This window comes from Paenibacillus polysaccharolyticus (assembly GCF_900102085.1).
Taxonomy (GTDB): Bacteria; Bacillota; Bacilli; order Paenibacillales; family Paenibacillaceae; genus Paenibacillus; species Paenibacillus polysaccharolyticus.
In genome coordinates this window covers 1-57,671 of the sequence record NZ_FMVM01000025.1, presented here as the reverse complement: position 1 = coordinate 57,671, position 57,671 = coordinate 1, and the positions used below count along the sequence as shown (strand labels likewise).

Sequence of the window (57,671 nt, the reverse complement as noted above, 5' to 3'; positions counted from 1 at the left end):
CTTCACAGCCTGAAGCCATGCGCTCCAGATGCCTTTCCAGAAGGTAGGGAACTCCTTGGTATGTTCGAAAGGTCTCGAACAGCCCCAGTCCGTACAAAAAGCCGTGATCCGTTACAGGAACCACAGCCGACGCCAGTTGAACCAGTTCCCCGTTAATCGCGGCATATTGCATATTATACGTTCGCTTTTTGCTGTGCTAGGAAATTGCGAAGCATCTGATGGCCATGATCTGTAATGATGGATTCCGGGTGGAACTGTACACCTTCAATCGCATACGTTTTGTGACGCAGACCCATGATCTCTCCTTCAGCTGTTTCCGCTGTAATCTCCAGACAATCCGGCAGGCTACTACGTTCCACGATCAATGAATGATACCGAGTTGCCGTAAACGGAGAAGGCAGCCCCGTAAATACCGATGTACCCTGGTGATGCATCTCCGATGTTTTGCCGTGCATCATCCGATCCGCTCGAATGACATTGCCTCCAAACGCCTGCCCGATCGCCTGATGTCCAAGACAGACGCCAAAAATGGGAATGCTTCCTTTGAAATGTTCGATAACTGCCAAGCTGATCCCCGCTTCATTCGGTGTACATGGACCTGGAGAGATCAGAATATGATCCGGTGCCAGTGCTTCAATACCTGCCAGATCAATCTCGTCATTGCGGCGAACTTCCACCGTCTCCCCCAATTCACCCAGATATTGAACCAGGTTGTAGGTAAAGGAATCGTAATTGTCGATAACCAGAATCATAGGTCTGCTCCTCCTCATATTCCACCGCAGATTACGGCGGATGCTTTGTTTATTTTAACTTATTCCATTTCATCGCTTCATTCTGTTCTGTTCGTGTGTTTCTGCTCGCGTTGGGGTTCTCCTGCTGATGCCTGCGCTGTGTCAGCCTCCGCTCGTTCACTGTAGTTCACAGCTCGCATCATTGCTCTAGCCTTGTTGGAACACTCCTTGTACTCGCGATATGGATCGGAATCAATGACAATACCTGCACCAGCCTGCACATAACCCGTCCCATCCTTAATCGCAAGAGTGCGTATAACGATATTCAGCTCCATATTGCCACTGTAGTCTATCCATCCGATTGACCCTGTATATGGCCCCCGTCGTACTGGCTCAAGCTCTTCGATAATCTCCATCGTGCGTACTTTCGGAGCACCCGTTATCGTTCCGCCAGGAAACGTTGCGGCAATGACATCAAACACAGTTAATCCTTCCGCCAGCTTGCCTTCCACCTGTGAAACCAGGTGCATAACATGCGAATATTTCTCGATTGTCATTAACTCAGGAACATGAACCGATCCATACGCAGCAATTCGACCGATATCATTGCGCTCCAGATCAACCAGCATAATATGCTCGGCTCGCTCCTTCTCACTGCCAAGCAACTCATCTGCCATCGCCTGATCCTCTGCTTCATCTCGTCCTCTTCTTCGTGTTCCTGCGATGGGCCGCGCACTCACTTTGCCGTTCTCCACTTTGACGAGCAATTCTGGCGATCCACTGACCAGTTGGAATTCGGGACTGCGAAGCATTCCCATATAGGGTGACGGGTTCACGATACGCAGCCATTCATAGATATGCTCGCTACTGGATTGGAGCTGCTTTTCATGTCGCAGGGACAGATTAACCTGAAATACATCGCCTTGCCTGATATACTCCTGTACCTGAAGAACAGCTTGTTCAAAATCCTTTTGTGGGAAGGACGTCCTCCATCCCTCTGTTTCCCGTTCGGATTCTTCTGTGCGTAGGGCAAGATGAACTCGCCTGTGACGGAGCTCTAACGCTTGCTGTTGCTCCTCTGCCTGAGCGAAACCCATAATATGAAGCCAGCGTTGCTGCATGGCTACCGCACGTTTCCCAGCCGCAGCATAGAGACTCTGTAGATTGGCCTGTTCCTGCTGTTCAGCACTCACTTCCAGATGCACCATACAAAAAAGAGCCTGCTGCTCATGGTCGTATGCCCATATTTCCTCAAAGCGCATCCACCAGTAATCTGGAAGTGCAGGATTATCCTCAGCAATCGTTGGCAGTTTCTCCAGTGATCTGGCTACATCATAACTGAGGTATCCGGCGCAACCGCCTGCAAAATCTGGTGCTCCGTCAACCTTGGGTGCTCGGTAAGGTGATGTCCACCGTTTTAGCACATCCAGCGGATTGCCCTGATCTGTTCTGCTTGTTCCTTGAAACACGTCATGAATTGTGGCTTCCTGTCCTTTGCCGGAAACGATGGATACCGGATTTAAGCCGAGGAAAGTATACCTTCCGCCTTTGCCATTCTCCAGCACAATTGCATTAGGAGATGCTTGCTGCCACGCTGCCTCCCACGTTAGCGGTAAACCGCCATGATACGGTCCCTCATCCGACTTCGTTATATATGGTAACATTGTCCAGCCTTGTCCAGCCCATGCTTCCCAGTCGGCGTATGTTGTCATCAGGTGTGTCACTGCGGCCCGCCGCCCTTCTTGTGTCACTATATAAGTTGTGCAACCGAGTGTTCAACTTATATAGTTCTTATTGTTTGATAGTATACTAAAGCGCCGTTGCTTTTAAAAGCATTACGCAAAAAATCCTCCCTACCCGTCAGGGCAGAAAGGATTGATATAAACTGTTCAGAAACATTAAGCTTATCCGGTAAAAGATAGGTCCTATGTCTGAATTACGCCTCGAAATTGTAAAGCGGTGTGCTCAGATAACGTTCGCCATTACTTGGCACGATAACGACAACGCGTTTACCTGCACCCAGTTGTTTGGCTACTTGAAGTCCTGCGCGAATCGCTGCACCGGATGAAATACCGGACAGAATACCCTCTTCTTTTGCAACAGCACGAGCCGTTTCAAATGCATCATCATTCTCGATGTGAATGATCTCGTCATATACTTCTTGATCCAAAATTTCAGGAATAAAGTTTGCACCAATTCCCTGAATTTTGTGAGGACCCGGTTTGCCACCAGCCAGAATTGGTGATGCTGCCGGCTCTACAGCCACAATTTTGATTCCAGGGAACGCTTCTTTCAACACTTCACCCGTACCTGTGATTGTTCCGCCAGTACCGATGCCCGCAACAAATGCATCAAGCGTGCCGCCTACAGACTGGATCGCTTCAACGATTTCAGGACCTGTCGTTTCGCGGTGAATCTTCACATTTGCTTTGTTTTTGAACTGCTCCGCCATGAAGTAGGACGGGTTTTCTTTCAACAGCTCTTCGGCTTTTTTGACTGCACCATTCATTCCTTCTGCTCCAGGTGTAAGTACAAGCTCAGCACCATAAGCACGAAGCAGGTTACGACGCTCCAAGCTCATCGTCTCAGGCATTACAATAACAGACTTGTAGCCTTTAGCAGCAGCAACCATCGCGAGGCCGATCCCCGTGTTACCGCTTGTTGCCTCAATGATCGTACCACCCGGTTTCAGCTTGCCTTCTTTTTCCGCTTCTTCAACAATGCTAACTGCGATCCGATCTTTAACACTTGATCCTGGGTTCTGGTATTCCAGCTTCACCAATACTTCAGCACTACCTTCAGGTACGATATTGTTCAAACGAACAAGCGGAGTACCTCCGATGAGTTCAGTTACGTTATTAACTACTTTAGCCATATGAATGCCCTCCTTAATGGTATAAATGGTACTTAACTCCTGTAAACTTATGTGATTTGTGCGAGTCAGCCTCTGGATGTTTATGAAGAACTGCGGAAATCCGGTGATTATCCGTTCCTTTCTGCATAAAGAACCACGCAAACAGGTGTAGGTAGCGCCGAGTTTTCCGAAAGTTTCTTTATTACATTGAAAACATCTAAATTCATGCATATTATGATGCATTTATATCCGAGTAAACGAGTAGGTTTTTGATTATTTTCATCTTATCAACGTTACACGCCATTGTCAATATGAGTACTCAAAAAAATACTTTGCCTTGGGCCCTGAGACCGTAGACAAAGTATTTTTATCAAGATGCAACTTCTATAAGACAGGAAAATTGTCAATCTTCGTTTCAGGAGGCAGGAATCTCGGAGATGATCACAGCCTTGTATTTATCGCGCAGCATCTGTTCCACTTGCGGAAGTGGATCAGCCTGACTTAAGGCCAGCTCCATACGAATCTCTTCATGTACTTCCTTTGCTGACTGCTCCTGGCGTTCGGCTTTGTCATTCAGTTTGATGATGGCATAACCGTCCTCAACTTTCACTGGACCAGCAATATCACCGATTGACATATTGGCAGCCCTTTGCAAAATGGATTTAGGTTGGAAAGGGTCGTTCTGATCAATCCACCCTAGTTTACCTCCCGCATCTCGGGAGTAACTATCCTCTGATTCGGAGCGAGCCATTTCTTCGAAATCTTTCCCGTTCCGAAGCTCCGTCAATATAGCCTCTGAATCAGACTTTTCTTTTACCACAATAATAGACAGATCATATTTCTCAGGGGTGATATAGTCTTCTCGATGCTCTACCCAGTATTTTTGAATATCGTCATCCTTCACCTGAATACCTGCGGTAGCAATCTTTTCGAGCAGTAGACGGTAACCTGCCTCTAATTCGAGATCCTGCTTCGACAGGCCAAGCTGTGATTTCATAGCATCATAGTATGACTTCTCTGAATCATACCCATCCATCGCTCCAGCCATTTCTCTTGCGATCTCTTTCGGAGTAACCACCAGATTGCGTTGAAGGGCTTCAGCATAAACCGCTTTTCGGTTCAACATCTGCAGCAGGATTTCACTGCCATAACGTCGTTTTAATGCATCTGTCCAATCTTTATCCGTAATCACTTCACCGTTAATCGTTGCAACCGTACTTCCCTCTTCCTTGTTGGCATCATGAGGTGTCTCTGCATCTTCTTTCCCCTGATGAAGCACCTGCATCGCCATGAATGTACCCATCACGAGCACGCCAAGTGTCAAAATAACGACCGCCGTCCATAATCCTTTTTCCTGTCTGGTCATACCTCATCCCGTCCCCGCATCGATCAATTCTTGGCTTGTTCTAGGATGGCCTCTAGCTGCTCTTTGTTAAAATCATACGCTTCATTACAGAATTGGCAGACCACTTCAGCTTGCCCTTCTTCTTCAATTAATTGCCCCAGCTCGGACTGACCAAGACTGATTAAGGTTTGTTCCAGACGTTCACGAGAACAACTACATCTAAAACGAATATCCAGTTCGCCCATGACCTGCACATCCGGCAGGAGACTGCGCAACAATTCCTCTAGCTCGAGTCCTTCGTTCAACAAGGTTGTCACCGGAGGCAGTGCACCAATGGCATTCTCGATTTCTGTAATCTCGGGATCAGTGAGGCCTGGGAGAAGCTGAATAATAAATCCGCCCGAAACAATAACCGAGTTATCCGTATCAACCAGCACACCCACTCCAACAGCAGAAGGCGTCTGTTCTGACTGAGCAAAATAATACGTAAAGTCTTCGCCCAGTTCGCCCGAGATAATCGGAATGCTACCACGGTACGGGTCTTTCAGTCCCAGATCCTTCGTTATATTAATGAAACCTTCTGTACCCACCGCCCCAGCTACATCCAATTTGCCAAAACGATTGCTTGGCAGATGTACATGCGGATTGGAAACATAACCGCGCACCTCACCTTTGGCATTAGCGTCGGCTACGATCTGGCCAATTGGGCCATCTCCGTTCACTTGTATAGTTAGTTTCTCATCACCTTTAAGCATGGCACCCATAATGGCTGCTGTCGTTACTGTACGCCCCATAGCTGCTGTAGCCGTAGGAAACGTATCATGTCTTCTACGCAGTTCTTCTACCAGTTCTGTGGTCTGAACGGCAAACGCTCTTACCTTTCCATTCATCGCTGTACCACGGATCAATCGGTCATGTTTGTTGTTGTTTTCCAAGTCATTCAGCCTCCTTTGGCGTGTCATTTTAATATCGTAACAGAAAAAAACGGCTCAACATTTAAGCTGTAATTCCAGCCTGCTGTATGCCGCCCTTTGTATGTCTACCTTTCCCGGTTCCGCTCGTAGATGACACGTAGTCCCTCAAGCGTAAGCAGTGGATCAACTTTCTCAATGCTACGGGTTTCTTCTGCAATCAGAGTAGCAAGACCTCCTGTGGCAATAACCATAGGTTCAGCCTTCATCTCTTCGCGAATTCGTTCTACGATGCCGTCCACTTGGCCAGCATAACCATAGATGATGCCGGACTGCATGGCATGCACGGTATTGCGCCCAATCACCTTCTTCGGCTTCTCCAGCTCAATTCGCGGTAGCTTCGCTGCTCGCTCGTAAAGAGCTTCGGTAGCAATGTGAATACCAGGTACAATCGCGCCTCCCAGGTAATGGCCTTTCTCATCAATACAGTCGAACGTCGTGGCTGTACCAAAATCAACGACCACAAGGGGGCCGCCGTATTTTTCCACGGCCGCCACAGCATTCACGATCCGATCCGCCCCTACTTCACGCGGATTCTCATATCGTAGATTCAGGCCGGTCTTGATACCGGGCCCAACCAGCAATGGTTTTTTGCCCACATATTTCACACACATCGTTTCGATGACACTCACCAGCGGTGGAACCACTGATGAAATAATGACACCCTCAATGTCCCGGGCAGAAATACCGGACATATGAAATAAATTATAAATCAATACGCCGTATTCATCCACTGTGGACTGACGAGATGTGCTGAGACGAAAATGATGCAATAGTTCACGGCCCTGATATACCCCGAGCACGATGTTACTATTGCCCACGTCTACGACTAGAATCAAAGAGGTTCACCCCTCTTTCTTTTCGTTTAAATCCAGGCTGATATCCAGGCTCTCAAAAGAATAGGTTAACCTGCCAACCGAAATTACATCCACACCCGTTTCCGCTATTCCGCGAATCGTTTCAAGTGACACATTGCCGGATGCTTCTATCTTCACATGCGGAGCCTGTTCACGAATCAGAGCGACTGCTTCTCGCATCCGATCAGGCCGCATGTTATCCAGCATAATGATATCTGACCCAGCTTGCAAGGCTTCCTGTACTTGAGCAATGTTTTCCGTTTCAACTTCAATCGTCATCGTATGCGGAATAACTGCCCGTGCTCGCTGCACAGCTTCTGTAATGCTACCTGCACCTTTAATATGATTGTCTTTGATCATAACGGCATCATACAGTCCAAACCGGTGATTGGCTCCGCCCCCCACACGTACAGCATACTTTTCCAGCAAGCGATGGCCTGGTGTTGTTTTGCGCGTATCGACAAGTCTGGTCTTCAATCCATCAAGAGCATCTACGTAGGAACGTGTTCGGGTAGCAACACCGGACATACGCTGTAACAGATTAAGTGCGAGCCGTTCCCCAGTCAGGAGCGAATGTGTACTCCCTTCAACTTCAGCCAATATGGTTCCAGGAGTGACTGTATCACCGTCTTTTACTTTTGCTGTATAACGAAGCTCCGGATCTACGACTTGAAATACAAGCTCTGCAATCGTTATGCCCGCTATGACTCCATGATCTTTGGCATGAATCACAGCCCTGGATTCACTACCCGCTGGAATGGTCACATTCGTTGTGACATCCCCTGCACCTACATCCTCGCGCAGCCAGCCTTTGATCGTCTCAATTAGTTCCTCATTATATCCGTTCAGTATCATGACATCCATTCCTCCACAATCGCTTGTTCTCGCTGCTGCAGACTATGCTTCTGCCATATTATATCGTCTCGTGCAGGGAAGTCCTCACGGTAATGTGCTCCTCGGCTCTCCTCACGGTGCAGCGCTCCGCTGGTTACAAGCCACGCACAAGTCAGAAGGTTCGCATACTCCAGTTCTTCTCTTTGGGTAAGTCTTTGATCAAAAAAAGACAACTCCTGTTGCATTTTATCCATTGCCTGTTGCAAGTTCTTTCCGTTTCTTCGCAGTCCCACTTGACGAACCATCATCTTTTGCAGACGTAAACGTCTTTCCGATACCGGCTTGGAATGTTGCCGTTCTTTTGCACGGCTAATATTCTTATTCTCCATGCTCAGAGATTTCACATCTCTTCCAAGTGATTCTTCGATGGCCGGCAACGCATGGATACGATCCACGATTCTGCGTCCAAATACAATCGCTTCAGATAAGGAATTGCTCGCTAGTCGATTAGCTCCGTGCACGCCGGTAGAGGATACCTCGCCACAGGCAAATAAACGGGGGATACTGCTCTCACCACTCAAGTCCGTCTTTACTCCGCCCATCATATAATGCGCAGCAGGTGCAACCGGAATCCAATCTGTAGTCATGTCGAGACCGTAACGCATACAAGTTTCATAAATGGTAGGAAAACGATGTTTCACCATCTCCGGTAGCTCATGGGTAATGTCGAGGTAAACAAAGGTACTGTTTGTCAGCTCCATCTCGCTGACAATGGCTCTAGCTACAATATCACGAGGCGCCAGTTCAAGCTGGGCATGATATTTCTCCATGAATCGTTCACCCTTCACGTTGCGGAGGTAAGCACCTTCCCCGCGTACCGCTTCAGATACCAGGAAACGGGGTGCTCCCGGGTAACATAAGGATGTCGGGTGGAACTGGATGAATTCCATATCACGAACTATAGCCCCCGCACGGTATGCCATAGCTACCCCATCAGCTGTAGCTACATCCGGATTCGTCGTATAACGATACAGCTGTCCCGCACCGCCTGAGCAGAGCACTGTTGCTTTTGCTTTGACAAACACCTTTGAGCCGTCTTCTTTCAGAATCAGAGCACCGATACATTCTCCTCGATCCGTAATCAAATCCACCACAAAGTGCTCATCCCAAACGTCAATGCCTGAATGCTCGTGAACCTCAACAGCGAGCGCCCTAACGATCTCATATCCAGTTGCATCCCCATTGGCATGTAAAATACGGCGGTGGCTGTGCGCACCTTCCTGCGTCAACGCCAACTCGCCGTTCTCCAGATCGAACAATGTTCCCAGACGGATCAGTTCTCTGACACCGTCCGGGCCCTCATTCACCAATACTTCAACTGCCTCGGATCGACACAAACCGGCTCCGGCAACAAGAGTATCTTGCAAGTGGTACGCAGGAGAATCATCTTCAGCAATAACAGCCGCAATCCCGCCCTGCGCATATCTGGTGTTACTCTCAAGTAAAGACTTCTTCGTAATCATCAGAACACGATGCTGTTCGCTAGCCTTAATTGCGGTAAACAGACCAGCAATGCCTGAACCGATCACCAGTACATCGGTCTCCACCATTGGCAGCGCAGAGAGGTCAAAATCATATATATATTGCGGTATCATCTTATTCACCTGTCTCGGAGCAAGAGTAACGCATGTTACTTCACCAGTAACATGCGCTCTAGTGATTCTCTGGCTTTATCAGCAACAGCCGGTGGGACATAGATCTGAGGCTTCATCGTCTCCAGGCATTTGACCAGCTTCTTCAGGTTGTTCACCTTCATGTTCGGACATACCAGGAACTTAGTCGCAAAATGGAACTGTTTATCCGGACTGTCGAGGCGAAGCTGATATCCTGTGCCATCCTCCGTGCCGACAATGAATTCCTTAGTGGAGGATTTCTTGCAATATTCCAGAATGGCTGTTGTGCTGCCTACAAAATCCCCCATTTCTACAACTTCAGGGCGACACTCGGGGTGCACCACAAACTCAGCATTCGGATATTTAGCCTTCATCTCAACAACATCTTTTACCGTAAGCATATCGTGTGTATTGCAGTAACCTTCCCATATTATCATCTTCTTGTCTGTGTGCTGCTGTACATAATGCCCCAGGTTTTTGTCCGGTACCCAGATGATTTCTTCGGAATCCACAGACTGGATTACACGAACAGCATTCGCTGATGTACAGCAAATATCTGTTTCTGCTTTGATCTCAGCCGAGGAATTAATGTAGGTGACCACCTTGGCGTTCGGGTGTTGTGCCTTCAGCTTACGTAATCCGTCCACGTTCACCATGTCTGCCATTGGGCACCCGGCACGTTCATCAGGGATCAAAACGGTTTTGCCCGGAGCCAGAATTTTAGCGCTTTCACCCATAAAATGAACACCACAGAATACAATAACATCCGCATCTGTTTGCGCTGCCTTCTGGGCCAGCAGGAAAGAGTCTCCCCGGAAATCTGCGACTTCCTGTACTTCATCACGTTGATAATAATGAGCAAGAATAATAGCATTACGTTCCTTCTTGAGTTCCATCAGCCGCTCACGCAACTCACGATTCATCTCAGCCTTGCGCTCTAAAGCCAGAGCTTCCACCTGTGATCCTCTCCTTATCGGGACAGCGTCAAGCGCTGTTTCATGGACTAACCTATGTCGTTATGTTCGCTGGTGAAACGAATCACAAGCGGTTTAACAACTAATGTACACAACGTTCACGACTCTGTCAATAAATGAAAAAAGGCAGGATATACTGCCTTATCCCCCTTATGCTATCCGGTTCGCCATATAGCTCTTGATTATCTGTTTCTTCTGATCTTGAATAAATCCTACAAAAAAAGAGAGCCACAAGGGCTCTCTTTTCATTCCGGTCACATGACCAGACATGTTACATATTAAGATGTTGGCTTTGAGCCACCATCATTCGGATCATTGCTGCCCTTATCCAGGTCAGGAGCTTCGTTTGGAATATCTCCAGCTGGTGGCTCAGATGTTTCATCTTTGCCTTGAATGCGAACGCGAACATCACCGATGTTATCAATGATTGGCTCGCCGCCTTCATTTGGCGTACCTTCTCCTGAGTTATCACCTTCTGCTTTTGGTGTCAAGGAACCTGTTTCAATCAATTGCTTGATCTGATCCATTTCCAGTGTCTCCACTTCAAGCAGTGTTTCAGCGATCAGATGCATCTCTCTTGTATGTTTGGTAAGGAGAGCTTTACACTTCTCATAACACTCGTTAATAAAGCGCTGCATCTCTTGGTCGATCTCATATGCGATGGAATCCGAGTAATTCTGTTCATGACCGATATCCCGTCCAAGGAATACCTGTCCTTGTGAACTTCCGAATTGCATTGGACCCAGTTTCTCACTCATACCGTATTCCATAACCATGCTGCGCACGATACCTGTCGCTTGTTGGAAGTCACTGTATGCACCGGTACCGATCTCACCGATAAACAATTCTTCCGCCACGCGACCTCCGAGAAGTCCGGTTACTTTATCCAGCAACTCCTGTTTGGTAACGAGCATACGGTCTTCTTTTGGCAACATGATTACATATCCACCCGCACGTCCGCGCGGAATGATGGTCACTTTATGTACCATATCAGCATGTTCCAGGAAGTATCCTACAATGGTATGGCCTGCTTCGTGATAAGCAACAATGCGTTTCTCCCGATCACTGATGACACGGCTTTTCTTCTCCGTACCAACGATGACTCGGTCAATCGCCTCATCTACTTCACGCATGGATATATCTTTTCTGTTACGGCGTGCTGCAAGCAATGCCGCTTCATTCAGCAAGTTCTCCAGGTCTGCACCCGAGAAACCTGTTGTACGCTTCGCGATGATGTCCAATCTCACATCTTTCGTGAGCGGTTTATTACGGGAGTGTACTTTCAGTACAGCTTCACGGCCCTTGACGTCTGGACGATCCACTGTAATTTGACGGTCAAAACGGCCTGGACGCAACAACGCAGGGTCCAGAATGTCTGCACGGTTCGTTGCGGCAACGATGATAATACCTTCGTTTGCACCGAATCCGTCCATCTCAACGAGCAATTGGTTAAGGGTCTGTTCACGCTCATCGTGACCGCCGCCCAGACCAGCACCACGCTGACGTCCTACTGCATCGATCTCGTCAATAAAGATGATACAAGGCGCATTTTTCTTTGCATTTTCGAACAAGTCACGTACACGTGATGCACCGACACCGACAAACATTTCAACGAAGTCGGAACCGGAAATGCTGAAGAATGGTACACCTGCTTCACCAGCTACAGCACGAGCAAGCAAAGTCTTACCTGTACCCGGAGGACCTACGAGCAATACGCCCTTCGGAATACGTGCCCCAACGGCTGCGAACTTCCGAGGGTCCTTGAGGAAGTCTACGACTTCAACAAGCTCTTGTTTCTCCTCGTCTGCACCCGCCACATCTTCAAATGTAACGCGCTTCTTCTCTTCATTGTAGAGGCGAGCACGGCTTTTACCAAAGTTCATTACTTTACCGCCGCCGCCTTGAGCCTGATTAAACAGGAAGAAGAACAGCAGGAACATAATGATCAAAGGAATAAAGGAAGTCAGCAACGTCAACCAGATGCTGTCACCTTTCATTGGTTCCTGATGATATTCAAATTTGTTAGCTTCACTTGCAGCTACAAGTTCGGTAATTGCCTCATCCGTAGGAGGAATATACGTTGAGAAATTTTCTGATTTGGCCCCATCAGGTGCTTGTTTGTATCGGCCGGTCACGAGATATGTCTGACCGTTGAATTGAACAGTCACTTCGGCGATATTGTTGGCTTTAACCTCAGCACGAAACTGATCATATCTAGGGTTTTCTATAACATCGTTTCCATCTGTGATAAATCTAACTAAACCCACCACAACTAAAAAAAGAATCAAATAAAAACCAGAATTCCGGATGAACCGATTCATCCCCTACCTCCTCTCGAGACACTTTAATTATTTTAACATAGCCCGACATGGCTTCTCAATAGAAGCCAAGAACAGCTCAAGGCTTCGGCCTTACTGGATATCAGCTTGTGTAGATTTCTGGTTTCAGAATCCCGATATAAGGAAGATTCCGGTATTGCTCGGCATAATCCAGACCGTACCCCACGATGAACGCATCAGGGATATCAAAGCCCGTGTAGTGAGCTTCCAGTTCCACTTTGCGGCCGGATGGTTTATCGAACAATGTCACCACACGTACGGTTTCAGCACCGCGGTTTTCCAACAGTTCAATCAAATAGCTGAGGGTCAGTCCGCTGTCGATAATATCTTCGACAATCAGAACTTCACGTCCTTCAACGGATACATCCAGATCCTTGATGATTTTGACAACACCGGATGACTTGGTAGATGCACCATAACTGGATACGGCCATAAAATCCATCTCAACCGGTACCGTTATGTTCTTAACCAAATCAGCCATAAATATAAACGCACCTTTGAGCACGCAAATGACCAAAGGGTTCCGGTTAGCATAATCGGCACTAAGTGTTGCGCCTAATTCCTTAACCTTACTCTGAATTTCTTCTTCACTGATCAATACTTCCTGAATGTCGTTCTGCAACTGTGCGAACCTCCTAAGTTATACTATGAAAGCCTTACCTGAACCATAACCACTACCCCTGAATCGCTGAATCGCCTACAGTCATGTACAGGATTGCGGAAGTGCTCTCCCTGACAGGAGCCATATCGGACCGGCGAACACCCGGTAACCAGATGACATTGCCTGCTCCATCACAAACCACAGGAATGCGTGGTCTGACAGATGGGGGAATCTTCTCGTCGATGAAAATATTTTTCACCTTTTTGCTCCCGTTTAATCCCATTACCTTCATGGTATCTCCAGGTAACCGTGAACGTACAACCAGCGGCATCTGAAGCCCATTCGCATCAAATGCGGCCTGATCAGCCGATTCCGGTACATGATAGTTTTCGGGACTCATCGGCATCAACCGGATATATCGGTTAATCTCGGTGAGTGAAAGCTCATAAGTTCCGCTCCATTGTGCAAGACGATACTCGTAAGATTGACCCTGTGCACTTGCCCGTTCGCCAAAAGAAATCAGATCATACTCCCGGGCACATACGAGTGTCTGTCCTATATCCAGGCTCCAGGTCGTCACCTCGGTCTCCATGACCTTGCGCCGAATAGTTTCAATACGGGTAAAGTCGACAAAATCACTGTCCAAAGGCAGATAATTCAATATTAGTTTAATCAACCTTCGTTGTAAAGCGACATGTAACTTCAAGAAGGAAGGCACCTCAAAGGTCTGCCTTCCGCCGTTCACCTGCACTAGACACCTGTATGTGTCATGAGTACTCTGCTCCATGAAATCGTCTTCGTCACCCACAATTTCGGCAAGTCGATTCAGTGACGGCGTGAGTTGTCCATTATATTGCCCCAAAAATGGAAGCACATCCAGACGAATCGCATTACGCCGATATTTTCGTTGATCATTACTCTCATCATGAAAATAAGTAAAACCCTGTGTAATACAAGCTTCTACAAGGTCTGTCTTGTTTATACGAAGGCATGGACGGATAAGTTCCACATTTTTTTCACGACGTTTGAACTTCATACCTGCCAGCCCCGAAAGCCCGCTACCTCGGAGCAAATGAAGCATAACTGTCTCGGCCTGATCATCGGCATGATGTGCCAGGGCAATACTTGCTGCCCCATATTTGTCAGCCACTTCATGCAAAAAGGCGTAACGCCGGTTCCTCGCTGCCTCCTGTGGACCCTGACCTGTCTGTTTCATATAGGAAGGTATATCGGCTTTGACCCACTCAAATGCAAGGCCAAGCTGACGTGCCACATCCATCATCTGACGGGCCTCTTCATCCGACTCCGTCCGAAATCCATGATGTACATGGGCACAGATCAATTCAAGCGGCACATGTCGCTTGCTGATCTCATGCATGATATGCAAAAAAGCTACCGAATCCGGCCCGCCCGATACAGCGATGACAATCCGGTCCCCGGGAACCCATAACTGATGCTCTTCCGCTGCATCCAGTACGTTATCCACCAGTGTCTCCCAGCGTGAAGCTTCCATACCTGTTCCTCATTCCTTGCGTTATGTATATGCACGCCCAACATCAAAAACGTAGTGCATAGATAAGTACACCGATAAGTAGAATTACCGATAGAGCAAATGCATTTTTCAGCCATCGCGGTGTGCTGCTTCTGGAACGCCGGCGCATCTGTGTAGGACGTGCCATTAATTCCTTCCACGATTTTGCAGCATGGTCTGCATTCTGGAATTGTCCCCGTAGGGCCACTATAATCCATTCACGAAAAGGGGCCAGCCGTTCGCTTTTTTCCACCAACATCACAAGTTGACTCACATTCCGCAATTGTGGGAGGCCATCTGCAGCCAAAGACTTCAGCGCGTCCGCTTCCAAAATATGAATCATCAAAAGCGCATACGCAAACACATCATATGTAGCATCCGCAGTTCGGCTACCTGCATTCCAAAATCCCCGGTCATACCATTCCGTGAACTGTTTAACGCTTCGTCCAATGGACGTTACCCCGCCATAATCAATCAGCTCGACATGACCGTAATCGGACACGAGTACATTTTGAGGTTTGAGATCACCAAATACCCAGCCTGCCTGATGTAATTGAGCGAGTCTCTGCAACAATCTTAATCCAACCAGCAGTGTCCAGTCCGTTCCCTGACGCCGAATGAAATGATGGAGAGCCTCACCCCGAACGTAGCGCATCACATAAAAAGGAATATCCCGTCCACGAACGGCATAATCATCCACATCTTTAAGATAGGAAGGAATGCCGCTCTGCCGAAGGGCTTCATGATTACGCTGTAATTGAAATGATTTGAGTACATTGATCTCCGATTGCAAATCAACCGGGTCAAATCCCATTTTGAGCGCATAATGTTTGCCATTCTCTCCACGCTGGACGAGGAAAACAACCCCATTGGCGCCTCTGCCCAGCAACTTTCGAATCGTATACCGACTTCGGTTCCATTTCCCCGTAATGACGGTTCCTGGCGGGAAAGAGGCATCAGACAACGTTGTCACCGAGCATCCCTTCTCTTTCAATGCGATAGTTCCCTTCTATTTCCTGCTGTTCCTCCAGTGTACCATAACGGTAAAAATCAATCACCTTCTGAATTGCAGGGCCTGTCGGTGTTGCACCCTTTGTTTGCAACCGTCCAAACAAGGAACGAACACGCCCGGGATCATCGGTCCAGTCGATATCCATTACCGCATCCTCTCCGCTGTGGCGGCCTGGAAAATGAAATACAGATAAACGACTTTTGCCTACTCGTGCCTGCAGGCTTAACATCAAATCCCGAATCCCTTCTTCTACTGCTGCCAGTTTCGGTTTCATACTTGCACTGACGTCAATCAGAAGTGTGACCTGCAGGGCAGCATTTTCCGTCAGATTGTCAATCACTTCCACAACCTGTGAGCGCTGGGATGGTTCCAGATCCGTTACAGTCTTGGTCCCCTTCTCTCCCAAAATTTGTGTTAACTCTCTATTAACCGCCTGTTGAATAGTCTGAACCACTGTTTTTCTCGTCATCATCTGCATCGTATGGGCAAGCTGTCTTGTGCCTACAGTCTGACTGATGCCTCCGCCAGCTCTCGCAATATCCTCAATCTCCCGACTACCCAGCTCGCCAATCGTGCCATAATCAATTACACCTACGACATTGACTGTAATACCCTCTTCGCGTGCCTGCGCAGCTGCCAGTACCGGGCTTACCCCCACATTGGAACAACCGTCGGTGATCAACAAAATTTGTTTCATCCGATATCCCTCCGTTTTTCGTACTCTCCAACTCTATGACTAGCATTGCCACATTGAAGAGAGTTCAAACGGATTCGAATAGATTTAACTTACGGTGCGAGGACGCTCCATACGATTAATACCAGGCACACGTAAGGTGGCCCATTCCGGGCGATAATGTTCAACTTTGCCAACCACAACGGTCATGTCGTCCAAAATCTCTTGCTGCTGATAGCGAATAACACTCTCAAGCAAGCAATCTGCGAGTTCCTGCGGATCATCCGTATGAATCTCCTGAATAAGTCGTTTCATCCATAGCTCTTTATTGACTGCATATCCTGGAGCATCATAGATGCCGTCCGTCATCATGATCAAGATATCACCCGGCTGTAACTGAAGGGTGACCAAATCGACCTCAATATCTTTAATGATCCCAATCGGTAGATTGCTCGCTGAAACTTGAATAACCTCCTGCCCACGTTTAATAAAGCTTGGGGTCGAACCAATTTTCATAAACGTTGTCTCTGCCGTATATTCATCGATCAATGCCATATCTACGGTGGCATACATCTCCTCTGGAGAACGCAGCATCAGCACAGAATTGACAGATTTGATTGCTAATTTCTCGTCCATGCCCGATTGAAGCAGTTGCTCCAAAATATTTAATGCAGCACTGCTCTCCATACGAGCCCGTTCCCCGTTGCCCATCCCGTCACTAAGTGCCACTGCAAACGTACCGTTGCCAAGTTCCACAGTGCTGAAACTGTCTCCCGACATCACATCGCCTCCTTTGGCGGCGGCAGCTACACCTGTCGTGATCTCGAATGTCTTCGCTGAACCAAATGTCACGGTTGCCAGTCCCTGACGGGGATCAGTCATGGTCTCATGCAACACAGCAATATGCTCGTCCAGCACGTTAGAGATCAGCGGAGCGATCATTTTACGGCATTCATCGAACCCTCTTGTATATGCATGTACAATCTCAATCTCCACATTACCAGCTTCCAGATTAATAATCTCTATAGAATGAATAGATAGTCCCAATGACTCCAGTGCATCCCGAATTTGTTCTTCCTGCTGTACCATCTCCTCACTTTCGCGTTGAATTTCTTTGGCCAAGTCCTCCATCACCTGTGATACACCCGACAATTGCTCAGCAACCAGCTGACGGCTGTCCATAATCTGGCGTTTCCATTGCATATTATGCTGATGCAGGCCATATTGGGCACGCATCACTTCGAGTACCTCCTCCGGTTTGGCACACACCCGGTTCCATTCCACCGGAATTTGGTCACCTGACATCTCCGGGTTTGTCTCAATGGAACTCATCACATCGGTCATATAGCTATACGTTTGAATAAACTTCGTATCCCAGCATTGCGCACGCTTGAAGCACCCTGCACAAGTACCCTCAGCAACCGCGTTCATGAAATGATCCATCCCGCCTTCTTTATGTACCGGCTCCCCCGTACCGGACATCTGATCGAAGCTGCGTGACAACTGACGGAACACCTGTGAGAAACGTGTTACTCGCTCCGCCGTAATATCCCGAATGCGTTTCGCATATTCATGCTGCGATTTAGTATGATCCTGTGTGCCTGGTACGTATTTGGAGATTGCTGTGAACATGCTTTTGGGTGTTAACATAAACAGGACGATAGCTGCACACGTCTCCCACAAGGAATTCATCACGTCACTTGGGCCGCCCAAGTAAATCGATAGAATAGATGAACCTAGCAACATCCCTAGGGCAACCCCCATACGTTTCCCCTCACGAAGCATACCTGCCAACATCCCGGCAAAAGCAAGCAGACTCATCTGATACACGGCAGACATATCGGCAAGACTCAGAATTAACCCCGTAATCACTCCAACCGATGCACCCAGGGGGGCTCCGCCCACCAGCGCAAAGACGAGAATGAGGTAACGGGAAAGCATATGCTCCACCGAAAGAGACTGAATGGTCCACCCGACTGCCCCAGTCATCACGGAAGCCAGCAGGATGATCAGACACAGGATCTCCTCGTTCTTTAGGCTGAATTTTTTTTTGCGATACGTAAAAATGGGGATAGCCTGAATGAATACAAGGGTTAATACGAAACTTAGCACGGAATCCATGGTGAGCATCAACATCGCATACCAACTGAACGAAGGCCCAATCACAACGGCGAATAGCTTCACCATAAAAGTTGTCGTAAACACCATCACTGGTGCATAAGATAATTCAGCACGGTCGTAAGACTCGAGCCCTCGGAACAGCAGATAGAAGATGGCAATCTCAGAGGCTACAATTAGCGAAACCGGGAATGGTGCAAACAGACTCCCTGCGAGTAATGCCGCACCAACGGGTATAATATAATCCCTGCGCATAAAAGCAATCACGGCAAAGTATGCAATCGCAAAAGGAGTTAATTCATTCAGGATCATCGCCTTTCCCAATAAGAACCCCATAAAAGTAAGTAGCAACACCCACTTGCGAGATGCCACAGCCTGGACAGCCTTGCGGGAACCCAGCCATTGTTTCAGACGTACCGACAGCTCCTCCCGAGCTGCAGCACCCCCCTTGCCTGCTTTCATCCCCGGAAATTGAATGACATTCCACTTCTCCATCATGCTCAAGGCACCCCATTCGATTATTTGATTTCGTGTTTCACTCTCGATAGTTCTGATTATAGATAGAATAGAAGACATAGTTTGTCAGAATAGCTGGACGAGCTTCAAAAAGTTTACGACAAAAGAAACTGCTGCGGCGCGATGGTGTGAAACCCTCGGCCTTATTGTGCTTTCCAGCATTTTTGAGCAAACTGTTGAACGGTGGCATGTCTGATTTTGAACGAGAAGTTAGAGGGTGTCGTCATGATCTGAGCAGAATAACTGGAGAATGCCATGGAAACCTGTCGGTAAAAAATGGGAGACGACAAATGTTCTTATTCTCCCCTGCACAATGTAAATCATGAAGAAATCATGTCGCGTTTTACCTAAAAATAAACGCCTAGCCGATGTTTCATCGAAATATGAAATGGTCATCAGATTATATAAAATAAGCACAAAAAAACCGTTAGCCAGTAGGCTAACGGTTTTACTTATATATTCAAATCAGGTTGAAACAGATTACACACGCTTAGCGCCGCGGCCACCGCGTTTGCCTTCTGTATTCTTCTTGAGCGAAGAGATCCGTTCCTCGCTATCTTTCAGGAAGCGTGACATTTTATCCTCAAATGAAGGTTTGCCTGCTGCGGGCTTGAAAGAACGGCCTCCGCGGTCACGGTTAAATCCACCGCCGCCACCACCACGACCTTGGCCACCACTTGGGCCTCCGCCGCTGAATCGTTCGCGATCTCCTCCACTGCGTTCCGGTCTAGGAGCTCTTGGGGGTCTGGATTGAGTTTGTTGCTCTACCGGTTTGTCAACAGCCTGTTTGATGGAAAGTCCGATCTTGCCGTCTTTGTCAACGTTGATAACCTTTACTGTGACTTGGTCATTCAGCTTCAGGTGGTCGTTGACATCTTTGACGTAATTGTCGGCGATTTCCGAGATGTGAACGAGACCCGTGACACCTCCTGACAGATCCACAAATGCTCCAAAATGCGTGATTCCTGTCACCTTGCCCTCTAACTTGGTGCCCACTTCAATTGCCATAGAATAAAATGATCCTCCCTTAAAAATATACAACCCGATTTTTTGAATGCCAAAATCATGCTGTGCTAAATGTAATTATACCTTATGCCATAAACCAAGGTCAACTGAGCACTACCCCATTGTAACGCCTATTTTTTCCGGTTTACGCGCATAAGACTCATGGAAAACAAACCTTGCTCAGCAAAAGACTGGATTCCATCAGTTCCCTGACCCTTCGACCTGAATTGGTGTTTCTTCAGGAAGATAGTAACCTTTTTTTCGTGCCAGCTGTCCTATGTATTCAGGGTCCTTCAACCGACTGACCTCATACTTCAGCTGCTCGAGCTGTTTCTGCGTATCCTGCTGCGAAGTTTGCTGTGTGGCCAAGTAATCACTCTTGTCCGAAATTTGCGCATTCTGTACAAGAAACGTATATCCTGCCCAGATCGCAAATACAGCAACAAATGTCAACCAAAGCATCAGACGCCTTCGTGCACCAGCAGATTTTCCCTGATTAGCTGGGCTCTTCTTACTACCCACAGGTGTTCTACTCATTCCCCGGACGACCTCCTTGAAACCAGCGTTTCCATATCGCTGCAATTCTTGTACCCGCTTGGATCATCCATCGAGGCGTTACCCAATATCTCAGTAGCGGCCTAAACATCCAGCGGAACAACTTGCCGAAAGGGATTAAACATTGCAACACCAGCTTGCCCAGGAATAGCAGGATCGCGATGATGAAACCAAATAATACACGAACCAATCTGTATATTCCCTTCGCTGGCACAACAATCAGGATGTTAAGGATATGTCCACACCACTGGATGAGTGTTCTCGCGAGTTTAATTAACATTACCACAAAATGCTGGGTTGTAACACTTAAAAGCCAAAAATAGAAGCAAACTCCGATAATCAGCCCCAAAAAGACATAAAACCGCAACTGTCCGTGGTTTCCGGCATACAACATCCGGAAAACGAACAGTGCGGAAGCGACCCAATACAACAGGTCTAACGTGTGGATGCTCCACCTCGGAAATCGCAGCTGTCCTGACAGTACCCGGTAACTGTCATAAGCTACACCCATCACAACTCCCGATAACACCATCCAGGTCAGTGTGATCCACTGCGCATCCAGAATCATCGGAACATCTTGCCAAACAGGCCTTTGCTGTTTTTGGACTGGGAACCGGGATCGAGATACTGAAGTGAACTGACCGTACCCTCAATGGATAAAAGACCTTCCTCCAGGCTCAGGTTTTTGATATGTAAATTGTGCCCCCGGATCGTCAGATGCCCAAGTTCGGTCTGAAGCAAGAACTCCTCACTGTCAAAGCTCTCCACATTCGAAACCCCTGTTAGATCCAGCAGTTTCCTATTTTGCATGTTTAGATAGTGTTGTTTAGCTTTTCCGTGCTCAGCCATGGCATGTACCCCTCCTTCTTTAGTACCTAGCTTATGGATGAGATACCCAGATTAGAACTCCTGTCTCTTTGATCTTTCCATTTGTCTCTGGGAAAAAAAACATAAAAGCGTCCTCCCTTTACTGGGAGAACGCTTCATTTAAATGATCTAAAGATGTATCAGAAATTTCTGTTACCAATCCATCCCGTTATCCTTGGCAATCGGCTCTTCCTTAACCAAGGTATAGAGGCTGCTTGCCTCATCCTTCTTAGTACTCTCAGCAAGACGCTCCACCTTCACGGTGACTAGCTTCTGACCGAACTGAACCGTCAGCTCATCGCCTACCTTTACAGCAGCGCTGGGCTTGGCTTCCCGTCCATTTACAAGAACACGTCCCTGTTCAGAAACGTCCTTGGCTACAGTACGGCGTTTGATCAACCGAGATACCTTCAGGAATTTATCAAGACGCATTATTTTACAGCTTCTTTAAGTTTGTTACCTGCTTTGAATGCAGGAACAGTGGACTCAGGAATCACAATCTCATTCCCTGTTTGTGGGTTACGTCCCGTACGACCAGAACGTTTGCGGGTCTCAAAAGTGCCAAAGCCGATCAATTGTACTTTGTCTCCGCTGGCAAGTGCATCTGTAATTTCTCCTAAAAAGCCGTTCAATACGGACTCGACATCTTTCTTTGTCAAACCGCTTTTGTTTGAAATGTTGTTGATCAGGTCTGTTTTGTTCATGTTAAAAGCCTCCCAAATTGAAAAAAAAGTATCTGCGAGCCTTGGCTGTTTTAAAATAACCAAGTTGATTCTCGCACGGTTACTACACATGTATTCTGGCTTTCATGCTAAATTCCTGCCTTGACCAACGACTTTTTTTAACTTATGCCGTTGCATGACAGAGAATCATCTTAGTCCAGTACCCGATATGATGTCTCTTCAAACACCAGACTCAATATAATGCTGAACACACGTTCGTATCATCATAACACACTGCCGAGCCTGATGGAATACGGTGTCTGGGTATTTTTACAAATCAGTAAAATCAGAGCCCGGCCTTCTTTGCCTGTTGCCAGAACCGCTCCATCTCTTCTACCGTACTTTCCGCAGGTGTTTTGCCCTGTTCACGCAACCGATCCTCAATGTACTGAAACCTTGCCACAAACTTGCGGTTCGTGGCGGCAAGAGCCTCCTCCGGATCTGTGTCAATAAAACGTGCCACATTCGCCGTGGCAAATAACACATCACCGAGTTCAAGCTTGCGTGCTTCTGCATCATGCCCTTGCTGTACCGCTTCTCTGAGTTCAGCCAGTTCTTCTTCGATCTTGGCAAAAACGCCCTCCACATCATCCCAGTCAAAGCCAACTTTGGCGGCCTTCTTCTGGAGCTTATATCCTTTCATAAGTGCAGGCAGATCACGGGGGATACCGTCCAGTACGGAAGTTTTTTCTACGTCCTGGCCTTTACGTTTTTTCTCCTCTGCTTTCATCTGTTCCCAGTTTTGCAGGGCTTCATTCGCGTCTTCGGCTTGATTATCGCCAAATACGTGCGGGTGACGGAAAATCAATTTGTCATTAAGTCCTTCTATAACATCATATACGTTGAATGTGCCAACCTCTTCCTCCATCTGAGAATGCAACATAATTTGCAACAACAGATCACCCAGTTCTTCTTTCATGTGATCCGGGTCATCCTCATCGATCGTTTCAATCACTTCGTATGTCTCTTCAATCAGGTTTTTACGAATCGACTGATGTGTCTGCTCCTGATCCCATGGGCAGCCACCCGGACTGCGAAGAATGTTTACGATCTCGTGCAATCGCGCGAAAGATCGGCGGCGTAGTGCATCATCTGTATTTTTCGGCACATAGATCAGCGACAGGTTGCCATATCCCGGAGTACGATCCAACTCATGCAGTGGTACCTTATGGATGACTTCCTGATCTTGTACGCCAAGTGCATGGCCCACAAACACCGGATAATCATCCGGGTATACTTCCATTAGACATAGCTTCACATCGGATGCAGTAAAACCGTCGTAGACTTGTCCAATCAACGTATGCAGCTGGGGTTGTATCAATTCGGGGCTGAGGCTACTTGCATCAAGCAGTTGAAAACCTTCAATAGGGTCGAATCCCAGTCGGATAAAGGCTTCATCCAGGAAGCTCTCTCCGCCCATAATACGTAAGGAAATGCCCTGCTGCGGACAACGTTCTTTCAAAAGTCGTACACTTGCTTCGGCCACCATTGGATGGCCTGGTACAGCATATACAATCTCGGTGCCTGCATCGCCGCTACGAGCCGCGTCGATTAATTGGTTCGCAATCTCATCGTAAACCTCCGGGAAGGAGGATTTGGACTCATATATTGTGTCAAACGACGTCATCTCTAGCCCTTCCTGCTGTAAATCATTCAAGACAGGATGATCCAGTGTGCGTACATACAATGTAGCCGCATGTTTCATTTTTTTAATAATACCTAAAGTCAGTTGGTCCGCATCTCCAGATCCAAGACCTACCACTGTCAAAGCTGCACTCATTACACTTAACCTCCATCCGAACCATCCTGCTTTTCCGGCCTACCTCTAACTCATGTAACATTTCAATATGCGCATGAGCATCTCTCATTTTTATCTGAACAGGATGGCGCTCAATAATTAAACGTATTATACCAGAATCTGTCGATATCCTAAAATTGCATCCGCGTAGCTGTTTCATGCTTTTCAGTCGTACTGGCTCTCAATCAACTTACACTATAGCAACTATGATTTGGCTAGCGCAGTACACGCAGTCTGCGCAACAGCTGCGCCAGACGCGGCCCCAGCTTCGGCAAGGCCGCCAGCTCTGCGGCGGTCAGCAGCCCTGTCCGGGCCGCGGCCAGCACAAACACGGCTGCGCCTGCGGCAATGCCCAGCAGGCTCACGCCCATCGCAGCCAGCCGATGCGTGGCTGCGATGCTCAAGCCGCCGAGCACTGCTTCGGCGGCCCAGGCCATGCCTAGCGCCGCCAGGCTCATGGCGGCGATCACCAGCGCCGGCTTCGCCAAGACGGCGCCAGGAGCAGGGTGCATGGCGGTGAGCCGCGCCAGAAGCACCACATTCAGGCCAGCCGCCAGCATATAGGCGGCTGCACCTGCAAGTGCCGCGCCGCTGATGCCCAGCGCTGGCACAAGCATGACGTTCAGCAGCACCTTGACGCCTGCGGCGGCCAGCATGCTGAACGCAGGAGCACGCACGGCGCCGAGGCCTTGCAGCAGCGCCGCCGCGATGATGCTGACGGTGCTGCCTGCAGCCGTCAGCGCCATATACCGCAATGCTTCGGTGCCTGCGGCATCCCCGTACAGCATGCGGTTAATCGGGTCTGCCAGCACCGCAAGTCCTGCAGAGGCTGCCAGACCGATCAGCCAGAACCAGCGCAGCGCCATGCCCGCTTGCTTCCTGACGGCTTCTGGCCCGCCCTTCAGGCGCGCTTCGGCCATCGCCGGAATAAACAGCACCGAGAGTGACGTGGCAAGCATCGTCACCAGCTGCACCAGCGGCAATCCGCGGTTGTAGATGCCGAAGGATACCATCGTTTGCATATCATCCAGCCCTTCACCGCGTAGCAGACGTGGAACGGTAAAGGTGTCCACCAGATTCATCAGGGGCACTGCCAGTGATCCAAGACAAACCGGAATGGCATAGACAAGCAAAGTACGCATCCATTCGGCATTTGAGCGTCTGATCTTACGAGCTTGACCGCTTCCTCCAACTACTGCAACGTCATGTTCCACTACTCCAGTATGCCGATCTGCCCCTGAATCCAAAGACTCTTCACTTACTGTCTCTCCCTTTTTCTTGCGATCTTCTGTGTACATCGGCTCTCTATCCATCGAATGTACTTCCTGCTCTTTCCGCCGATGTCTATATACGAATCCCAACATGACGATGAGCCCTGCACATCCTCCGGCTACCGAGCCTAACATTGCCCCGGAAGCAACCGTTTCAAGCGAAGCATCCTGGCGGATCAACCACAATAACACCACAATCATGACCGTGACCCGCACCGTCTGTTCGACCACCTGAGATACGGCTGTAGGCACCATCTGCTGCATTCCCTGGAAGTATCCACGTAAACCCGTCATCAGCGGTACACATAACAAGGCCAGGGATGCTGCACGGATGGAAGGAATCACATGCTGATTCCCAATCAGACCTGCGACCCACGGTGCACTTCCATACATCACCATCGCGGTAATCATGCCTAATCCGCCAAGCAACATCGAAGATAATCGTATAATTCTTCGGCTCTCGTCTGGTCTGCCGAGGGCATTCTGTTCAGCTACGAATTTGGATACAGCCAAGGGCAACCCAGCCGCAGCCAGCGTAATAATGAGCATATATAACGGATAGACCGTATTGTAGATACCAAAGACACCGTCTCCCCCCAGATTTTGAAGAGGAATTTTTTGAAAAGCACCAATGATTTTGGAGATAATGGCGGCAAGCCCAAGGATAAAAGCACCCTGTAGCAGCCTTGTTCCTGAAGATGGCTGTTTTATCAATTTCCTGGTTCCTTCCATGTGTATTCTGGCATTCAAACGAAGCATAAGGCTTCCTTTGCTATTATACCTGCCAGAAGGCACACAATACGAACATCCTTTGAGCCACAAAACCTGTGATCAGATCAAAACCTCTAGCCTCCCTGAAAGAAAGCTGCATCGGAAGCATATGCCTCGCCTTTATCACCGGATTTTCCCCCTTTGGAAAAGGGAATCCAAAAAAAATCCTGGGGATAACCGCTACTCTCCAGGTTATTCTGTCATCGGAGTACTTGTCTAAACACTTATAGTTCAACTTATATGTAAAAAGCAAAAACTCCCGTATGCCCGGTTCAGGCTCACAGGAGTCCATCTGCTATCTATTGTTCCATTTGTTTGCCAAGGAAGCCAGCAGCTGTCTCTGCCATTTTAGTCTCCATCTGAGACATCTTCACGGATTCATCCTTGTTGAACAGGATAACGGTTCCGATGGGATCACCACCAGAGATAATTGGCGCGATAACAAAAGAGGATAACGTCTCGTCATGATCTTTGCTAAGCTCATAAGTACCATTGGTTGCTTCCATAATTGTCTTACGGTTTTCCATGCAACTTTCCACAAGGCTGCCAACCTGTTTATCCAAATACTCTTTCTTGGAGCCGCCTGCCACCGTAATAATGGTATCCCGGTCAGAAATCATCGTAACGTGACCTGTGCTCTCATACAGCGATTCTGCATATTCTTTGGCAAAATCACCAAGTTCGCCAATAGGCGAATATTTTTTAAGAATAACTTCTCCATCCCGATCCACAAAAATTTCAAGCGGATCTCCCTCACGAATACGCAACGTACGACGGATTTCTTTAGGAATGACCACACGACCCAGGTCATCTATACGGCGGACAATACCAGTAGCTTTCATTTACATGTTGCCCCACTTTCTCGAGAAGATTTTTCAACTACTGTTCCTTAATGGGTAGAGGAAAGTCCCAGAACGTTTAGTGTGATTTCTTGACCATAGTATTCATCTGTTCCCATATCCTTATACATGCTTTGCGGAATATCGTGAATTAACTTTTTTATAAAGTAATAAAAATTGTATCTCTAACCGTTTACGCTCCATGTAAACCAAAAAACGAAGTAACAGAAAGAACCGTAGTTCTCCCTGTACTTCGTTATAGGTTGTCCATATTACGGTGAATATAATCCGGTTCAGCAAGCTTCTTAGGCTTCTCTGAAACGCATGTTAAAATCACTGTGAGTCAAACTATTTACTGCTTGTACCTTCTTCGGTTTTTGCATCTTTGTCTGTTCCTGTTGTACCTTGATCTGTTTTTGCATCCGTACCTTTAGAATCGGTTTTTGATCCATCTGTTTTCGTGCCTTCTGTACCAGTACCTGTCGTACCTTCAGTAGTGCCTTCCTCTTTTTTCTCCGTTTTTGGAAGTTTCACTTCTTTGATGATTTTATCCAGCTCTTTTTGCATAAACGTATCGATTTGAGCAGCCGCCAGTTGGCTTTTCAGTGTCTCTTTTTGCTCTGCCGTCAACTTGGAGTAATCTGCTTCCGTACGTGATTCCACTTTCATGATGTGATAACCGTACTCTGTTTCAACCGGATCACTGATTTTGTTCAGCGGCAATGTTTTTGCAGCTTCCTTGAAAGAATCTACCCAATTCGCAACAGGTGTATTTTCATAAAGTCCGCCTTTTTCAGCAGATCCCGGATCTTCGGAATATTTTTTCGCAATCTCGGCAAAATCAGCGCCGCCATCCAGTTTCGCTTTTACTTCTTTTGCAAGCTTCAACGTGTCTTCTTTTTTACGATCTTTTTGCGTTTTAGGATCTTTAAAAGTAATCAGCACATGACGTACAGAAGCTGTTGTATACTGATCTTTGTTTTTCTCAAATTCTGCCTTCATGGCATCTTCGGTTACGCCTGTTTCTTTATCTTTGATTACCGTCATAATACGAGTCATGTAATCTTTAATGTTTTGGTCAGTCAATTTCTGAGTCTTTAACATTTCAGTCCATTGTTCTTCCTTCACGGAAGCCTTCATTTTGTCGAATTGTTCAGATGCTGTTTTGGCTCCAGCCGTTTTGGCTTCTTCACTTGCTTTGCCACTCAAATATTCATAAGCAATCTCTTGCTTCACGAGATATTCTTTAAAATCATCCATCTCCATCATTTGTGCATATTCCGGATAGAGGAATTTCATGACACGTTGTTCCATGTCGAATTCATTCGCTGTAATTGTGCCACCATCATACGTAGCTACAACAGCACTTTTATCTGTTGATTCCGGTGCTTTTGCTTCTTCCTTCTTGCCACATGCAGCAAGCAAGGACAGGGACAGTACTGCTACCATACCTACGGACAGCACTTTTCCCACTTTTTTATACTTTGCTAACATCTTTTAGTTCCCCCTTTGATTTAAAAGCAGTCTTCATGGATTCCAGAAACTTTTCTACCAGCTCCATCAGTTGCTTATCCCCAAGACCCTTGCCTTTGACATGAATCAGCATATGGGGTCCTTGTTCAAATTGTACACGTCTTTCGAACTGATTTCCAATGTGTGCGATTTTTGACAACTCGAAGGCATGTTCACGTCCTTCATAGAACTTGACTGTAAGATCATCGCCACGCTGTGTGATGGACTCAATACCATAGATTTTGCCATACACTTTGAGGCGGGCTACTGCCATCAAATTAATTACAGCTTCCGGTAAATCACCGAAGCGGTCAACCAGTTCGTCTTCCAGTTCCATTGCATCGTCGAAGGAAGCAATAACTGCGACCTTTTTATAGATCTCAATCTTCTGAATACTGTCATAAATATAATCCGATGGCAAGTAGGCATCGATACTGAGATCTAGCGTTGTATTCCACTGATCAGAAGGAACAGGCTCTTCACCCAGCATGGTAACTTTACGTTTGTTGATCTCTTCCGCCAGCATCTGTGAGTACAGATCGAACCCGACGGAGGCGATAAAGCCATGCTGCTCTGCTCCAAGCAGGTTACCGGCCCCACGGATGGACAAGTCTCGCATCGCGATTTTGAAGCCTGAACCAAGCTCTGTGAATTCCTTGATGGATTGCAGACGCTTCTCGGCAACTTCCGTAAGCACTTTGTCCCGTTGGTATGTGAAATACGCGTAGGCAATCCGGTTAGACCGTCCTACCCTTCCACGCAACTGATACAGCTGGGAAAGTCCCATTTTGTCTGCATCATGCACAATGAGTGTATTTACATTCGGAATGTCCACACCTGTTTCAATGATACTCGTGCTCACCAGCACATCATACTCTCCGTCCAGGAAGTCGAGAATCGTCTTCTCCAGCTCGGTTTCTGTCATCTGCCCATGCCCAACACCCACTTTGGCTTCTGGCACCAGATCCGAGATTTCGGCTGCCATCTCCTGAATGCCTTGTACCCGGTTGTAGAGATAATATACCTGACCACCACGCGCCAACTCACGCTCAATCGCTTCACGAACAAGAGCCTGACTATGCTCTACCACGTAGGTCTGAACGGGGAAACGGTTCTCTGGCGGTGTCTCAATAACGGACAAGTCACGTACACCCAACATGGACATGTGTAAAGTACGCGGAATCGGGGTTGCCGTGAGGGTCAACACATCCACGTTGGTTTTGAGCTTTTTGAGCTTCTCTTTATGTGTTACACCAAAACGTTGCTCCTCATCGACAATAAGCAATCCCAGATCTTTAAACACCAGATCCTGTGACAGCAAGCGATGTGTACCAATAACAATGTCTATTGTACCGGCTTTGATACCCTTGGCGGTCTCATTCTGTTCCTTGCGGGAACGGAATCGGCTAAGGACATGAATGTTGAACGGATAACCGGAGAACCGCTCACGGAACGTTTCATAGTGTTGCTGAGCCAAAATCGTGGTCGGAACCAATACCGCCACCTGTTTGCCCTCGATTGCCGCTTTAAATGCAGCCCGAATCGCAACTTCAGTTTTCCCGTAACCAACGTCTCCACACAATAAACGATCCATGGGACGGTTTTGTTCCATATCTTTTTTGATTTCTTCAATCGCGCGCATCTGATCACGTGTCTCATCGTAAGGGAACATGTCTTCGAATTCTTGTTGTTCTGCAGAATCTTTGTCGAACCCATAGCCTTTAGATGTTTGACGTTCTGCGTACAGCTTGATCAGATCATCGGCGATATCCTGAACGGATGAACGAACCTTATTTTTAACCCGTGTCCACTCATTACCGCCCAGCTTGTATATTTTAGGCTCCTTCTCTTCGGAACCCACATATTTCTGAATGAGATCAATCTGTTCAATCGGAACAGACAATTTGTCGCCGCCTGCATACAGAATGTGCATGTAGTCTTTGTGAATACCAGCAACCTCAAGCGTACCAATCCCGAGGTATTTACCAATTCCGTGGTTCTGGTGAACGACATAATCGCCCACTTTCAGCTCGCTATAGGATTTGATACGCTCGGCATTATCGATGTTTCGAATCGGTTTACGGGCTTTACGCTGCTTCTGTGAGAACATCTCACCTTCTGTGATCACCGCCAAATGAATGGACGGCATCTCAAATCCCGTTTGCAAATTGCCATTCAGCATCTCCGGCTCAGGAATGTCGTAATCCTGCAATACCCGGCGCATCCGGTCCATCCGTTCCTCGCCATTCGCAAGCATCAACACCTGAACACCGGCTTTCTGCCAGCGTTCCATCTCCGCCTTCAGCACGTTCATCTGTCCATGGAAATCCTGCATGCCCCGGCTGATAAAGTTCAGAATATTCTGTGGCTGGGTATGCGGAACCTGACGCAAAAAGATCGACATAAAGATGGTCTGGAATGGACGCTCATAGAGCAAATCATCCCCATCTGCCGATAACGGCAGATCCGGCAAGGTTTTTCCATTTTGCATCAGATGCAAGTTCCACTCCGATTCGTCTCTGTCCAGTTGTTTCGAGGTTTCCGACAATCTCGCCGGCTCATCCATCACTAGAATGGTATCTTCTGGCATATAGTCATAAATCGTTTTATTTTCAGGATAAAGCGGGGAGATGTATTTGTACATTTCCGAAAAATAGACATGCTGACGCAGCAACTCAATCTCCCGATGCATCTCTTCCCGAAGGCGCAACTTGGCCTGGCGATCCGTCATTTTCTCCAGCTGCTGTTCAAGCAAAATTGCCGCCGTATCCGCTGCCTTCTCCATACGCTCCTGATCAGCGATTAACTCTTTACATGGCAAAACAGTAATTTCCTCTATCCGTTCAATGGAACGCTGATCCGCAGGGTCAAATGTACGAATGGAATCAATTTCGTCGTCAAATAACTCCACCCGATATGCAATCGATGAAGTCACTGGATAGAAGTCGATAATGCCTCCACGTACACTCATCTCTCCGCGAGATTCAACTCGCTCAACCCGTTCATAGCCAAGCGTTACCATCTCAAGCAAGAACGAATCCAGTTGAAGCGTGCTGCCTTGCTTAATCTGGATATGTGCATTTGCCATGACTTCCGGGAGCGGAACATAACGTCTTACCCCTGAAAAAGGAATGACAACAATGCCCCTGAAACCCTGGGCGCAACGAACCAATACTTCAATGCGCTGAGCAAGTGTCTCCGGACTAGATACCGCTGCCTCAGCAGCAACAAGTTCATTCGCAGGATAGATCAACACCCGATCTGATGAAAGCGCTTCCTGTAAATCTTCCGCTATTTTTTGTGCGGCAAACATATTATGTGTCACGACGAGCAGTGGTCGATCCATCTCTTGGTGCAGCGTAGCCAGCATGATCTGACGAGCCGAACCGGATAGGCCCGAAACCAATTGCTCCTTCATGCCGGATTTAACCCCGGCTGTAATGGACGCAAAGTCCGGATCTTTGGAAAAAGCCTGTATGAGTGCTTGTAACAAAAGGGGCACCTCTCTTATAACTTTCTTGATTATAGATTATTGCACATCGATGTGCAGCATCTTCGGTCATTGGAATTTTTTAAAAACTGGATACTTATTCCTTTTTGTCCTGTTTCATCATAAAGGATTACTCCAAACATTTCCACATCTGTTCCTACAGGACCACTCTGAATTCTATTACAAAGTTGAATACACCCTTGATTCTGTCCCAACTGAAAAGAAGCCTCAGCAGGCTGCCAAGGCTATAAAAAGGGCAAACCGCTGTAACTGCGGTCATCCTCTCTGTCATTTTTCAACATTTATCCATTCCATAGCATGAATTAAATCCCTACAGGCAATAGCTACTGGAGCGGATTTGCAAGCAGGCTCAGCTCGGGGTTGTGTTCCAACGCTTCCTTACAATAATCGCATGTAATCCGAACGGTAACATCACCACCGGAATTATACGCTATTATATCCCTCCGCTCGTCGGGGGTCAAGAAATGAAAACCGAGCTGTGCTTCCGTAATTTTAGCCGAATCAATCTGGCCAATAAAGGTACGGCAATGCCGACATACATAATTCACTGACATAGTTATGCCTCCTGAACATGGTTTATACATCCAGTATGCCCAGGTTGTCCGAATCAAAGTCGTCAATTAATCTTTTTTCCAGTGTAAATTCCATATTACTGGAATGCATCAGCCATTGAATTTCGCCATCGTTTGCTCGAACGTATTCGTCAAACTATATTCCAGTGCATCACATGTTTGCTCAATCGTCTGCTCCAGCGCTTCTTTTTCTTTCTTCATGAACGTTGACAGTACGTAGTCTACAATGGCATGTCCCGGATCAGGCCTTGATATCCCCATACGAACCCGGTTGAACTGCTGTGTACCTGTGTGCTGAATAATGGACTTGATTCCATTATGTCCACCCGCGCTACCCTGATAACGCAATCGTACCTTGCCGATTTCTGTATCCATATCGTCGTATACAACGATTAGATCTTCCAGGTTCACTTTATAAAAATCCATGTAAGCTCGTACCGATTCACCCGAAAGGTTCATATAGGTCATTGGTTTAATCAATACCGTTTTGACGCCGCCAATGTTGCCTTCTCCGATCAATGCTTTACACTTGTTCTGTGTAATCGAAATGTTATGGCGATCTGCCAATCGATCCAGTGCCATAAAACCGATATTATGCCGGGTTTTGGCATAGTTTGAACCTGGATTCCCAAGTCCGACAATCCACTTCATCTTGTTCCCTCCTTCGAGCATCCATTAGGTGAGGCATAGACTTCGAATGTTATATTTCATATAATATCAGGAAAGTACGTATTGAACATTTATCCACCCAGGAAGGTGAGCGGGTTTTGCGCGAAGATAACGGACAACTGACTCAACATAGTGACTTTATTTATCATCTGGAACATCACGTGCCTGTGCAGGTGTACGACCGTGATACCCATATCGAGATTGGTGTGATTACCCGTTTCGATAGTCAATTTGTCGAAATTGCCGATACACTCTTTCACAGACGCCGCTTCCGTTTTATTTCCCGCCCGGGATATTAATGCGCCAGGCGGTTTTCTATCACATTAAAAACGGCACGCCGACAGGGGTTACATTTTCCGTTCAACCGGAAGACGTAACCCCTCTACTACTTTATGCAGACATCCTATTCAATTTCAAACAGCTTGCTGATTGACAATTCCTCATGAACCCGGATGATGGCTTCCCCAAGCAATGGTGCTACAGAAAGCACTTTAAGTTTGCTTGTTGGATTTGCATGTGTAATTGGAATTGTATCCGTCACGATGACTTCCTTCAGCGGTGCATTTTCCAAACGTTCCATCGCAGGGCCAGACAATACCGGGTGAGTACAGCATGCATATACTTCCTTCACGCCGCCTTCCATGAGAGCATTCGCTCCCAGTACAATTGTTCCGGCAGTATCAATGATGTCATCTATCAGAATCGCTGTTTTGCCTTCGATATTACCGATAATATTCATAACTTCGCTGACGTTCGGCTCAGGACGACGTTTGTCGATAATCGCAAGCGGTGCATTCAGGAAATCAGCCAGTTTGCGCGCACGAACCACACCACCGTGGTCAGGTGACACCACAACCGGGTTTTCGATCTGTTTCGAGCGGAAATATTGCGCCAGAATCGGCACACCCAGCAGATGATCGACTGGAATGTCGAAGAATCCCTGAATCTGCATCGCATGCAAATCCATTGCGATTACACGTGTTGCGCCTGCTTTTTCAATCAGGTTGGCAACCAGCTTGGCCGTAATCGGGTCACGTGAACGTGCTTTGCGATCTTGGCGCGCATAGCCATAATACGGAATAACTACGTTGATTGTTTTGGCCGATGCACGTTTCAATGCATCAATCATGACCAGCATTTCCATCAGATTGTCATTAACCGGCAAGCAAGTTGACTGCACGATATATACGTGACAGCCACGAACACTCTCGGAGAGTTTCACTTGAATCTCGCCATCACTAAAGCTGGTTGTATGAGATTCACCCATAGGAATCCCGATATAATCAGCAATTTGATGAGCAAGCTTGGGGTTAGAATTGCAAGTAAATATTTTTAATTTCGAGTCAAAATAAGTCATAAAATAAAAACCCTCCGTGCTGGTTCATTGGAATCTATAAGCGTCTGCGACATGTCGGCACCTCTCGCATAACGGGAGGCAATTGGTTATCAAAACCCCTTATTCGGGTTTGGCGTTTTGTTTCTTGGCTTTTGCACGTCCGCGGATTTTCTCCGCATAACCTGCTTTGTTTTCCTGACGTGGACGAGCAATCGCCAGATCATTCTCAGGAACGGAATGTGTTACGGTGGAGCCTGCAACGACATAAGCGCCTTTACCAACCGTAATCGGTGCGATCAAATTAACGTTGCTACCTACAAAAGCATCATCTTCAATGGTTGTTATAGCTTTATTATATCCATCATAATTGACCGTTATTGCCCCGCAACCAACATTTACGTTCTTACCTACCTGCGCATCCCCGATATAACTGAGATGTGACACTTTAGATCCTTCATCAATTGTAGCATTTTTCACTTCAACAAAGTCACCAATTTTTACGTTACGACCTAACTTGGTGCCAGGGCGCAGATTGGCAAAAGGACCTACGGTTGCATCAGGACCAACTTCTGCCTGGGATAGCACCGAATGTTTAATCGCAGCACCATCTTGGATGATACTGTCTTCAATATCTGCATGAGGACCGATATGACATGCTTCACCAATCGAAGTAGTGCCTTTAAGAACGGTTCCCGGATACAGTACTGTGTCTGATCCAATCGTAACATCTGCTCCGATATATGTCGATGAAGGATCAATAATCGTTACCCCGTTCAACATATGGCGCACAGCCAGACGTTCCCGCATGTATGCTTCTGCTTGTGAAAGAGCAAGTCTGTCATTAACCCCGATGGATTCAGCGATATCGTCAGACATATAAGCTTCGACGACTTCGCCCTCGCTCTTGAAAATGCCGACAACGTCTGTCAGATAATACTCGCCCTGCGCGTTCTGGTTCGTAACCTTCTCCAGTGCCGCAAACAGCTTTGCATTGTCAAAGCAATACGTGCCTGTATTAATTTCCTTTACGGCATCTTCTTGCGGTGTGCAATCCTTTTGTTCAACGATTCGCTGTACGGAACCATCTTGCCCGCGGATCACGCGTCCGTATCCCTTAGGATTATCGAGCTCAGCTGTGAGTACTGTAGCGGCTGCGCCACTTTCCTCATGCAACTTCATCAGACCTTCCAACGTTTCGCTGGTAACGAGAGGTGTGTCGCCACAGACTACAATCGTTGACCCATGTTCATTACCGAGCAGGGATTTGACCTGTTTCACGGCATGACCAGTACCGAGCTGTTCCGCTTGAAGAGCGTACTCCGCTCTGGAACCTAAAAATGACTGCACCGCTTCGGCCCCATGTCCGACAACAACTACGCTGCGTTCAACGCCTGCGCGAAGCGCTGCATCCAGCACATGTCCGACCATCGGTTTACCGCATACGGGATGCAGTACTTTGTACAATTTGGATTTCATTCGTTTGCCCTGCCCTGCGGCTAGAACAATTGCCATGCGTTTCAAAATTAACGACCTCCTGTTCTGAAAACCCCATTGAATTCCTTACACATTCATCTCCAATGAGAATCATTCAGCCGGCTTCAAGCCGGTCTTGTTCATCGCCTGCTGTCTCTGTAATCACGCGTAACAACATAGTCACGAGTGGATCATGACCTCATAAGTAACGCCGTGTACCTGTGAGCTTAACTGAATCCCAACGATTCCTAAGATGCCGCTCTGCTACCGAACGCAGGATGCGCTCCGGTTCTCTTTTGAATAAACTCAATACTGAATATATCTTATTCCGATCAAAAAGAAAAGAGAGCCATAAGACATGGCTCTCTTTTCCTTCGAACCCCAATAATGTTCTCAGGCACCTTCTTCAATGACTTCTTCCTCAGTAGCTGCACGATCGTACTCAGTTAATACTGCTGCCTGAATCTTCTCACGCGTACCAGAAGAGATCGGGTGGGCGATATCACGGAACTCTCCGTCAGGAGTCCGCTTGCTCGGCATTGCAACAAACATTCCGTTGTTACCATCGATGACACGAATGTCATGAACGACGAATTCGTTATCGATGGTAATGGATGCGATAGCTTTCATTCTCCCTTCCGAGTTAACGCGGCGGAGTCTGACATCCGTAATTTGCATGTGTGTGTTCACCACCTTTTTCCATCAGAACTTGGTGTATAATTCCACACAGCCTATACGAACTCCTTCTTTTCACGACCATAAAAATATCCTAATTTCAGGAATTTTTTTATTTAATACACAATTCGACAACGTTAGTGCCAGGTCGATGGAAAAGAACCTTTCCCGACATGTAATTCGTCATTATTCTACAGGTCGAAATAGTTACCCGGCGAGACAGAAATGTGTCTGCTCTTGGCATCAACCGCTGTCAGCTTCGCGAGAGATACATAATCCGTCAGCAGACGCTCCTCTGAATCTACCGAACCCGATTCCACCAACACGCCAACTCCCGCCACCGTTGCATTGAACTCTGCAAGCAGATCAATCATGCCTTGAACGGTACCTCCGGCTTTCATAAAATCATCCACGATAAGTACACGGGAATGCTCTTTCATCGCCCGGCGAGATAGGGACATGGTATGCAGACTTTTGTGCGATCCCGATACATAATTAATACTTACGGCCGATCCTTCCGTAGCCTGATGGTCCCTGCGAACGAGTACAACAGGAAGGTTAAGCTGGGCTCCAGTCGCATAAGCTAGCGGGATGCCTTTGGTTTCCACCGTCATGACTACATCAATATTCATATCGCCAAAAGCCGTTGCAAAGATTTTGCCCGCTTCATTCATCAGGGCCGGCTGTCCAAGAAGATCTGACATATACAGATACCCTCCCGGTAAAATCCGATCCGGCTGCGCAAGCTGTGTAGACAGCCGCTCAGCAAAAGCAAGAGCATGTTCTTCCGATACTTTCGGAATCCACTTCACCCCACCAGCAGCTCCTGCCAGCGTATGCAGTTCTCCCGACCCACCTTCTTCGAACACTTCCTTGATAATAGCCAGGTCCTCGCTAATGGACGACTTGGCAGCACCATAACGTTCGGCAAATGTGGTGAGCGGAATCACAGTATGTGGTCTGGATAATAAGTATTGCGTCATTTCAACCAGCCTTGCGCTTCGTTTTAACTTCTTCACAGAGATCCATCCTCACGATCACGGAAACATCCAAATCCGAATAATTATTTAAAAATATACCACCTTTATACGTGTTTGTACATTATAAATAGTAAATTTACGTTAACAACCGTACAGCGTATACCTCTTTGCAGAACCCCCGAAGTCCGTTATAAATACGTGCAACTTTGGCTTCTTTGGACACAAGTCCAAATACCGTTGGTCCACTGCCAGACATCAACACTCCGTCTGCTCCAAGACGAATCATCGCATCTTTGAGATGTTGCACTTCCGGATACAGCTTGAGCGTCACATCCTCCAGCACATTACCCAGTTGACTACACACCTCTGTAAAGGATTGGCTGCGAATCGCCTGCTCCATTCGGGATGCACTTGGATGCCGAACAATCTTGTCACTGCGGAATCGTCCATATACATCTGCTGTGGACACATTGATTGGGGGTTTGGCTAAAATAACCCAGCATTGAGGCGGATTAGGAATCGGGGTTAACTTCTCCCCCCGCCCTGTTGCCAGCGCAGAGCCGCCTGTAATACAGAACGGAACATCCGAGCCCAGTTCTGCACCCAGCTCTTGCAACTCCTGATCCGGTATATTCAGCCGCCATAGACGGTTTAATCCACGCAACGTTGCGGCTGCATCACTGCTACCGCCGGCAAGGCCAGCAGCTACCGGAATTTTTTTATCCAGATGAATGTGGACCCCTGTACGCACGTTGTAACGTTCTTTAATTAGTCTTGCCGCCTGAAAGGCCAGATTCTTCTCATCCAGCGGAATATAACCCGCTTGGCTTGAGATGACAATTGTATCTCGAGGAAGTTCCGACATCTCCAGTCGATCCGCCAGATCAACCATCGTCATGATCATTTCAACTTCATGAAATCCATCACTTCTTTTATGTAGAACATCCAACATCAAATTAATTTTAGCAGGCGCTTTTTCGTAAATTTTCAAGACGTTCACCCGTCCTCACCTTTTCCCTAAGACAACTTAACATATTATATCAAAATGGGGCTGTCAAGTCATTTGTATTCCACATCTATGGGGAAAAAGCGGGGTGATTCCTGAGAATTGCCCCGCTCTCCAATCTGGATGAACCTGATTATGATTTGCGCGCTGCTTGCTCAGCCATTTGAATCGCTCGTTTCACCATGTTACCGGCATCCTTGGCTTTAATTCCGCCCCAGCCTTCCTGCTGAACGGTATCATAGAAACCCAGATCCTTCGCCAGCTCGTACTTCAGTTCCTCCGACATGACACTTCTTCTTCTTCGACTCATGAACCATCCTCCTCCAGATCTTATTCAAGACACAATGAGTCCCTGCAGTTCGGGATTGTTCATCCCCAAGCCCCAAATCCTGGTTTAACATTCCCGTCTTAACAGGGAGCTTCCCAGGACCTGTCCATATAGTATGCCGCCTGCATTCCGTAGTCATTCCTGCATACAAAAAAGCGACCCACCTATAGGTGAATCGCCCGTAAACCAATGCTTACGTTTCCATGTTGTAAGAGCTAGTCTCACTGCCCGGGTCAAAGACCATGACTTCCACAGACTCCGTAAGTATATCCGCATAGCTGTATGATACTCGCTTGAAGGTTTCTTGTTCCTCATCAAGCTTTACAATAAAAACAGAAGGGTACGTTTCTTCCAATACACCCGTACGCTCAATCGTCTTACGGCGGCCACCATTAGCCCGCAGCGTGATTTTCTGACCAATATGTGCATCGAGATTGCGTTTGATATCCAACAGCGTATTTTTAGCCATTGTGGACGTCCACCTCTTTTCTTGTCCATTATACTGTATTTTACAGTCATTGTCAAATCAAAGCTAAATATTATATCAGCACTAAAAAGTCGTTGTCAATGAATTTTTTCGCAAAATAAAAAGACCCTTTTCAGGGCCTTTTTCGAATCGCAATGTGAACTTCACATGACTTCATTATTGTATTGCCACATGAATAAATCATACTGCGGATGGATTCACTTTTAGCGTAGACAGATCATTAAGTCCCGGCAATCCTACCCGGTAACTTCCCTTCGTTTCCACACCGCCTACACCTTGGATGCCGCTAATCGTGTTATGCAGTATATCATTCATGTTCAAGGTATCACGAACAGACGTGAAGGAAGCCTTAGCAGCCACGTAGACCGGATCAAGTGCATGAATGAGAATTCGCCCCGGCGAACTAGCAAAGTTCGCACCCGCGCGTAGCAGTGCTTCAAAGTGAGACTGGCATGCTCCTGCAATAATCGTCAGCGCATCCAGATGACGCTCGTATTGCCTTGCAACTTGAATAGCCGAGACAAAGTTTTGCGAATTCTTATAGCTCCCCAGACTGTAGAGGTCATAGGGCTGACGTGTCTTTAACACACCATCATGACCCGTGATCACAACGATATCCGGACGAACTTTGGGTAGCAGACGATATAACGTATCAGCCATCGCTGACTCATGTACATACTGCCCTTCTGCGGGAACACGAAGCTGTTCATACAGATTCATACTTTTCTTCAGATAATTCGGGTCGCCATCCAAATGCAGTACCTTACCTGGCATTTCAAAATAGGCGGGCTCTTGCTGTGCAGTCCATTCTTGCATCAGGCCTTCCCGATTACGCTCAGCCTGCTCCATGCGATTCTGCTGCAAGCGTGAGAGCGTCTGATGAGCTTTAATATGTGCCTGGCGTGTCTTAGCGCTCTGTGGTTCATAAGGAACCTGTATCAAATCGTTCACCGGGGAGTCTGCCAAGAGCCGGAACTCAGTCCCTTTAATGACCGCAGCGTCCGACTGGAGTCCTTCTACCCGGAAAGTCACATCGCCGCCGTATGACTTCCGAACGACCAAGTCTCCGATATTCATCACCATTATCACCTCTACCCCATCGTATGGGCAGAGACCCGGATTGGTTCATCGAAATTAAAGCTCGCCGCGAACCCCAGCTTCCCACATTACGGTGCTAAGAGTTGCATACTCCTGTAGACTCAATGTCTCACCACGCCGTGAAGGTTGAATACCTGCCTGCTCTAACAGGATGTCTGCCTGTTCTCTGTTCTCCTTGGTGAAGAAACGAGCTTTGAGATTATTGGAGATTGTTTTTCTCCGCTGGGCAAAAGAAGCCTGTACTACCTCGAAATAGTGTGCTTCGTTCGGAACCTGTACTGGTGGGTGCTCACGCACCTTCAGCTTAATTACTGCAGACTCTACATTCGGCTGTGGGATAAATACCGTAGGCGGCACCACACAGACCAGTTCGGGCATACTGTAATACTGCACGGCAATGCTTAGGCTACCATAATCTTTGGAACCTGGTGCAGCCGCCATGCGTTCAGCTACTTCCTTCTGTATCATGACCACAATGCTATCCACTGGCAACTTTTCTTCCAAGAGCTTCATCATGATCGGAGTCGTTACATAATAGGGCAAGTTCGCTACTACGCTTACCTTATTAACGGAGGCAAAGTCCGTGGCAAACAGTTCTGCCAGATCCAGCTTAAGTACATCTCCATGATGAACGCGTACGTTAGGGTAGGGTTCCATCACTTCTCCAAGAATCGGTAACAGGCGCTGGTCAATCTCAACCGCTGTAACAGGACCCGCTATACGCGCAAGGCGCTCTGTAAGTGCTCCAATACCCGGACCAATCTCCAGCGCTCCCTTGGACTCGTCCAAATCAGCCGCGCCTACGATTTTGTTCAGAATATTTTGATCGATCAAGAAGTTCTGACCCAGACTTTTCTTGAAGGAGAATCCATGCCTTTGAATAATTTCTTTGGTACGTTTGGGTGTTGCTATTTCAATGGTTTGCTCTATATCCTTCATATGCTCACATTCCTTCACGTTCGATTTGCGCTAATGCAGTGGAGAACTCTTCTCTTGTAATCTGAAATACACTCAGCCGTTTATGGAACTGCTTGCCGTTACAATACCCAATACCAAGCAGATTACCCATCTCCATACGTCGTGCGGCTGCTTGCGGGTGTATGATCAATCCTGCTTCAATGAGGTCCTCCCAATCGATTAGACTAGGTGCGCCCTCATAGGATGTGTGTACGCGAGCAAGTGCATGACGAATCGCTTCCGGTGAAGCATTCTCTACTCCGATATCTCCTTTGCGCGTTGCATCCGCTTCTGGGATGAAGGCATGTTTGCAACCAGGAACCTTATTGGCAATAATTTTACGGATACGCTCTCCCGCATGATCCGGATCCGTCAGGATAATGACGCCACGTCTCTCTTGAGCAAGTGCAATTCGCTTCAGAATACGCTGATTAATGGCAGAGCCTCCGGTTTCAATCGTATCCGCTTCGACCGCCCGACGAATCGCTACCGTGTCGTCACGACCCTCCACAACAATCACTTCTTTTATCATGTTCCTTTTCTTCCTTTCTAACGCAAAAAGAAGAGGAATATCCTCTTCTCTGCCAAACGGCGGAGGAGACTGAATTCAGACCCCTCCGCCGCATATTCCGCATGAATCATTCATGCAACTATTTTATAGCATTCCCATTTCAAAGTAAAACGATTTTAGTTCGCTTCCGGCTTAACTGGACCAATCACATAGACCGTTTTGCCTTTTTTACGTCCGAAATTCAGGGCGTGCTTCACACTGTCGTAATAAACGTCAATTTTGTTGCCTTTAATAGCGCCGCCTGTATCTTCCGCACGACGGAAGCCGAGGCCCTCAATGTATACCCACCAGCCGATTGGAATGACCTTGGGATCAACTGCAATGGTGCGCCCCTCCGTTACACGAGTACCGGAAGCTGTTTTTGTACCAATACCCGGCTCTTCAGAAGAGTAGGCTGTCATCGATACATTTTTCAAAACTTTAGAGTATTTAAAAGAATTCCCGGAGACCGTAATCACCTTGCTGCCCGAGGCAGATGTTTTCTTCGAGTTCGTTGTTACAGCTTTTTTGGTCGTTGAAGTTTTGGCAGATACCAATTGAACCTCAGGTTCCTTCACAACCGGCTTAGCCTTCGTACCTACCGCAATCACTTTATCTACACGATTGGTGGCGACCGTTTTACCTACCACTTTTTTGGAGACGAGTTCTCCATCTTGAAATACCTTTTCGATATGTTGCACAATTGTGCCTTCCTTGCCTTTCACTACAACACGGTTATCCCCTTGGAACAAACTTGGGTCTGCCGTTTTCACAACCTTGTAAGCAATCGGTTGTTTCACATCCACTGTATGCTTTGTTACACGCACTACACGAATCTTCATATCCGCTTTAATTGCGGTTCCGAGCGCTGGATACACTTTATCATGATCTTCAACTTGAATACCTGATTGCTGAATTACACCCTGTACCGATGAATCGGTTGTATAAAGAGTCTTGGTGTCTCCGTCTGCCGTGATTTTAACTGGAACGGCCCGCTCAATAACGATTCGGTCTCCGTCGGTAATCGCCCCATTCATGGGCATGGATACCTTGTCGTGAGGGCTGACTGTGATTGACTGCTCCTCCAGCATTTCCTGAAGCATTCCTGTACGAGTCTCTACCACTTGAGCTTTGCCGTCAATAACCAGTGAAACCTGCTTCCCGGCCTGACCGTAAACGACTAACAAGATCATGATTGCAAGCGCAATTGAGAATATCGCGATCAATGCCATTTGACGCAAGTTCTCATGCTTCCACCGCAACGCGAAAGACTTACTGGATGATCGTGACTCATGGGTCTCTTCTGGTTGGAATATGCCCACTTCTCCGTCCTCCTTCATAGCCTCGCCGTCTAAAGTAATGCATGATGTCTTTGACGCGACTATAACAATTTTTCTACAGAACACAGATCAGAGATAATGACCGGTTCTGCACCATGAACCCCTCTTCGCAACATGATGTCATCCTCCTGAATACATACCGTATGATGACAATATTTCTTTTATTCAAAACAAAAAAAGCCAAAGAAAGAGTGTAAGAGACCCTTTCGTGGCTTCCGAATGATTTTGAATATCGGAAATTCATGCACGAGGTTGCCTCTCTTTTTCCGCTTGCGAGGTTAGCTGTCGGGTTCGGGCGAAAGAGAGCCGCCCTATCTTAGGTCACCCGCTCATGGCGGACGCCCTTGAATTCACCCCGAGACCCAAAGAAGAAATCAAATACGGCTTCGCAGAACATTCCGCTGCTTTTGGGTCAGCGAACGATGCGCACCGGCTAGAATCACCGATGTTTAAGCCCTATTGGTTCCCCCGCTCTCCGTTAACGGAGACTCAGCGAGATTGATTCATGAAAGTAATGTTGTCTCATCGGAAAGTGTCCCTTTGTTCATCCCCCGAACATCTGTCCAATTTTCCGCGCAACAATTCACTGAAAAGATGATATCCTGTTTTGATGCATGTTGTAAAGCACGGATCAAGTACGTTTTTCTAAATATTTGGTTAAAATATTGTAATATTCTGCAATTATTCGAGACAAAGAGCAAATTACCTCTCTGTATCTCCCTTTTTCACCCGATTTACTCGTTTTCTTATCGAATCCCAAATCGTTCCATGGCATTTTTGGTGGTAATTGCAGCAATTTCCTCTACCGAAATGCCTTTAATTTCCGCAGCTGCTTCAGCAACCAGACGTACATGCGCTGTCTCATTTCGTTTTCCACGATAAGGATGCGGTGTGAGATACGGGGAGTCCGTTTCTAAGAAAAATCGATCCATCGGAACCTTGGCGAGCACCTCTTTCGGTTGCTTGGCATTTTTGAAAGTGACCGGTCCTCCGAAGGACAGATGGAACCCTAAATCCAGACACATTTTCGCCGTTTCCCAGCTACCGGAGAAAGAATGCATCACACCTCCAACCTCACCAGCCTTCTCCTCACGTAAAATACGCACAATGTCCTCATGAGCATCCCGATTATGGATGACGATAGGCATACTCAACTCACGTGCCAATGCAATTTGTTGTCGTAATACGCGGTGTTGTACCTCCTTAGGGGAAGTGTCCCAATGATAGTCTAGACCGATTTCGCCAATTGCTACCACTTTCTCATGTTTGCACAATGATGCAATCCATTCGAGATCTCCCTCTTGCATCGTAATGGCATCCACCGGGTGCCAGCCTACAGCTGCGTGGATAAAATCATACGTTTCGGCCAGTTTCATTGTCGTTGGAATCGTCTCCCGATTAAAGCCGATATTAATCATGCGAGTAACTCCGGCCTGAACGGCCCGTTTAATCATGTCCTCTCGGTCTTCGTCGAATTGTGGTGCATCCAGATGAGTATGTGTGTCGAATAACATGCTTTCTCGTTCTCCCTTCATGTCGAAAGTCAAATGCCGATGATTTTTTCATGGGAACTCCTCTTATTCTTGTACAGGAATTCTTGCGTTTGAATTTCAAATTTATTTTTTTGCATCATTAAATGATTGGGACAAGCATCAATTTCAGTATTTTCAGTTTTAGTACTCAAGCTACTATATATAGAAGGAAAATAAAAAGTCAAATCAACATCTTGCAAGAAAAGGCGTTAGAAACTGTATAATTACTCACTCGAATTACAAAATTATGTCGATCTACACATCCTCCCCATTAAAGCAGATTACTGTATCATGTAAAATAGCTCTCTTAGAAAGTCTTTTGATATCAAAATGTTTCACCCTGCTGCATCGACTCAAGCTTATAGAAAATAGGGGCGTATATGAGACGGTAATTCATGAAGGATGGCATCCACCTTGTTTTGCGGATAGTACAGATGATGTTTGCCCAGATGAAGTCCACTGATGGAACGAACAATATCAGAAACTTCTGACAGCTCATGCAACTTGTCCTGTCGATCGAGCAGAAGAATTTGCTTATCTGTGGATTGATCTGGACGAAACACATCATACGGATTATCCGTCGGAAAATCAATTTCTAGATCGTACTCGGGATTCAATCCTGCTTGTACAAATGCTTCCCGAATCTCTTCAATGATGTCCAAGTCGATCTGTTCAAGTTCCACATACTTATATAACCTGCGATCCATAAAACGTTCGCACAACTCACTTAGAACAGAATCGTCCTCCTTACGCCACTGCATAAAGGCTGTTTGAATTAACGATTCATCAAGCTGCAGATATTCATGAACTGAAATTTCTCCTTCAAACAGTTTGGGCAGTGGCTCTACCATGAAACGGAATGGAAAGCCTTGCTTCACAAGTTCTTTTGCCCGCTTAAAGATTTGTCGCAATATAATCTCGGAGCTACGCGTCACAGGATGGAAGTAAATCTGCCAATACATCTGGTATCGTGACATCAGATAGTCTTCCACAGCATGCATACCAGACTCTTTAACTACAATTCGTCCATGAAACGGACGCAGCATGCGCAGAATACGATCCAAGTCGATCGTGCCATAATTAACTCCTGTAAAGTAGGCGTCCCTGAGCAAGTAATCCATTCGGTCTGCATCAAGCGGACTGGTTACCAGGTTCACGACAATCGGTTTATCATACGTCTTCTGGATAACGGAAGCCACTTTTTCATCAAAATCAGGAGCATACCGTCTTAGAATCGCCCCTACTTCGGTATCACCCTTGATAATGCGGCATGTCCAATCCTCATGATTCATGTCAAAAGCCTCTTCAATTGAATGAGAGAATGGTCCATGTCCGAGATCATGAAGTAAGGCGGCGCACAACGTCACCAGCTTTTCTTCCTTGGGCCAGTCCGAATAGTGGCTACGTTCAAACTGAGAGATGATTTTTCGGGTAATTTCGTATACACCTAACGAATGGGAGAACCGACTGTGCTCTGCCCCGTGAAAAGTAAGATAAGATGTCCCTAATTGACGAATGCGGCGTAGCCTCTGAAATTCAGGTGTATTGATCAATTGCCATATAATCGGTTCTTGCACATGAATATAATTATGTACCGGATCTTTAAATACTTTTTCTTCCGTCAAACGATGTTCCATTTCGATTCACTCCTTATAAATTGTTCTCTTGCCATAAAGAATAGCGCGTCCTGCTTCAATTTTCACCACCAATTCGACATATAATGACGAATTTTGTCGAATAAAGCACTTTTGTCGTTTTCCAAATCGACAAAGCTGACATGGATGTTTAAATACGAAAAATTGCTTCCAATCCCTTACCACTAGCAAACTTAAGAAAAACACCCTTTATTTTAAGCTAATTTTAAGGTTGACTGTTTTGGGAATCGTTGGTATGATGGGTATCATAAAACATAAAATAATGTCGAATAATGACAATGATAGTTAGCTGAGAGGAGCACTGATTATAATGATGAAATCAACAGGTATTGTAAGAAAAGTGGATGAACTGGGACGGGTAGTTATTCCAATCGAATTGCGTCGTACACTCGGTATTGGCGAAAAAGATGCTTTGGAAATCTACGTTGATGGTGAGCGCATCATGCTCAAAAAATACGAGCCAGCTTGTATCTTCTGTGGTAACGCTGAGAACGTAACTTACTTCAAAGGTAAAATCGTTTGTAACGAATGTATTTCTGAAATCCCTGCACCTGTAGCAAAATAAGAAAAACAAGTATACTGGAATTATTCAAATCGTTAATTCTAACCTTTTATATTTCCTTATCGCCTTCCTGGTGTAATATCACCTTGGAAGGTTTTTTTCTAACTTTAAGAGCAGACACATATCTTTCACATTTTGGTGTGCTGCTCTTTTTACATTTTAAGGTTATATTAAGCTTGGTTTTAATCTCTCTTTAAGGTAATTACAACTAAATTTGGTATTTTTGAAGTTTTAGACTACCCAATTAACGCATTATATACGTCCCTTTTTGCCAAACCTCGATCTACTGCTGTTTTTTTCATCGCATCTTTACGACTGTTTCCTTCATTTTCATAGTGTTCCACGTGTTCTTCCAGCGACAAAACCTGCCACCAAGCTTCCCGTTCAGCCTTACGTTCCTCTTCCCTGATTCCTTCAACCAACAAACAATATTCACCTAGAGGCGGGTGCTCTTCGAGCCACTCTATGCATTCCTTCAGACTACCTCTAACAAATTCCTCATGCCGTTTGGTCAACTCACGAGCCAGTACAATGGAACGTTCGCCCAAAATTTCCTCCAGATGCATTAACGTTTTACGAATCCGGTGAGGGGACTCATAGAAAAGCAACGTACCATTGGACTCATTGAAAGCTTCCAGCACCTTACGTATGTCCTTTTTCTCTCGTGGCAAAAAACCACCAAAGGTAAACCTTTCCGTAGGTAATCCGGATACGATCAGTGCGGATAATGCTGCATTCGGACCAGGAATCGGTATGACCGTAATTCCGGCTTCAATTGCAAGCTTTACCAGATCAGAACCTGGGTCAGAAATAGCCGGTAAACCGGCATCGCTTACCAGTGCCAAATTTTTTCCTTCTATTATATAGCGTATCAGTTCAGGGCCACTTGCCCCCTTATTGTGCTCATGATAGCTGAACAACATTGAAGGTGTAATCTCAAAATGAGTGAGCAACTTTCGCGTCTGACGAGTATCTTCAGCGGCAATAATATCGCAGGCCTGTAACGTCTTGATGGCCCGGAAGGTCATATCCTCCAGGTTTCCAATCGGTGTCCCAACCAGATATAACTTACCTGTATGTTCGGCCTGCTCATTAAAGCTTTTCTGAACTTCTAAAGACATCTAGTTTCCTCCTTCCTTCATGCGTTCAGCATCCTGCTGACCATAGTAGATCTCCATAATCTCATCACAATAACTTCCCTGTTCATTGTAAACAATAAGTGGCGGCAGCATGCGTACCTCTGGCTTGCCATCCTTCATTGCTTCAATTAACACCATGTTAGCCTCCAGGTGAGCACGCGGATGTACCATACGAATACGCTTTGGCTCCAGCTTGTATTCACGCATTAATGATATGATCTCGCCGAGACGCTGCGGTCTATGAACCATAGATACTTTCCCACCGTTACGTACGAGACGATTACATGCTTGAATGACTTCCTCTAGGGTACATCCGATTTCGTGACGTGCCATAGCCTGATGGGTGTTCATCTTGAGGTCACTTCCATTCAGCGGCATGTACGGGGGATTCACTGTAATGGCATCATATACTGCATGTCCTGTTTCTTTAACCAATTCTCGTAAATCTCCCTCACGAATCTGAATGGACTCCCCCAAATCATTCAACTGAACACTTCGGCGAGCCATATCAGCAAGTCGTGGTTGAATCTCAATGCCTTCCAGGCTTGCCTGTGTACGCGTGGTCAGCAAAATAGGCACGACACCGTTTCCTGTACATAAATCCAGGACACGCCCACGTTTCGGTACGGAAGCAAATCGGGCCAGCAATACAGCATCCATAGAAAAACTGAATACTTCATCACTTTGAATAATTCGCAAATTATGAGAAAGCAGATCATCGACCCGCTCCGATTCCTTTAAAATTACTTCTTGGTCTGTCATAGGGTGCTCTCATCCTCCGGTACGTTAAACGTTTATAACCTTGAAAAAAAACCGTAGGGAATCCCTACGGTCACTTCATTTATTCAAAAAAGACAGGCAGAACAGACAATCGCCTTCCGTCCGCAAGTGTCCATAATAGACATTGCAGATATGGAATCCTTCATGATACAGCCGAGCCAGGTTGTCATAACCCTCGCCCACTACATCTTCACCTGGAGCTGGACCCGCAGGTCTTGCGACAGGAGCAAGAGCAGATGAGATCGGCAGATCTGCTGGCGCTTCACGCTTAAGCAGTTTGCGTAACTGCTCATTTTCGATGGTAAGCCGCTGATTATCTTCCAGCAACTCTTTCACAATCATTTTTAATTCTGCTAAATCACCGTGCAACTGACCCATTTGGGTTTCCATTTCATGAATGTGCGTAAACAGATTTTTCTTTTCCAAGTTTCCACCCCGAAGCAACCTTTATGGTTTACTTGATAACGACGTCATCCAGCGGAAGTTCTTTGACTTTACTGATGTCGAACAGTTGAACATGCACCGTGCGGTTACCGGCATTAATTCCGACAACTTTGCCTTCACCCATTGAGGTGACGACCAGTTTGCCTACAGCTGGCAATTCTTCTCTCACGCTCTCGTAATTATCATGCTCAAATTTCAGACAGCACATAAGTCTTCCGCACAACCCTGAAATTTTCGTCGGATTCAGTGACAGGCTCTGATCTTTAGCCATCTTGATAGACACAGGCTCAAAATCTCCCAGCCAAGAGGAGCAACACAACACACGGCCGCAAGGCCCTATTCCACCAAGCATTTTTGCTTCGTCGCGAACACCAATCTGTCTCAGTTCAATTCGTGTCCGGAAGATGCTTGCCAGGTCCTTGACCAGCTCGCGGAAATCGACTCTGCCCTCTGCTGTAAAATAAAAAATAATTTTATTGCGATCAAACGTGAATTCTACATCGACCAGCTTCATTTTGAGGCCATGGTCTCTGATTTTATTTAAACAAGTGCCGAATGCTTCTTTGGCTGCACGCTTGTTCTCATCCACCACACGGGCATCTGTATCGCCTGCAACGCGGATAACCTTTTTGAGCGGCAAAACCACATCAGCCTCGCCCACTTCCTTCTTGCCCACGACAACCTTACCATACTCAACCCCTCGCGCCGTTTCCACGATCACGCAGTTTTCTTTCTCAATGGGAAGGTCCAGGGGATCGAAGTAATAAATTTTGCCCGCCTTTTTGAAACGGACACCCACTACACTGTACAAAAAATTAACCCCCTTGTAAGCCAACCCCACTTCGTCTGAAGCCCTGACTTCTTAGGGAACCCGCCGAAGTTATAACCGTTTGCATAGGATTGGAACTCACGCGATCCTCCACTCTTATGCCAAACCGATCAAAAATTGCTCCAGACAAAGCTGGCCATTGACATTAAAACGCAATTTTTTTCTGCATGCCGCGGCCAAATCCATATAGGAGACCCACTGCTCTGTGCTGCGGGTATGTGCCAACTGAGACAGCATGTCTAACTGATCTATAAAAACGATATGTTCATGCCTACCATACTGAACATACAGCATGTCCCTAAACCACAAATGGAACAAACTAAGCAGCATGTCCAGGTGTTCCGAGAGTCCTGTTTTGAAAAGCTTCTGCTGTGCCGAGATCAAAGATGTACTTCCTCTGCCCAGGGACTCCTTCCCTAATTGTAACATTACGTTTCTAATTTCTGCAAACCAATTCTGCTGGAGAATTTCTCTACATGCTTCCAATCCTGACGCTAAATGGACGGCAGACCGTGCAAGATTCGCAGGATAACCTTCCTCGATCAACGATTGAAGCATTTCCTCCGGATTCAGTGCACTGAACGGCACCATCTGAGAACGTGAGCGAATGGTAGGCAACATGGCTTGTCCATTATCTGTAATCAGAATTCCAACCGCCGGAACTTGAGGTTCCTCCAGAAACTTCAACAAGCTGTTTGCCGCTTGAACCGTCATTTTCTCAGCTTGCTCTATAATATATACTTTGGGATGCCCCGCCTCTGAACGGTAAGAGAAAATGCGTTGCAAATCCCGAATCTGATCTATTTTAATGTTATTTCCATCCGGCGCAAGCATCGTAAGGTCTGGATGGTTTCCATGTTCTACTTTGCGGCATTCAAGACATTGCCCGCAAGCGTCATCCTCAAGCTCTGTGCAGAAGATTGCCTTGGCAAACGCCATTGCTGTCTGTAACTGCCCACTTCCAGATGGACCGCTAAACAAATATGCATGACTGATGGCCTGACGTCTCAAACTGCTCTGTAACAATTGCTTGGCTGCCTGCTGACCCATAATCTGTTGAAAGGACATACTTCCTCCTCAGAAGCTTAAATTAATAAGCATTCCCCGAATTTCTCCTACTTGTTGCAAAAGAGAGATTTTCCCCTCTTCTGTATCCAGTAATTCATCTGCCATAGATAACAGAGCAGAGTCAATCTCATCAATAAGCTTATATCGTTTACCCCTGCCCCGGCGATCCCAACCCCTTGTCTCTTTCATAGATACACCACGGCGGACCGTCTCTTCCAGAAATCTTTTGACAAGCTGTTTATATGCTTTCAGTTCACGAATCGTCATGGATCGAGCCAAACGATCACCCTGAAGCTGGATTTCGCTTAATCGGCGGTTGAGCTCTGCTTGGGAAGCACGTTCTCCCTGGTGATTCATCATATCAGAGAAGTTTTTGGATTGAACCGGCTTTGAGCCTGAATCATTCGTATTGATTCCAGTCTGTAGCGGTCTGAATCCAGGATTGATTTTCATGGACACGCCTGCTTTCTATCATCGTTAGGCCAATCGCACATCAGCACAGAGCGCATTGCGCCTGTGCGTAAGATGGACCTTATAGGTTGAGATACACTGTATATATAATGGTAGAAAGATAGTCTTATCTACGATTGTATTCTAAGTCGCCTCTCCCAGAAGAAGCATATTATTTCGGAATAAAGTCTCCTTTGGGAGAGAGTGTGCCGGTTCTTGTCATCAAGAAGGGCGCTCCATAAGTGGCACGTATGCATACCGGATACGTCCTTTTACATCCTTCGTTATCATCATGCAAGATGCAGTCATGCTATCGATAAATGAAAAACACTCATGGAGTTCATCTGCGAAACCGGATTAGAAATGCTCGAAACGATCTACTGGAAGAACAAATACAGTTGCTCCACCAACTTGGACCTCAACAGGCAGCGGCAGGTAAGAGTCGGTCGTTCCGCTCATCGGTGTAACCGGAGTTACGAGCTGTTCACGAACCTTACAGCTGCTGCGAATGACATTCATAACGGATTCGACTTGACTATCATCGACACCGATCATAAACGTCGTGTTGCCTGCCTTCAAAAATCCACCGGTACTGGCAAGCTTGGTTGCCCGGAAATTCGCTTTGACCAATGCACTGGATAATCGGTTGCTGTCTTTATCCTGTATAATCGCAACAATCAGTTTCATCCTGCATAACCTCCTTTATAATAAGCACTTCTAACAACATGCCCTGTCTATATATTAGACAATTACTCGTCAAAATCCTTCAAAATCCCGGCTTCTAGCGACAAAATCATCGCTTTCTCTACCTCATCCGGGGTCTGTGAAGCATCAATAACTTGGATACGCTCCGGAAACTGTTTCTGAAGCAAGAAGTAAGCTTCACGTACTTTGCGATGGAATTCCAGGTTCTCCAGATCAAGACGATTCACTTCACGACCATCATGAGCTTCAATTCGGCCAAGCCCCTGTTCTGGCTCAATGTCCAGGTAAAGTGTCATGTCCGGCATCAGATCTCCAATGGCAAAACGATTGATTGCCCATACATTCTCAATTCCGAGGCCTCGAGCATACCCTTGATAAGCAAGACTGCTGTCTACAAACCGATCACAAATCACGGTTTTGCCAGCTTCCAGTGCAGGCTCTACCTTCTCCGCCAGATGCTGACTGCGTGCGGCAGCATAGAGCAGTGCTTCGGTTCGTGCATCCATCGCCGTATGAAGAGGATCGAGGATGATGCTACGTATTTTTTCTGCAATCTCAATTCCGCCAGGCTCTCTTGTGACTACGTAGGGTATACCCCGTTTCTCAAAATACGAACCGATCCTGCCGATCATCGTTGTTTTCCCCGATCCCTCTCCTCCTTCCAGCGTAATGAATTTACCTCTGCCCTGCATATGCTTCCCTGCTTTCTGTATTCATTGCTGCATCCATTCATGGCTATTATGCATATGCCTAGACCCTCTTGCTTCAAGATATGATTTCCTTCGCCCAGAGGTGTATTGTTAAACAACTGCATTTAATAACTCAAAAATAATACAAGCTAGTTTTTCTTTCTATCATACTATAAGGTGGCTTTTCCTCCAACATGAAACGTTAGTCCTTTTTCAACCATACGACTTAGTTTCAAGACCACCCTTGTCATGAAGCAGGGCATTGCTCGCTGGGAACTGCAAGAGTACTTTTTCTATGACTCAGGTTTCATGACTTTTATTTTCTGATACATATGATCTGAGATCCCCTGAAATTTGGCTCCTCCATCGCGTAGAATTCGAATTCGCTCAGCAATCTTTGAACTTATTCGCTCGCCGGGATACACCAGTGGAATACCTGGAGGATATGGAATAACCATCTCCGCCGACCGATATCCTGCGCAGTCTTCGATTGGAACTACGATCGTATCCCTCTCTATTATCGGTTGCAGGGAGAAAGCAACAGGCTCTGATAAGCGTTCACGATCTTCTATATTGTTCCACGTGGAAACATAGATTGGAGGATCAGTCTGAGTTTGAGAAGCCGTCCTAACAGGCGCAGTTGACTCCAGTGAATGCTCTAGCTTGTAGGCAACGTTAATATGCCGTAAAGCCTGTAACACATGCTCCGCATCCTGCAATGTGGAGCCAAGACTGAAGAGCAGGACGACGTACCGTTCGTCGCTCATCTCTGGCACGCAGCCGCAAGCTTCCAGCTGCTGCTGCAGCCCGTAACCGCTCAGTACCCCTGTGTCGTCATATATGACGACCTTGAATGGGTCCTGAGCGGTGTATCCTTGGCGGCCAGGCAGCGCCGCCGGATTTTCATTGCCGTAGGCCGGCTCCTGTTGCAGCGAATCCGCAGGCTGCAACAACTGGAAGCGCGGTAGCTCCGCGAGGCCGCGCTTCAATGCTTTCACGGCGGCAAGCCCTGCCGTGAAAGCATCGGCGCCGTGTACATGCAATAGCCGGCGCGATAGATCAAGCGAAGCCATCACAGGGTAGGATGGGCTTGAGCTTTGCACCATGGCCAGACGTTGCCGAAGCAGGGGCCGATTCAATCTCGGCCCCTGAATGTGCAACATGGCTCCCATGGTGAATGCGGCCAGCATCTTATGCGTCGACTGCACTACACCGTCCGCTCCGCAGGACAGTGCAGACACGGGCAGCTCCGGATGTTGCCCATAATGCGCGCCATGCGCTTCATCCACGAGTAGTGGCATGCCTGCCTCGTGGCAAACCTCAGCAATGGGTGTCAGATCCGCGCCCATGCCATAATAATTTGGCAACGTGACGAATACACCCTTTGCCTCAGGATATCTCTGGACAGCAGCCTGGATCGTCTCAATAGACGGCATGACAGCAAGTCCAGATTCAGGGTCAACCCACGGCTCCAGAAATACTGCCCTTGCGCCAGCTAACATCAGTCCATGAATAACCGATTTATGTACGTTACGCTGCACCAGCACAATACTGCCTGGCTCATCACAGATCGTTAGTAATAAAGACAGGTTGCCTGCTGTACTTCCTCCAACTAGAAAGAAACTTTCCTCTGCACCAAAACAATCCGACGCCAAGTCCTGTGCTTCCTTGATCACTCCCTCAGGATGGTGAAGATCATCCGTACCCGTAATCTCCGTAACATCCATCTCCATCATGTCCAGATAAGCACGTACGGGTACAACATGTCTGGATTGATCTGTATCCTTCAAGGAATAATCTGCAGAAAAAACAGTCTGTTCTCCCTCTTTTACATTTTCCTCCTGTCTCCTTTGTTCTCTTCCTAAAATATCCCCGGTTTCTGTATGATCTACTATCCCTTTTTGCAGAGCATCTTCTGTCCCCTCGGATTGATTCATCCATTGATGATAGACTTGTCCATTTTTATGTCCTGGCACATGAAATGAACGCTGCTTCGAATCACGATATGCGAGCAATGCTTCATATAATGGAGCCCTTTTTTTTCCTACACCTGATGTATTATGTTCATTCATAAGATATCCATCCTGTAACTGTTATTTTCGTAAAACATGCATCTCCATTCTTTATTTCAGCATACGCTTTCTGCACAAGTCAGACAAGGTAATACCCTCTCCAACAAAAAAAGGCCTCTCGGGCCCCTATATAATCATTCATATTGATCATATAAATTTCTAACTTCACAGTGAAGCATATAACGTCCTTTAAGCGTTCTTTTGCACCCAAATCTGTTTCATCTGATGAATAAAAAAGTTATACTTCGCATCCTGCGCATCGGTGTGAACCATCTCTGCTTCACAAGCATCACATATGAATTCAGATACAATAAAAATGCCTTCTCTCTTCCGTTGCTCGCAAATGATACATGTGTGTTCGGCATGTTCTTCCATGAACCATCCCACCTTGTTTTACGTTTACTATCAGTATTGCACAGTTTCTATTATTTTAAACATTTTCATAGTGCTTTCTTTCTATAAAATATATATATTCGCCTATCCCTTAATAGGTGTCTGTACAGAAAATATACATAGTACTGTCCCAAGTCACGTTTATTCTTGACCTGCAACCTCTCCCGCTTCCATGAAACAACAAGGGATTTCTCCATGCAGATTCAAACTGATTCAAACTACGATATAATAACCTTAAAAAAACTTGGAAACTCAGCCGATAAATAAGATATGATAACGATAACAAAGTCCTATCTGCGACACTAATTATTTCATCAACACCTTTATCTCTCCATACATATGTATACACCAATCTATCACGTACTCGTAAATTTGAAGGAGGATTTATAATCGTATGATCGCCGAACCGGAGAATAAGGCAACCTTTTATCAGTATCGTCTTCTGAAAAAAAAAGCTATCGCTCGTAGCGTTATATACAGCTACCTCTGTCTACCTGTTATCATGCTCATCTTTAATCTGCTTGCCTTCTCCTGGAACGGCCTCTTCTTCTTTTTACTGGCAGGGCCGATTACCGTCTGGATCCATTATGTCATTGCCAGAACTATATTGTTACTCGTTCGCACCTCGTATGCCAAGCGTTGGCACTGGAACCTGCGTATGCCTTGGTTTGGCTATATACCAGATCAGCACTTTAGTTACCGCATGTTTGTCCGAGTTCATCTGAATATGAGCTGGATTGGATTGTGTATCATTACCGTGTGCATGCTATGGTCTCCAGTCTCCTTTACGCTTTCCCTTATATTCTGGCATCTGTGGTTGCTTGGACCACGCCTATACGTAATACTCATTCTATCTCGTGGACGTAAAGATGGTCTTATTAAATTAAATGATCAAGATGTCTCTTATTACTTACAGTAAAAAATAGTTCTATTCGTTGTCCTTCTCCAAAAAGGTTATCCACTGTGGATAACCTTTTTATTCTCTCCTCTCTTCTATCCACAAATATAAGTGTGTTCATCCTTATCCATTTTGAATGATTACTCAGCTCCGCTAACTCACTCGAGCCTTCAATGTAACTTATATTTAACAAAGTTCGCATGTACTGGAATCTTTCAACTTGTAGTAACACAAAAAAAGCCCTCATCGTATTGATGAGAACTTCACTTTATAAGAACATCACAATGTTAAATCGTACGCTTTCAAACAATACGTTAGTTCTCTTCTTCCAGTGACTTTACTGTCGTCTGGGTCGTTTCATTTCTGGGAACCATTAAAGTAAACGAACCATCATGCACAGCCAACTGTACAATATGGCCATCCTTTGAGAAAACATGAACGTTACTTGAAGCATTCGATGAACGCTTTGCTTGCCTTTCTGTCCAACCCCAACTTTTAATCTCGTTAAGATATACCTCAGGCAAACTTGTGCTTTCACTGATTCCAGACAACGTATATCGAACATAATCCATATCCGAATTGTTTTCGGACTGGTCAGATTTATTTGCTACTTTGGGTACAGGGAAACTCTTTTCGTTAACTGCACCTTCATATGAGATCCATACAGATCCTGAAGCTTCACCGCATCCTGCAAGAACAATTACCAGACAAAGCAACAGAAGCGAGTGGAGTCCAACTCTCCGCCAACTTAACACACACACCCTCCTTTTCACAGCTGCACAATCCAGCTCTTCGGTCAGGTACTTTTAGCATATTTAACATAGTCCTATTATACTGGTTTTATCCCTGCCATCCGTAACAAAAATGTTACCTTCCCATAACGAAGCTGTCAGAGCTTTACGCTTTGATAGGAGCTATCTTTTATACTTTCATATAAATGAACAAAATAAAAACCACCACCGAACATCATCGGCAGTGGTTCTTTGCTTGGCGGCGTCCTACTCTCCCAGGACCCTGCGGTCCAAGTACCATCGGCGCTAGAGGGCTTAACGGTCGTGTTCGGGATGGGTACGTGTGGAACCCCTCCGCCATCGCCACCAAACG

The 57,671-nt window shown here is 46.6% G+C and carries 56 protein-coding genes, 1 rRNA gene and 1 riboswitch (1 of these 58 running past the window's edge); of the genes, 3 read left to right on the top strand and 54 right to left on the bottom strand.

What is annotated here, in order from left to right:
- The 29 genes from BLQ13_RS26140 to pth all read right to left on the bottom strand — a co-directional run.
- On the bottom strand, positions 1-172 hold the 5' end (the start) of the coding sequence (locus BLQ13_RS26140) for an aminotransferase class IV (protein ID WP_090924636.1). The gene continues 722 nt to the left of window position 1, outside the view; the window shows 172 of its 894 coding nt (coding positions 1-172); its start codon is at positions 170-172; its stop codon lies off the left edge, out of view.
- Position 173: 1 nt separating this feature from the next.
- Complete coding sequence (pabA, locus tag BLQ13_RS26135) at positions 174-752, bottom strand: aminodeoxychorismate/anthranilate synthase component II (protein ID WP_090924635.1); 579 nt, start codon at positions 750-752, stop codon at positions 174-176.
- A gap of 77 nt (positions 753-829) precedes the next feature.
- A complete protein-coding gene (locus BLQ13_RS26130; protein ID WP_090924650.1) occupies positions 830-2,443 on the bottom strand; it encodes an anthranilate synthase component I family protein in 1,614 nt (537 codons plus the stop codon).
- Between the two features lie 224 nt (positions 2,444-2,667).
- Positions 2,668-3,606 (bottom strand): cysteine synthase A, encoded by a 939-nt coding sequence (gene cysK, locus BLQ13_RS26125; RefSeq protein WP_090924634.1) that lies wholly within the window; start codon positions 3,604-3,606, stop codon positions 2,668-2,670.
- Positions 3,607-4,000: 394 nt separating this feature from the next.
- Complete coding sequence (locus BLQ13_RS26120) at positions 4,001-4,951, bottom strand: peptidyl-prolyl cis-trans isomerase (RefSeq protein ID WP_090924633.1); 951 nt, start codon at positions 4,949-4,951, stop codon at positions 4,001-4,003.
- 23 nt (positions 4,952-4,974) lie between these two features.
- On the bottom strand, positions 4,975-5,892 hold the full coding sequence (gene hslO / locus BLQ13_RS26115) for an Hsp33 family molecular chaperone HslO (protein ID WP_090924632.1): 918 nt from the start codon (positions 5,890-5,892) through the stop codon (positions 4,975-4,977).
- A gap of 77 nt (positions 5,893-5,969) precedes the next feature.
- On the bottom strand, positions 5,970-6,740 hold the full coding sequence (locus BLQ13_RS26110) for a type III pantothenate kinase (RefSeq protein WP_090924631.1): 771 nt from the start codon (positions 6,738-6,740) through the stop codon (positions 5,970-5,972).
- Between the two features lie 6 nt (positions 6,741-6,746).
- Positions 6,747-7,613, bottom strand: coding sequence for a carboxylating nicotinate-nucleotide diphosphorylase (gene nadC / locus BLQ13_RS26105; protein WP_090924630.1), 867 nt, complete (start codon positions 7,611-7,613; stop codon positions 6,747-6,749).
- The gene (gene nadB / locus BLQ13_RS26100; RefSeq protein WP_090924629.1) at positions 7,610-9,247 is read right to left on the bottom strand and encodes an L-aspartate oxidase; all 1,638 of its coding nucleotides are present in this window, start codon (positions 9,245-9,247) and stop codon (positions 7,610-7,612) included. Before nadB ends, nadC begins: the two co-directional genes overlap by 4 nt.
- Before the next feature lie 35 nt (positions 9,248-9,282).
- Positions 9,283-10,221: a quinolinate synthase NadA gene (gene nadA / locus BLQ13_RS26095; RefSeq protein ID WP_090924628.1), complete on the bottom strand. Its 939-nt coding sequence runs from the start codon at positions 10,219-10,221 to the stop codon at positions 9,283-9,285.
- Between the two features lie 296 nt (positions 10,222-10,517).
- The gene (gene ftsH, locus BLQ13_RS26090) at positions 10,518-12,560 is read right to left on the bottom strand and encodes an ATP-dependent zinc metalloprotease FtsH (protein ID WP_090924627.1); all 2,043 of its coding nucleotides are present in this window, start codon (positions 12,558-12,560) and stop codon (positions 10,518-10,520) included.
- Positions 12,561-12,660: 100 nt separating this feature from the next.
- Positions 12,661-13,200: a hypoxanthine phosphoribosyltransferase gene (hpt, locus tag BLQ13_RS26085; RefSeq protein WP_090924626.1), complete on the bottom strand. Its 540-nt coding sequence runs from the start codon at positions 13,198-13,200 to the stop codon at positions 12,661-12,663.
- A 52-nt stretch (positions 13,201-13,252) separates the two neighbouring features.
- Positions 13,253-14,692 (bottom strand): tRNA lysidine(34) synthetase TilS, encoded by a 1,440-nt coding sequence (gene tilS / locus BLQ13_RS26080; RefSeq protein ID WP_090924625.1) that lies wholly within the window; start codon positions 14,690-14,692, stop codon positions 13,253-13,255.
- A gap of 43 nt (positions 14,693-14,735) precedes the next feature.
- Positions 14,736-15,683, bottom strand: coding sequence for a protein kinase domain-containing protein (locus tag BLQ13_RS26075; RefSeq protein WP_090924624.1), 948 nt, complete (start codon positions 15,681-15,683; stop codon positions 14,736-14,738).
- Entirely contained in the window at positions 15,667-16,419 is a 753-nt protein-coding gene (locus tag BLQ13_RS26070; protein WP_090924623.1) for a VWA domain-containing protein, read from the bottom strand. Before BLQ13_RS26070 ends, BLQ13_RS26075 begins: the two co-directional genes overlap by 17 nt.
- 84 nt (positions 16,420-16,503) lie before the next feature.
- Complete coding sequence (spoIIE, locus tag BLQ13_RS26065) at positions 16,504-19,011, bottom strand: stage II sporulation protein E (protein WP_208606829.1); 2,508 nt, start codon at positions 19,009-19,011, stop codon at positions 16,504-16,506.
- A gap of 498 nt (positions 19,012-19,509) precedes the next feature.
- Entirely contained in the window at positions 19,510-20,037 is a 528-nt protein-coding gene (locus BLQ13_RS26060; RefSeq protein WP_090924622.1) for a S1 domain-containing RNA-binding protein, read from the bottom strand.
- Between the two features lie 198 nt (positions 20,038-20,235).
- Positions 20,236-20,571 (bottom strand): septum formation initiator family protein, encoded by a 336-nt coding sequence (locus tag BLQ13_RS26055; RefSeq protein WP_090924621.1) that lies wholly within the window; start codon positions 20,569-20,571, stop codon positions 20,236-20,238.
- Entirely contained in the window at positions 20,564-21,157 is a 594-nt protein-coding gene (gene yabQ, locus BLQ13_RS26050; protein WP_090924620.1) for a spore cortex biosynthesis protein YabQ, read from the bottom strand. Before yabQ ends, BLQ13_RS26055 begins: the two co-directional genes overlap by 8 nt.
- Positions 21,154-21,438 (bottom strand): sporulation protein YabP, encoded by a 285-nt coding sequence (gene yabP / locus BLQ13_RS26045; protein ID WP_090924619.1) that lies wholly within the window; start codon positions 21,436-21,438, stop codon positions 21,154-21,156. Before yabP ends, yabQ begins: the two co-directional genes overlap by 4 nt.
- A 171-nt stretch (positions 21,439-21,609) precedes the next feature.
- A complete protein-coding gene (locus BLQ13_RS26040) occupies positions 21,610-21,888 on the bottom strand; it encodes an RNA-binding S4 domain-containing protein (RefSeq protein WP_090924618.1) in 279 nt (92 codons plus the stop codon).
- Complete coding sequence (locus BLQ13_RS26035) at positions 21,888-22,160, bottom strand: HU family DNA-binding protein (RefSeq protein ID WP_090924617.1); 273 nt, start codon at positions 22,158-22,160, stop codon at positions 21,888-21,890. Before BLQ13_RS26035 ends, BLQ13_RS26040 begins: the two co-directional genes overlap by 1 nt.
- A gap of 304 nt (positions 22,161-22,464) precedes the next feature.
- Positions 22,465-23,958 carry a bifunctional methyltransferase/pyrophosphohydrolase YabN gene (gene yabN / locus BLQ13_RS26030; RefSeq protein WP_090924616.1) on the bottom strand — a complete coding sequence of 498 codons (1,494 nt, stop codon included), beginning with the start codon at positions 23,956-23,958 and terminating at the stop codon, positions 22,465-22,467.
- Between the two features lie 233 nt (positions 23,959-24,191).
- Positions 24,192-25,958: a putative polysaccharide biosynthesis protein gene (locus tag BLQ13_RS26025; RefSeq protein WP_090924648.1), complete on the bottom strand. Its 1,767-nt coding sequence runs from the start codon at positions 25,956-25,958 to the stop codon at positions 24,192-24,194.
- A gap of 359 nt (positions 25,959-26,317) precedes the next feature.
- Complete coding sequence (spoVT, locus tag BLQ13_RS26015) at positions 26,318-26,860, bottom strand: stage V sporulation protein T (RefSeq protein WP_090924614.1); 543 nt, start codon at positions 26,858-26,860, stop codon at positions 26,318-26,320.
- A gap of 345 nt (positions 26,861-27,205) precedes the next feature.
- Positions 27,206-28,351, bottom strand: coding sequence for a peptidylprolyl isomerase (locus BLQ13_RS26010; RefSeq protein ID WP_090924613.1), 1,146 nt, complete (start codon positions 28,349-28,351; stop codon positions 27,206-27,208).
- On the bottom strand, positions 28,335-31,862 hold the full coding sequence (gene mfd, locus BLQ13_RS26005; protein WP_090924612.1) for a transcription-repair coupling factor: 3,528 nt from the start codon (positions 31,860-31,862) through the stop codon (positions 28,335-28,337). The genes BLQ13_RS26010 and mfd overlap by 17 nt, the downstream gene beginning before the upstream one ends.
- 341 nt (positions 31,863-32,203) lie before the next feature.
- Complete coding sequence (locus BLQ13_RS26000; RefSeq protein WP_090924611.1) at positions 32,204-32,434, bottom strand: anti-sigma-F factor Fin; 231 nt, start codon at positions 32,432-32,434, stop codon at positions 32,204-32,206.
- A 108-nt stretch (positions 32,435-32,542) separates the two neighbouring features.
- Positions 32,543-33,103, bottom strand: coding sequence for an aminoacyl-tRNA hydrolase (pth, locus tag BLQ13_RS25995; RefSeq protein WP_090924610.1), 561 nt, complete (start codon positions 33,101-33,103; stop codon positions 32,543-32,545).
- Positions 33,104-33,219: 116 nt separating this feature from the next.
- Here pth and BLQ13_RS25990 point away from each other — a divergent pair, with 116 nt between their 5' ends.
- Positions 33,220-33,420, top strand: coding sequence for a hypothetical protein (locus BLQ13_RS25990; protein WP_090924609.1), 201 nt, complete (start codon positions 33,220-33,222; stop codon positions 33,418-33,420).
- A gap of 104 nt (positions 33,421-33,524) precedes the next feature.
- Here BLQ13_RS25990 and BLQ13_RS25985 read toward each other — a convergent pair whose 3' ends face one another.
- The 13 genes from BLQ13_RS25985 to BLQ13_RS25925 all read right to left on the bottom strand — a co-directional run bounded on the left by BLQ13_RS25985 (position 33,525) and on the right by BLQ13_RS25925 (position 46,520).
- Positions 33,525-34,478, bottom strand: a complete 954-nt coding sequence (locus BLQ13_RS25985) for a ribose-phosphate diphosphokinase (protein WP_017691370.1) — start codon at positions 34,476-34,478, stop codon at positions 33,525-33,527.
- A 99-nt stretch (positions 34,479-34,577) separates the two neighbouring features.
- Positions 34,578-35,969 (bottom strand): bifunctional UDP-N-acetylglucosamine diphosphorylase/glucosamine-1-phosphate N-acetyltransferase GlmU, encoded by a 1,392-nt coding sequence (gene glmU, locus BLQ13_RS25980; protein ID WP_373323339.1) that lies wholly within the window; start codon positions 35,967-35,969, stop codon positions 34,578-34,580.
- 354 nt (positions 35,970-36,323) lie between these two features.
- On the bottom strand, positions 36,324-36,608 hold the full coding sequence (spoVG, locus tag BLQ13_RS25975; protein WP_017691372.1) for a septation regulator SpoVG: 285 nt from the start codon (positions 36,606-36,608) through the stop codon (positions 36,324-36,326).
- 188 nt (positions 36,609-36,796) lie between these two features.
- Complete coding sequence (gene purR / locus BLQ13_RS25970; protein ID WP_090924607.1) at positions 36,797-37,624, bottom strand: pur operon repressor; 828 nt, start codon at positions 37,622-37,624, stop codon at positions 36,797-36,799.
- 97 nt (positions 37,625-37,721) lie between these two features.
- Positions 37,722-38,576 carry a 4-(cytidine 5'-diphospho)-2-C-methyl-D-erythritol kinase gene (gene ispE / locus BLQ13_RS25965; RefSeq protein ID WP_090924647.1) on the bottom strand — a complete coding sequence of 285 codons (855 nt, stop codon included), beginning with the start codon at positions 38,574-38,576 and terminating at the stop codon, positions 37,722-37,724.
- A gap of 148 nt (positions 38,577-38,724) precedes the next feature.
- The gene (locus BLQ13_RS25960) at positions 38,725-38,901 is read right to left on the bottom strand and encodes a small, acid-soluble spore protein, alpha/beta type (RefSeq protein WP_090924606.1); all 177 of its coding nucleotides are present in this window, start codon (positions 38,899-38,901) and stop codon (positions 38,725-38,727) included.
- Positions 38,902-39,112: 211 nt separating this feature from the next.
- Complete coding sequence (gene veg, locus BLQ13_RS25955) at positions 39,113-39,388, bottom strand: biofilm formation stimulator Veg (protein ID WP_090924605.1); 276 nt, start codon at positions 39,386-39,388, stop codon at positions 39,113-39,115.
- A 198-nt stretch (positions 39,389-39,586) separates the two neighbouring features.
- Complete coding sequence (gene yabG / locus BLQ13_RS25950; protein ID WP_090924604.1) at positions 39,587-40,483, bottom strand: sporulation peptidase YabG; 897 nt, start codon at positions 40,481-40,483, stop codon at positions 39,587-39,589.
- Positions 40,484-40,540: 57 nt separating this feature from the next.
- Positions 40,541-41,443 carry a 16S rRNA (adenine(1518)-N(6)/adenine(1519)-N(6))-dimethyltransferase RsmA gene (gene rsmA / locus BLQ13_RS25945; RefSeq protein WP_090924603.1) on the bottom strand — a complete coding sequence of 301 codons (903 nt, stop codon included), beginning with the start codon at positions 41,441-41,443 and terminating at the stop codon, positions 40,541-40,543.
- Between the two features lie 4 nt (positions 41,444-41,447).
- Positions 41,448-41,993 (bottom strand): ribonuclease M5, encoded by a 546-nt coding sequence (rnmV, locus tag BLQ13_RS25940; protein WP_090924602.1) that lies wholly within the window; start codon positions 41,991-41,993, stop codon positions 41,448-41,450.
- 155 nt (positions 41,994-42,148) lie between these two features.
- The gene (locus BLQ13_RS25935) at positions 42,149-43,333 is read right to left on the bottom strand and encodes a 3D domain-containing protein (protein ID WP_090924601.1); all 1,185 of its coding nucleotides are present in this window, start codon (positions 43,331-43,333) and stop codon (positions 42,149-42,151) included.
- Positions 43,334-43,602: 269 nt separating this feature from the next.
- Positions 43,603-43,856, bottom strand: a riboswitch (cyclic di-AMP (ydaO/yuaA leader).
- Between the two features lie 241 nt (positions 43,857-44,097).
- A complete protein-coding gene (locus BLQ13_RS25930; protein ID WP_090924600.1) occupies positions 44,098-44,865 on the bottom strand; it encodes a TatD family hydrolase in 768 nt (255 codons plus the stop codon).
- 377 nt (positions 44,866-45,242) lie between these two features.
- Positions 45,243-46,520, bottom strand: a complete 1,278-nt coding sequence (locus tag BLQ13_RS25925; RefSeq protein ID WP_090924599.1) for an HD domain-containing protein — start codon at positions 46,518-46,520, stop codon at positions 45,243-45,245.
- Positions 46,521-46,848: 328 nt separating this feature from the next.
- On the opposite strand from BLQ13_RS25925, the gene BLQ13_RS25920 reads away from it, so the two are divergent.
- Positions 46,849-47,103, top strand: a complete 255-nt coding sequence (locus tag BLQ13_RS25920; protein WP_017691383.1) for an AbrB/MazE/SpoVT family DNA-binding domain-containing protein — start codon at positions 46,849-46,851, stop codon at positions 47,101-47,103.
- Between the two features lie 233 nt (positions 47,104-47,336).
- Here BLQ13_RS25920 and rsmI read toward each other — a convergent pair whose 3' ends face one another.
- The 10 genes from rsmI to BLQ13_RS25870 form a co-directional block, all read right to left on the bottom strand.
- A complete protein-coding gene (rsmI, locus tag BLQ13_RS25915) occupies positions 47,337-48,221 on the bottom strand; it encodes a 16S rRNA (cytidine(1402)-2'-O)-methyltransferase (RefSeq protein ID WP_090924598.1) in 885 nt (294 codons plus the stop codon).
- Entirely contained in the window at positions 48,222-49,001 is a 780-nt protein-coding gene (locus tag BLQ13_RS25910) for a tRNA1(Val) (adenine(37)-N6)-methyltransferase (protein WP_090924597.1), read from the bottom strand.
- A gap of 75 nt (positions 49,002-49,076) precedes the next feature.
- Positions 49,077-49,445, bottom strand: a complete 369-nt coding sequence (locus BLQ13_RS25905; RefSeq protein WP_090924596.1) for an initiation-control protein YabA — start codon at positions 49,443-49,445, stop codon at positions 49,077-49,079.
- 28 nt (positions 49,446-49,473) lie between these two features.
- On the bottom strand, positions 49,474-50,274 hold the full coding sequence (locus tag BLQ13_RS25900) for a PSP1 domain-containing protein (protein WP_090924595.1): 801 nt from the start codon (positions 50,272-50,274) through the stop codon (positions 49,474-49,476).
- Between the two features lie 114 nt (positions 50,275-50,388).
- A complete protein-coding gene (gene holB, locus BLQ13_RS25895) occupies positions 50,389-51,360 on the bottom strand; it encodes a DNA polymerase III subunit delta' (protein WP_090924594.1) in 972 nt (323 codons plus the stop codon).
- Between the two features lie 9 nt (positions 51,361-51,369).
- Positions 51,370-51,813: a YaaR family protein gene (locus BLQ13_RS25890; RefSeq protein WP_090924593.1), complete on the bottom strand. Its 444-nt coding sequence runs from the start codon at positions 51,811-51,813 to the stop codon at positions 51,370-51,372.
- 354 nt (positions 51,814-52,167) lie between these two features.
- Positions 52,168-52,497, bottom strand: coding sequence for a cyclic-di-AMP receptor (locus BLQ13_RS25885; RefSeq protein WP_047914178.1), 330 nt, complete (start codon positions 52,495-52,497; stop codon positions 52,168-52,170).
- A gap of 62 nt (positions 52,498-52,559) precedes the next feature.
- Positions 52,560-53,207 (bottom strand): dTMP kinase, encoded by a 648-nt coding sequence (tmk, locus tag BLQ13_RS25880; protein WP_090924592.1) that lies wholly within the window; start codon positions 53,205-53,207, stop codon positions 52,560-52,562.
- Between the two features lie 290 nt (positions 53,208-53,497).
- Entirely contained in the window at positions 53,498-55,276 is a 1,779-nt protein-coding gene (locus BLQ13_RS25875; protein WP_090924591.1) for an aminotransferase class I/II-fold pyridoxal phosphate-dependent enzyme, read from the bottom strand.
- A 189-nt stretch (positions 55,277-55,465) separates the two neighbouring features.
- Positions 55,466-55,651, bottom strand: coding sequence for a sigma factor G inhibitor Gin (locus tag BLQ13_RS25870; protein WP_090924590.1), 186 nt, complete (start codon positions 55,649-55,651; stop codon positions 55,466-55,468).
- Between the two features lie 412 nt (positions 55,652-56,063).
- Here BLQ13_RS25870 and BLQ13_RS25865 point away from each other — a divergent pair, with 412 nt between their 5' ends.
- The gene (locus tag BLQ13_RS25865) at positions 56,064-56,588 is read left to right on the top strand and encodes a hypothetical protein (protein WP_090924589.1); all 525 of its coding nucleotides are present in this window, start codon (positions 56,064-56,066) and stop codon (positions 56,586-56,588) included.
- 293 nt (positions 56,589-56,881) lie between these two features.
- On the opposite strand, the gene BLQ13_RS25860 is transcribed toward BLQ13_RS25865, so the two are convergent.
- Positions 56,882-57,322, bottom strand: coding sequence for a hypothetical protein (locus tag BLQ13_RS25860; protein ID WP_090924588.1), 441 nt, complete (start codon positions 57,320-57,322; stop codon positions 56,882-56,884).
- A gap of 230 nt (positions 57,323-57,552) precedes the next feature.
- Positions 57,553-57,669 (bottom strand): 5S ribosomal RNA (rrf, locus tag BLQ13_RS25855).
- Positions 57,670-57,671: the final 2 nt, after the last annotated feature.

Coding starts and splice junctions, on each gene's coding strand:
- yabP (WP_090924619.1), bottom strand. CDS start 21,438: ATGGCTGAGCACGGAAAAGCTAAACAACACTATCTAAACATGCAAAAT.
- pabA (WP_090924635.1), bottom strand. CDS start 752: ATGATTCTGGTTATCGACAATTACGATTCCTTTACCTACAACCTGGTT.
- BLQ13_RS26035 (WP_090924617.1), bottom strand. CDS start 22,160: ATGAACAAAACAGACCTGATCAACAACATTTCAAACAAAAGCGGTTTG.
- nadB (WP_090924629.1), bottom strand. CDS start 9,247: ATGATACCGCAATATATATATGATTTTGACCTCTCTGCGCTGCCAATG.
- yabN (WP_090924616.1), bottom strand. CDS start 23,958: ATGAGTGCAGCTTTGACAGTGGTAGGTCTTGGATCTGGAGATGCGGAC.
- cysK (WP_090924634.1), bottom strand. CDS start 3,606: ATGGCTAAAGTAGTTAATAACGTAACTGAACTCATCGGAGGTACTCCG.
- holB (WP_090924594.1), bottom strand. CDS start 51,360: ATGTCCTTTCAACAGATTATGGGTCAGCAGGCAGCCAAGCAATTGTTA.
- BLQ13_RS25885 (WP_047914178.1), bottom strand. CDS start 52,497: ATGAAACTGATTGTTGCGATTATACAGGATAAAGACAGCAACCGATTA.
- tmk (WP_090924592.1), bottom strand. CDS start 53,207: ATGCAGGGCAGAGGTAAATTCATTACGCTGGAAGGAGGAGAGGGATCG.
- BLQ13_RS25985 (WP_017691370.1), bottom strand. CDS start 34,478: ATGACTTATTTTGACTCGAAATTAAAAATATTTACTTGCAATTCTAAC.
- BLQ13_RS25930 (WP_090924600.1), bottom strand. CDS start 44,865: ATGTTATTCGACACACATACTCATCTGGATGCACCACAATTCGACGAA.
- yabG (WP_090924604.1), bottom strand. CDS start 40,483: ATGAATATCGGAGACTTGGTCGTTCGGAAGTCATACGGCGGCGATGTG.
- BLQ13_RS25870 (WP_090924590.1), bottom strand. CDS start 55,651: ATGGAAGAACATGCCGAACACACATGTATCATTTGCGAGCAACGGAAG.
- pth (WP_090924610.1), bottom strand. CDS start 33,103: ATGAAGTGGATTGTCGGACTTGGGAATCCAGGTTCAAACTATGCCAAA.
- yabQ (WP_090924620.1), bottom strand. CDS start 21,157: ATGATTCTGGATGCGCAGTGGATCACACTGACCTGGATGGTGTTATCG.
- nadC (WP_090924630.1), bottom strand. CDS start 7,613: ATGATACTGAACGGATATAATGAGGAACTAATTGAGACGATCAAAGGC.
- BLQ13_RS25865 (WP_090924589.1), top strand. CDS start 56,064: ATGATCGCCGAACCGGAGAATAAGGCAACCTTTTATCAGTATCGTCTT.
- veg (WP_090924605.1), bottom strand. CDS start 39,388: ATGGCTAAAAATACGCTGTTGGATATCAAACGCAATCTCGATGCACAT.
- BLQ13_RS26000 (WP_090924611.1), bottom strand. CDS start 32,434: ATGTCAGTGAATTATGTATGTCGGCATTGCCGTACCTTTATTGGCCAG.
- BLQ13_RS26130 (WP_090924650.1), bottom strand. CDS start 2,443: ATGACAACATACGCCGACTGGGAAGCATGGGCTGGACAAGGCTGGACA.
- BLQ13_RS25875 (WP_090924591.1), bottom strand. CDS start 55,276: ATGAATGAACATAATACATCAGGTGTAGGAAAAAAAAGGGCTCCATTA.
- BLQ13_RS26055 (WP_090924621.1), bottom strand. CDS start 20,571: ATGAGTAGAACACCTGTGGGTAGTAAGAAGAGCCCAGCTAATCAGGGA.
- BLQ13_RS25890 (WP_090924593.1), bottom strand. CDS start 51,813: ATGAAAATCAATCCTGGATTCAGACCGCTACAGACTGGAATCAATACG.
- spoVT (WP_090924614.1), bottom strand. CDS start 26,860: ATGAAAGCTACTGGTATTGTCCGCCGTATAGATGACCTGGGTCGTGTG.
- spoIIE (WP_208606829.1), bottom strand. CDS start 19,011: ATGATGGAGAAGTGGAATGTCATTCAATTTCCGGGGATGAAAGCAGGC.
- hslO (WP_090924632.1), bottom strand. CDS start 5,892: ATGACACGCCAAAGGAGGCTGAATGACTTGGAAAACAACAACAAACAT.
- rnmV (WP_090924602.1), bottom strand. CDS start 41,993: ATGATAAAAGAAGTGATTGTTGTGGAGGGTCGTGACGACACGGTAGCG.
- BLQ13_RS26060 (WP_090924622.1), bottom strand. CDS start 20,037: ATGGCAATTGAAGTGGGCACCAAGTTAGAGGGCAAGGTGACAGGAATC.
- BLQ13_RS25925 (WP_090924599.1), bottom strand. CDS start 46,520: ATGGAACATCGTTTGACGGAAGAAAAAGTATTTAAAGATCCGGTACAT.
- BLQ13_RS25910 (WP_090924597.1), bottom strand. CDS start 49,001: ATGACAGACCAAGAAGTAATTTTAAAGGAATCGGAGCGGGTCGATGAT.
- rsmI (WP_090924598.1), bottom strand. CDS start 48,221: ATGTCTTTAGAAGTTCAGAAAAGCTTTAATGAGCAGGCCGAACATACA.
- BLQ13_RS25920 (WP_017691383.1), top strand. CDS start 46,849: ATGATGAAATCAACAGGTATTGTAAGAAAAGTGGATGAACTGGGACGG.
- BLQ13_RS26120 (WP_090924633.1), bottom strand. CDS start 4,951: ATGACCAGACAGGAAAAAGGATTATGGACGGCGGTCGTTATTTTGACA.
- BLQ13_RS26010 (WP_090924613.1), bottom strand. CDS start 28,351: ATGTTAGCAAAGTATAAAAAAGTGGGAAAAGTGCTGTCCGTAGGTATG.
- rsmA (WP_090924603.1), bottom strand. CDS start 41,443: ATGAAGGATATAGAGCAAACCATTGAAATAGCAACACCCAAACGTACC.
- tilS (WP_090924625.1), bottom strand. CDS start 14,692: ATGGAAGCTTCACGCTGGGAGACACTGGTGGATAACGTACTGGATGCA.
- BLQ13_RS26040 (WP_090924618.1), bottom strand. CDS start 21,888: ATGCGTCTTGATAAATTCCTGAAGGTATCTCGGTTGATCAAACGCCGT.
- glmU (WP_373323339.1), bottom strand. CDS start 35,969: ATGGCAATTGTTCTAGCCGCAGGGCAGGGCAAACGAATGAAATCCAAA.
- BLQ13_RS26070 (WP_090924623.1), bottom strand. CDS start 16,419: ATGAAACAAATTTTGTTGATCACCGACGGTTGTTCCAATGTGGGGGTA.
- spoVG (WP_017691372.1), bottom strand. CDS start 36,608: ATGCAAATTACGGATGTCAGACTCCGCCGCGTTAACTCGGAAGGGAGA.
- ftsH (WP_090924627.1), bottom strand. CDS start 12,560: ATGAATCGGTTCATCCGGAATTCTGGTTTTTATTTGATTCTTTTTTTA.
- BLQ13_RS25960 (WP_090924606.1), bottom strand. CDS start 38,901: ATGAGTCGAAGAAGAAGAAGTGTCATGTCGGAGGAACTGAAGTACGAG.